The sequence below is a fragment of the Streptomyces sp. NPDC001868 genome (assembly GCF_040297125.1).
Taxonomy (GTDB): Bacteria; Actinomycetota; Actinomycetes; order Streptomycetales; family Streptomycetaceae; genus Streptomyces.
This window is the reverse complement of sequence record NZ_JBEOYO010000041.1, coordinates 1-57,671: the sequence shown is the minus strand read 5'-3', so window position 1 is coordinate 57,671 and position 57,671 is coordinate 1. Positions and strand designations below refer to the sequence as shown.

The following is a 57,671-nucleotide window of genomic DNA, read 5'->3' as shown; positions in this document are numbered from 1 at the left end:
CGGCTCCGGGCCGGGGCGATCGTGCACTGTGCCACGGACTGGGAGCCGTACGCCGAGCAGATGCTCGAAGTGCTCACCGCGCACCCGGAGTTCGAGAACACCCGGGCCGACGGCGGGTTCGCGCCACGTCCCGCCTTCCGGCCGCTGACCCGTTTCGAGGGGCAGGGACTGGACAAGGGTCATGTGGTGAACGATCTGCTCTTCCGCCGCGTACAGCAACGTGAGCAGGAGCAGGAGCAGTAGTAGAGCAGCAGAGCAGTAGTAGGAACGAGAGCGGATGCGGGAGCAGATGCAGGAGTTCGAACACACCCCCACAGGCGCCTGAAGGCCGTCGTTCACAGTCCGGCGGGACGCACCACGCGCCGTCGCGGGCGGCGCCTCTCCCTCGTTAGGGTCAATGCAATGGCCACCAGTCCCCCCTACCCGACGCAGCCCAGCGGCCCCTCCGGTGGGTATGCGTTCAGGCCCACGCGCTGGTGGCAGCGGAAGAGCGTCAGATACGGGGCGCTGATAGGGCTGCTCGGGGTCTCCGGGTTCGTCATCCTCGCGCTCGTCCGTGAACAGACCGGCACCGAGGGGTTTCTCGTCGGCCTGGGGCTCGCGATACTGCCCGTCCCGCTGCTGATGGCCGTGTTCCGGTGGCTGGGCCGGGTGGAGCCCGGGCCCTGGCGGAACCAGGTGTTCGCGTTCGCCTGGGGGGCGTGTGCGGCGGCGCTGATAGCCATCGTGGCGAACAGTTTCGCCACACGCTGGATAGCCACGGCCACCGCCGACCCCTCGCATGCCGACACCCTGGGGGCCACCGTCATAGCGCCCGTGGTGGAGGAGACCGCCAAGGCCGCGGCCGTCTTACTCGTCTTCCTGTTCCGGAGGCGGGAGTTCACCGGGATCGTGGACGGGGTGGTGATCGCGGGGTTCACCGCGACCGGGTTCGCGTTCACCGAGAACATCCTGTACCTGGGGACCGCGTTCGGGACGGACCAGCTCAGCGGGGGGAGCGGGCTGGCGTCCGTCACCGCGGCCACGTTCTTCGTACGGGTGATCATGTCGCCGTTCGCGCATCCCCTGTTCACCGTGCTGACGGGGATCGGGTTCGGGGTCGCGGCGTTCTCCGCGGAGTGGCAGCGGGCGCGGCGGGTGCTCGTGCCGGCGAGTGGGCTGCTGCTCGCCATGGGGATGCACTCGATCTGGAACGGGTCGGCGACGTTCGGGGAGTACGGGTTCTTCGCGGTGTACGCGGCGTTCATGGTGCCGGCGTTCGGGCTGCTGACGTGGCTGGTGATCTGGGCTCGGCAGCGGGAGTTGCGGAAGGTGCGGGAGGAGTTGCCGGCGTATGCGGCGGCGGGGTGGCTGACGCCGGCTGAGCCGTATGTACTGGGGTCGATGCGGGCTCGGCGGGTGGCGCGGGAGTATGCGGCGCATCACTTCGGCAAGGCGGGGGGTCGGTCGGTCGGGGAGTACGAGGTGTACGCGACGAAGTTGGCGTTTCTGCGGTATCGGGGGCGGCGGGGGCGGGTCGGGGCGGACTTCGCGTTGCGCGAGCGGGAGTTGCTGTTCGAGCTGTGGCGGCGGCGGGATGTGGCTCGGCCGGCCTTGGGGTATGCGGGGCTGGAGGTCGGGCCTGCGGGGTGGGCTGGGCACGGGTATGGGCACGGGCAGGGCGGTTATGGCGGGTACGGGCCGGGGTTCCCGCAACCGGCGGGGTACGGGGTGACGCCGCCGTATTCCGCGTACAACCCGTATCGGTCGTAGGGGCGGGCGAGTTCGCCCGCTGCCGGTGAGTGGTTCGCCCGCTGCCGGTGGGTCGTTCTGGCGGTCCGGTGAGTGGGTCGCCTGTCGCCTGTGGGTGGTTCGCCCAGGGGCGGTGGGTGGGTCGGGGGCGCGCCGGGGGGTGTCCGTCCTCGGAACGGCGCGGAATCGGTGGGCTGGGAAGTTTGACGAGTTGACGCGCCAACCGCTGCGGGCGGACACCCCCCGGCACACCCCCTTCTCGCCGTACGCGGCCGACCCGACGTACGGGGTGCGGTGCGGTGCGGTCATGCATGCCCGGCGCCCCTGCCCCCCGTCGACCCCAGCCCACCCGCCGTACGGCGTGCGGTCGTCGCGCAGTCGGCGGTCCGGCTACGGCCTCCACGCCCCGTTTCGCTGCGGGCAGCCGTGTCGCTGGGGGGTGCGAGGGGCGTGGGCTGTTTCTGTCGGCCGCTGTGGGCGGGGACTACGCCGATGCTGTTGTCAGTTTGTCGAGTTCCTCGGGGGTGAGGGTGAGGTCGGCGACGGCGAGGAGGGCGGGGAGTTGGTCGAGGGTGCGGGCTGAGGCGATGGGGGCGGCCACTGTCGGCTGGGCGGCGAGCCAGGCGAGGGCGACGGTTGCGTGGGCGGCGCCGCGGGACTCGGCGATCTCGTCGAGGGCCGTGAGGACCCGCGTGCCGGCCGGGGTTTCCAGGTACGCGCCGGCGCCGGCCGCCCGGGGGCTGTCGACCGTCGTGCCGGGGCGGTACTTGCCCGTGAGGAAGCCCTTGGCGAGGGCGAAGTAGGGGACGGCGGAGAGGCCGTGGTCGGCGGCGAGGGTCTGGAGGGCGCCCTCGTAGGTGTCCCGGGAGACCAGGTTGTAGTGGGGCTGGAGGGCGACGTAGCGGGCCAGGCCCTCGGCGGCCGAGAAGTCCAGGGAGGCCTTCAGGCGCTCGGGGGTGATGTTGGACGCGGCTATCGCGCGGACCTTGCCGGCCTTCACCAGGTCGTCCAGGGCGGTGATGATCTCCTCGACGGGGACGTCGGGCTGGTCGAAGTGGGTGTAGTAGAGATCGATGTAGTCCGTGTCGAGGCGGGCGAGGGAGGCGTCGGCCGCCGCCTTGATGTTGGCCGCCGTCAGGCCCGGGTACTCGGGGTGCTGGCTCACCTTGGTCGCGATCACCACGTCGGCGCGGTTGCCGCGGGACTTGGCCCACTTGCCGATGATCCGCTCGGACTCACCGCCCTGGTTGCCCTCGACCCACGCCGAGTAGGAGTCGGCCGTGTCGACGAAGTTGCCGCCGGCCGCCGCGTAGGCGTCGAGGACGGCGAAGGACTGTGCCTCGTCCGCCGTCCAGCCGAAGACATTGCCGCCGAGCGAGAGCGGGAAGACCTCGATCTCGGATGTGCCCAGCTTGCGAAGAGAAGTCATGTCCAACGTCAACCAGGGGGACGGACGCCCGCATTCCGCCCCCGCGTGAACGGCACGTGAAGCATGGAAGGGGAGGCGGGGCGGGGAGGGGACTGCAGAGGGGGAGGGCAGAGGAGGGGGCGTCGGGCATGACGGACGCCGCGTCGTCCTCGCGGACCTACGCGGCGTCGTTGGTGCTGATCTGCCTTACGGGGTCAGGCCCTTGCTGCGCAGCCATGCCGCCGGGTCGATGCCGCTGGAGGAGCCGCCGGGGTGGACCTCCATGTGGAGGTGGGCGCCGGTGACGTTGCCGGTGGCGCCGACGCGGCCGATGACGTCGCCGGTGGCGACCTTCTGGCCGACGCTGACGCCGATGGAGGACTGGTGGGCGTACCAGATCTCGGTGCCGTCATCGAGGGTGAGGACGGTCTTGTAGCCGTACGAACCCTCGTAGCCGGCCTGCGTGATGGTGCCACTGTGGACGGCCTTGATGAGCGTGCCCGTGGGGGCGGCGAAGTCGAGGCCGGTGTGGTAGCCGGAGGACCAGTAGGGGCCGGCCTGGCCGAAGGTGGAGGTGAGGGTGTACGAGGAGGTGGGAAGCGTGAACTGCTTGGCGAGGGAGGCGAGGCGCTCGGCCTCTTCCTTCCGCTCGGCTTCCTCGGCCGCCTTCTGCTTGGCGGCGGCCTCCTTGGCCTCGGCTTCCTTCTTCTCCTTGGCGGCCTGCTCGGCGGCCTTGTCCGCGGCGGCGGTCTGGGCGGCCTCGGCGGCGGCCTTGTCGAACGCGTCCTGCTGGGACTCGGCCTGCGCCATGATGCGGGCGCGCAGCGCCTCGCCGGCGTCGGCCGCGCCCTGCTCGGAGTCGGTGGCGGTCAGGCCGGCGTTGCTGAGCGGGGAGGTGGAGGCCTCGGGCTCCGGCTCCTCGGCGTCGTCCTCGAAGACCGAGCCGACATTCGGCATGTCGGGCATCGATATGGAGACCGGGGCCTTGCCGGACTGCGCGCTGGCCATGCCGGCGCCGCCGACGGCGGCTATGACACCGACGCCGAGAACGGTGGAGCTGCGGGCCAGTCCGCCACGGGCGAGTCCACCGCGCGGCTTGGCGACGCGGTGCCGGCCGCGAACGGGGCGAATGGTCTCCTCGCTGGGATTCCACTCCTGCCAGGGGCCCTCGTTGTCGCTGTTGTAGCTGCCGTAGCCGAACGTCTGGCTCTCGCCGTCGCGCTGGCTCGGTACGAACGGGGCTTCGGTCGCGGACCGGTTCGACGCCACGTGGGCGTACTCCTTCCTTCCTTTTCGTCTACCGGGTTAGCTGACGGGTTCGGAGCAGGAAGGTCTCCTACGCGCGTAAACCGGTCGTGCGTACTGCCACGGCGGTTTCCGTGCGATTCACCCCAGAGTGATGGTTCCCCGGTTCCCTTGCGGGATTCGACGCGTGAGCACGGAGCCGTCTCTTGTGACGGCTGGGACGACCGCGCTGCGTTATCGAACGTTAATAGACGCGAGTGCTCCATTCCAAGCTGTTCTGAATGATCGTTCCGGCTTTCGCGCCGGACTTTACGGGTCATGCGGGGTGGAAAACGGGCGAGTTGACCTTGACTCAGGAGTAACAGAAGTTCTGACGTTACGTCAGTTGTTATACGGAGAACGGTCGAACAGACACAGTCGGTGACATTCGGTGGTGCGAGACGCGCACGATGTGAGAGAGACGTGTGCGTCAGGGGCGGCGGACCGCCAGCAGCGCCATGTCGTCCGTCGTGCGGTCACCCGTGTGCCGGCGCACCTCTTCCGCGAGGGTCGTCAACAGGGCGCGCGGGGCGGAGAAGACCCGGCCGGACAGGCGCTCGGCCGGGTCGTAGAAGACACCGCGCGCGTCCCGCGCCTCGGAGAGGCCGTCGGTGTAGAAGAGCAGCATGGCGCCCGGCGGGAAACCGGTCTCCTCCGCGCGGTCGGGCCAGGTGGCCAGGTCCTCCATACCCAGCGGGAGCGCCGGCTGCGGGGCGTCCAGGGTGCACAGGGTGCCGTCGGCGTACAGCAGCAGGGGGGACGGGTGGCCCCGGTTGACGATCCGGGCGCGGCCGGCACCGTGCGGGAACTCCGCCAGTACGGCCGTCACGAACCCCTCGTACTCCACCGCCGTGTCCCGGCGCGCGGCCTCCCGCCGGGTGCTCTCGCGGGCCAGCGCCCGTTCCAGCCGCTGGGCGACCGCTTCGAGCGTCGACTCCTGCTCGGCCGCCTCCCGGAACGCGCCGATCAGCACCGCCACCGCCGACACCGCCCCCAGCCCCTTGCCCCGCACATCGCCCACGATCAGCCGGACACCGTGGGGCGAGTCCTGCACCGCGTACAGATCGCCCCCGATCGACGCCCCGGCCTGCGCCGCCTCGTACCGCGCCGCGATCTCCAGCCCGCCGATCCGCTCCTGCGGCACCGGCAGTACGGCCCGCTGCGCCGCCTCGGCGATCTCCCGGGCGGTGGCGAGCCGGGCGTCGCTGCGGCGGACGAGGCGGTTGATCAGTACGGCCAGTACGGCGACGGTGGCCACCGTGGCGATCTCGGTGATCGCGTCCACATGGCCCGCGTCGTCGTAGTGGAGGCGTACGGCGGTGATGCCGGCGACCGACGCGACGCCGGTGATCACCGTGCCGTGCAGCGAGAAGAGTGGGGCCGCCACGAGGGGCGCGGCGGTGAAGAAGGGGACGGCCGTGAACTCGCGCGGGGTGAAGTGGTCGTAGAAGAGGCCGATGGCGATCAGCAGGACGGGGAGCACGCGGACGAGCGTCCGGGCATACGAGAACCGCCGGCCGACCGGCTCCCTCGCACCCTCTGGCTGCCCCACGGATACAGGGTTTCCGGGGGACGGGGCGCGGGCGAGTCGGCGGAGCCGAGTGGGCTAGCCGATGCCCACCACCGGCCGACATCCAACACCGGCCGACGCCCACCGCCGTTCCGTCCGGGGCTCAGCCCGCCGTCAGTCCCGTCAGCCCGGTCAGCTCCGGCAGGGGAAGCGTGTGCTGGGTCTGGAGGACCTTCGCGCGGAGGTAGCGCACGTTGTGGGCGGTGGTGAAGACGCCCGTGGGGACGCGGTCGCGGACGCCGACCCCGAGGTCGCGGAGCTGCCGCGCCTTGTCGGGGTTGTTGGAGAGCAGGTCCAGCTCGTCGATGCCGAGGGCGCCGAGCATCTGGGCCGCCGCCGTGTAGTCGCGGGCGTCCTCCGGCAGGCCGAGCGCCGCGTTCGCCTCGTAGGTGTCGAGACCCTGGTCCTGGAGGGCGTACGCGTCGAGCTTGTTGTAGAGGCCGATGCCCCGGCCTTCCTGGCGGAGGTAGAGCAGGACACCACCGCGGTCGGCGATCCGCTCCACCGCCTCGCGCAGCTGCGGACCGCAGTCGCAGCGGGCCGAGCCGAAGACGTCGCCGGTCAGGCACTCGGAGTGCAGCCGGACCAGCGGGGCCGTGCCGGGCGCCGGGTCGCCGAGGACGATCGCCAGGTGCTCCTGGTCGTCGACGAGGCCGTGGAAGGTGACCAGTTCGGCGTCGACGCCGTAACCGTCCTGGAAACGCAGCGGCACCCGGACGCGGGCACGCGGGGTGGCAGCGGGAAAGTCGGGCATGCGGGTTCTCCGGTCCTGGCGCGGGTGTCGCTGTGCTTCAGTTTTGAAGCACAGCGCTCGCAGCGACTCTAACCCGTGCTTCAAATTTCAAGCAACCGGATTGGGTCGATCTCACATTCCCGCAACACGGGAAGACGCGACACAGGAGAACTTCGCGGTGGACCTACTGACCGTCCTGACCGTCCTGACCGGGCTGACCGGGCTGACCGGGCTGACCGGGCTGACCGGACTGGCTCGACTGGCTCGACTGACCCGACGGGCACGCGCGGCGGCGCCAGGGCAGGTCGTCGGAGCCGGCGGCCGCCTGCGGGTCCCCGCCCTGGATCGCCCCCGCGATGGCCGCGCAGATCTCCTCGAACTGGCCGATCTGTTCGGGGCTGAGGTGGTCGAAGACGGCCTTGCGGACCGTCTCGACATGGCCCGGCGCCGTGCGTTCCAGCAGGGCCATGCCCTCGTCGGTGAGCACGGCGACGCTGCCCCGCTTGTCCCACTGGCAGTCCTCGCGCCGCACCACGCCGTCCTTCTCCAGCCGGGTCACCGCGTACGTCAGCCGGCTGCGGGTGATCTTCTGGTGCTCGGCGAGGTCGGTCATCCGCATCCGCCGGTCCGGCGCCTCGGAGAGGGCGGCCAGCACGGAGTAGTAGAGGTGCGGCAGACCGGCCTCCTGCTGCAGCTGCCGGTCGAGCGCGTCCTCCAGGAGCGAGCTCGCGGCCACGTAGGCACGCCAGGCACGCTGTTCCTCGGGGGTGAGCCAGCGGGTCGTCATACGTACAGTGTAGTTATTGTTTAAAACTTGAACCAACCCACAGGGAGCGCGTACATGCCCCAGCCCTACGTCCTGTTGTCCGCCGCCGTCTCCCTCGACGGCTTCCTGGACGACACCGGGCCCGAGCGGCTGCTGCTGTCCGGCCCGGCCGACTTCGACCGGGTCGACGAGGTGCGCGCGGCCAGCGACGCCATCCTGATCGGCGCCGGCACCCTGCGCACCGACAACCCCCGCCTGCTGGTCAACTCCCCCGAACGCCGCGCGGCCCGCGTCGCCGCCGGACTCCCGGAGTACCCGCTGAAGGTCACCGTCAGCGCGTCCGGCGATCTCGACCCGGCGGCCCGGTTCTGGCACACGGGCGGCGAGAAGGTCGTCTACACGACCGAGAAGGGCGCGGAGCGGCTGCGCGGGCTGGGCCTGCCGGCCGGACCCGACGGTGTGGACGTCGTGTCCGTCGGCCCCGACCTGGAGTGGGCGGCCGTCCTCGACCACCTCGGCGACGTACGCGGCGTCCGCCGCCTCATGGTGGAGGGCGGCGGACGCGTACACACCCAGCTGCTCCAGCAGGGGCTCGCGGACGAGGTGCAACTGGCCGTCGCGCCGCTGTTCGTGGGCGAGGCGGACGCGCCCCGGCTGTTCGGGACGGGCGCGTATCCCGGCGGGCCGAAGAGCCGGCTGCGGCTGCTGGAGACCCGGCCGGTCGGCGACGTCGTCCTCATCCGGTACGCCCCGACCGTCCCCGGCACCGGCCCGGCCGTCTCCCCCGCCGACCGGCACTGGCTGGCGCTGGCCTGCGACCTGGCCGCCGAGTGCCCGCCCTCCCGGACCGCGTTCAGCGTCGGTGCTGTCGTGGTCGCCGAGGACGGTACGGAACTGGCCCGCGGCCACTCCCGCGAGGGCGGCGACCCCGTGGCCCACGCCGAGGAGGCCGCCCTCGCCAAGATCGACCCCACCGATCCGCGCCTCGCCTCCGCCACGGTCTACAGCAGCCTGGAACCCTGCGCCCGCCGCGCCTCCCGCCCCGCGCCCTGCGCCCGGCTCCTTCTCGACGCGGGCATCCGCCGCGTCGTCACGGCCTGGCGCGAGCCGGACACGTTCGTCGAGGACGCCGCCGCCGGCAACGCGATGCTGGCGGCGGAGGGGGCCGAGGTCGTGGTGCTGGGGGAGTTCGAGGGGCGGGCGAAGGCGCCCAACAGCCATTTGGTCACCTGACAGACGTGCGGGCGGCCAGGTGAATCCCCGGTGATCGCCGGTCGCCATCAAACCGTGTGCTCGGGGTCCCGCAGATGGCGTACACTGGTTTCAACGACGCGGGGTGGAGCAGCTCGGTAGCTCGCTGGGCTCATAACCCAGAGGTCGCAGGTTCAAATCCTGTCCCCGCTACTGAAGGCCTGAGGCCCGGAATCCGATGAGGATTCCGGGCCTCAGGTGTTTCTGCGCTCCCGCTCAGGCTTCGCGGGCCGCCGCCACCGCGTCCGTGTAGAGCTCGCGGGTGAGATCCTCCGCGGCGATGCCCAGATCGTCGAAAACCGCGCGGATGTCGTCGAGTGCCGCTGTGACCTCGGTCTCCTCCTGGACGAGGGTCTCGATCTCCAGGAAGGCGCCGTCCAGCTCGGGAACCCGTACGAGAGTGGCGAGCAGCTGTCGGCTGTACGCCTCGAAGGCGTGGCTGCGGCAGTGCTTCTCGAACACGATCACCGGCGCGTAGCCGAGGTGCTCCAGGATGGTGTGCGCGGTCCCCGCGTCCCCGACCCGCGTCTCGTACTCGGGTTTCGAACCGGACGCCTCGTCCAGCGCCGCCGCCTTGAAGGTGAGCAGGGTGCGCCGGCCGCCCGTGGCATGGTCGGCCAGGACGCGCAGCCGCAGTTCCTCGTCCCGTGCGCGCAGACTGCCGTCCGGCAGGTCGTAGTACGTGTCCCGGTATGTCTCGGACCTGCCCTCGGCCCGCTCGTCGAGCGCCCGCGCGACCGCCTCCGGCGCACGGACCCGGGCCTTCAACTCCGCCTCGATCACGCCCCGTTCCTCTCCTCACCCATCATCCGCACGCGTCCTCACCCAGCGCTCTCCCCCGCTCTTCCGTCACCACACGTACGGCAGCTCCACGGCGACCACGGTCGGTCCGCCGACGGGACTGGTCATGGTGAACACACCGTCCAGGGCCGCGACCCGACGCCGTATCCCCAGCAACCCGGAACCACCGCCCGCACCGCTCCCGCCCGGCCCTCCCCTCTCGTCGGCCCCGCCCAGCCCTTCGTCCCGGACGACGGCACGCAACCCGGTGCGTACGCGCTCCAGTTGGACGGCGGCGCGCCGGGAGCCGCTGTGCTTGGCGGCGTTGGTGAGGGCTTCGGCGATGGCGAAGTACGCGGCGGTCTCGACGGCGGCGGGCGGGCGGGGGCCGTCGGTGTCCTCCAGCCCGCGCACCTCGACGGTCACGTCGAGACCACTGCCGGCGGCGAGGGCCCGTACGGCTCCGGCCAGGCCCCGGTCGGTGAGGATCGGCGGGTGGATGCCGCGCACGACGTGGCGGAGTTCGGTGAGCGCGGCCTCGGCCTGGTCCTGGGCGTCGACGAGGAGTTCGCGGGCGGCGTCCGGGTCGCGGGCGTACGCGCGCTGGGCCAGCCCGATCCGCATGGAGAGCGAGACGAGGCGGGCCTGGGCGCCGTCGTGCAGGTCGCGTTCGATACGGCGGAGTTCGGCGCCGTGGGCGGCGATGGCGTCGGCCCGGGTCGCCGTCAGCTCCTCCACCCGCTCGGCGAGACGGGCCTTGGGGGAGGGCCTGAGCAGGGTCTCGGACCAGCGGGCGTCGAGGTCGGCGAGGCGGCTGATCCACGGCAGGACGACGGCTTCGCGGCGGAGCAGCCCGTACCGTACGCCGTCGACGAGGAGGCCGAGCGGCCACAGGGGCAGGGCGAGGAGGAAGAGGGCGCCGTAGGCGTAGTGGGCGCCGAGCCAGCGCAGGTCGGCGAGGGTGCCGGGGTCGCGGACGGCGCCGCGCAGGCGTTCGCGGAGGGTGCCGTGGATCGGGCGGTACGCCTCGGGGATCTCGCGGCCCGTCCAGGCGGCCACCTGGTGGCGTTTCGCGCCGGCGATCCGGCGGATCAGCAGCACCGCCTCGGGGAGCATCCAGGCACCGATCACCGCGAGGGTCCCGGTGGCCGTGATCAGCAGAACGGTGATGAAGAGATACGTCCCGAAGGCCAGACCCCCGGCCCAGATCAGCATCCTCGTCGCCCACGCCGCCTGCCGCACCGCTTTCCACATACCGTCGACGCTAGGGACGGGGGCGGAGCGGCGCAGGAGAGCGGTCACCCCTTCGGGGGTGTAGTCCGCTACACCTTCGCCGTGGCCGGGAGGCGGGGCCGAGGGCGGGGGCGGCGATGTTCAGCGGCTGACCGGGAAAGGCGATGTTCAGCGGCTGACCGGGAAAGGCGATGTTCAGCGGCTGACCGCGAAGACCGTGCCGCTGTCGTTGCCGACGTAGACCGTGGCGTCGATCGCCGTGGGCGAGGAGCGGATGTCCGCGCCGGTGCGGTACGTCCACCGGGGCTTGCCGGTCTCCGTCCGTACGGCGTAGAGGGTGCCGTTCTTGCTGCCGACGTACACGGTGTCGCCGAGGACGGCCGGGGAGGAGTAGACGACGGCGCCGACGGTGAACTTCCACCTCTGCTTCCCGGTGAGGGCGTCGACCGCGTACAGATTGCCGTCGTCGCTGCCGACGTAGACGACCCCGCCGGAGACGGCCGGCGAGGAGCCCACGCCGCCCCGGGTGGCGAAGGTCCAGCGGAGTTCACCGGTGTCGCAGTCGACGGCGTACAGGTTGCCGTCGTAGCTGCCCACGTAGACGACACGGTCGGCGACCGCCGGGGAGGACTTGACGTCGCCGTCGGTCCTGAAGGCCCAGCGGCGTTCGCCGGTCGCCGCGTCGACGGCGTAGAGCCGGGAGTCCTCGCTGCCGACGTAGACCTTGTTCCAGGCGACGACCGGGGAGGAACGGATCCGGCCCTCGGCGGCGAACGTCCACTTCCGGTCGCCGGAGCGGGCGTCCACGGCGTACAGCCGCGCGTCGTCACTGCCCGCGTAGACCACTCCCCCGGCGACCACCGGCGAGGAGTTGATCTCTCCGCCGGCGCTGAACTGCCAGCGCTGGTCGCCGGTCTTCACCTCGACGGCGTAGAGGTGGTAGTCCGCGCTGCCGAAGTAGGCCAGGCCACCGGCCACGGCGGGGCAGGTGTAGACGCCGTTGCCCGTGCCGAACTGCCAGCGCGGCTTGCCCGTCTCGGCGTCCAGGGCGTACATGCTCCCGTCCTTGCTGCCGGCGTACACCAGCCCGCCCGTGGCGAGGAGGGCGGGCGCGACCGGGCCTCCGGTCCCGCGCTGCCATCTCAGCTTTCCCGGTGCCGGCACGCCGTCCGGGTCCTTCAGCGTGTCGTTGCCGTCGCCCGATCCGTCATCGCGGTCCTGCTCACCCCGCCCCAGCAGATACGTCCCCACCCCCACGGCGGCGACGCCCCCCACTCCGGCGATCGCGGCGAGCACGCGGCGGCGGGTCGGGGGACCGGGGTCGCGGTCGGCTGGGTGGGGTGGGGTGGGGGTCGGTGGTGAGGGGTGGGCGAGTTGTGAGGGCCCTGAGGGCTGCGGCCGACCTGGTTGATCGAGCCGATCCGGTCGATCCGGTCGATCCGTTTGGCCTGATTGACCCCTTTGGCCTTGTTGATCCTGTTGGTCGGGACGTGAGGGTGACCGGCCGTCGATCCAGGTGGGCGCATCGCCCAGGGATACGGGACCGGGCGCGCCGACTCCGGACGAGCCGGGGTCCACACGCGGGCGGGGGTCTGTGGACAGGCGGGAGTCTGCGGACAGGCGCGGGTCTGCGAGCAGGCGGGGGTCTGCGGACAGGCGGGGGTCCACCGGAACGCGAGGGTCCATTCCGCCCCCGGCGGTCGCGGCGGTCGCGGTCCGCGTACCGTTCCGCCGCCCCTCTGCCTCAGCCTTTGCATTCGCCTCTGCCGACCCCGCCCTGGTGGGCACCTCCGGCGCCTCCGGCACCAGCGTCCCGCCCCGCTCCCCGGCGCGGCGTACCGAGGAGGCCACGGACGCGGGCAGCCAGGCTCCGCCGTGGAGGGCGAGGGTCACGGTGTCCGTGCCGTACTCCGCGTCGGGCGCAGGGAGGATACGGCCGGCGAACTCGGCGAGCAGTTCGGCGACGGTGGGCCGACGGACCGGATCCTTGTCGAGACAGTGGCCGAGAAGGGGGCGCAGCCCGGCGGGGACGGCGGACAGGTTCGGCTCGTCGTGGACCACGCGGAAGCCGACGCCGAGCGAGGGGCCGGACCCGAAGGCGCCCTCGCCGCTGGCGGCGAAGACGAGCACCCCACCGAGGGCGAACACGTCGGCGGGCGTACCGGCCCGGCCGCCCGTCAGCTGCTCGGGCGACATGTACGCGGGGGTGCCGATGACGGCGCCGCTGCGGGTCAGCGAACTCGATCCGGCGGAGATCGCGATCCCGAAGTCGATCACCTTGGGACCGTCCGGGGCCAGCAGCACGTTGGAGGGCTTCAGATCCCGGTGGACGAGACCCGCCGTGTGGATGGCCTGGAGCGCCTCGGTCAGGCCGGCTCCCAGGGCGAGCACGGAGGACTCGGGCAGCGGTCCGTGGCGCGCGATGGTGTCGTCGAGCGAGATGCCCGCGACATGGACGGTGGCGAGCCACGGCGGGTCCCCGTACGGATCCGCGTCGACGACCGCGGCCGTGAAGGCACCGCTGACGGCCCGCGCGGCCGCCGCCTCCCGGGCGAACCGCTGCCGGAACTCGGGTTCGTAGGTCAGTTCGGGCCGGATGGTCTTGACGGCCACCGCACGGCCACCCGGAGACAGCCCGAGATAGACACGCCCCATCCCACCCGCACCGAGCCGCCCCACGATCCGGTACGGCCCCACCTGCCGCGGGTCACCGCTCTCCAACGCCTGCGCCATGGGCCCCCTGCCCCCTTCTGAGGGCGATCCACCCCCGGACGCCTTCTCGTTCATAATGTCCGCCGCACACGGAATGCGCACCTCACTGTGCGGTCGGACGCGCCTCGGGGGCACGAAGGTTCCCGGGCCCGCCCCGGGCGTGAGCCGTACGCCCGCAAAGTAAGCGGTACGTCCGAAGTGAGCCGTACACCGACGCGGTGGCCGTCAGCGGAAGTGCCGGAAGAACGCGCGCACGTCGGCGGTGAACAGCTCAGGCTGTTCCATCGCCGCGAAGTGGCCGCCCCGGGGGAATTCGGACCAGTGGACGATGTGGTGGTCGCGTTCGGCGAGGTGGCGGACGGGGCGGGCGAGGTCGGCGGCGAAGGCGGCGACGCCGGTGGGGGTGGTGGGGCGGGGTTTCGTGCGGGGCGCCGGCGAGGGGTGGGCCGCCTCCCAGTAGTGGCGGGCCGAGGAGCCGGCGGTGCCGGTGAGCCAGTACAGCATCACATTGGTCAGCAGCCGGTCACGCGGGACGGCGTCCTCGGGGGCGTCCCGGCTGTCGGTCCACTCCTTGAACTTCTCGACGATCCAGGCGAGTTGCCCCACCGGGGAGTCGGTCAGCGCGTAGGCGAGGGTCTGCGGCCGGGTGCCCTGGATCTTCGCGTACGCCGACATCTCGGGCTCCGCGGCGAGGAGCCGGCCGAGGTGTGCGCGGTCCTCTTCCGTGAGGCCGGCGGCCACGGCCGGGTCGTCCGGGGGCGGGGTCAGCAAGGTGTTGAGGTGGATGCCTACGACGCGTTCGGGGACGAGGGCGGCCAGTTCCAGGGTGATCGCGTGGCCCCAGTCGCCGCCCTGGGCGCCGTAGCGGTGGTAGCCCAGCCGCCGCATCAACTCCGCCCACGCGCCCGCGACTCGACGGATGTCCCAGCCGGGCTCCCGCGTCGGTCCGGAGAGGCCGTAGCCCGGGATGGAGGGGATCACGAGGTGGAAGGCGTCGGCCGGCGTGCCGCCCCGGTACGCGCGCGGGTCGCTGAGCGGACCGATGACGTCGAGGAACTCCACGACGGATCCCGGCCAGCCGTGGGTGATCAGCAGCGGCAGTGCGGTCGGTTCGGGGGAGCGGACATGGAGGAAGTGGACGTCCGCTCCGTCGATCGTCGTCATGAACTGGGGGAACCGGTTGAGGTGCGCCTCGTGCTCGCGCCAGTCGTAGGCGGTACGCCAGTACGCCGCCAGCTCCTTCAGATACGCGAGCGGCACGCCCTGCGACCAGCCGGGCGCGGTGGCGTCGTCCGGCCAGCGGGTGGCGTCGAGCCGTGCGGCCAGGTCGTCCAGGGCTGTCCGGGGGATGTGGAGCCGGAAGGGGCGGATCGTGGGTCGGGGCACCGCCTGCGTGATCGCGCTCATGCGTCCTCGCCCGCACGCTTGGCCTCGCCCTTGGCCTCACCGTTTGCCTCGCCCTTGTCCTCGGCCTCGGCCTTCCCGCGCGCCTGATCGTCGCCCTCATCGGGTCCACTTGGCTCACCGGGCTCACCGGCCAGCGCGCGTGCGGCCGCGATGGCGTGTTCGTCCCAGCCCCAGTGGCCCGGGTCGTCGTCGCGCTCGGCTTGCTCGTCGATCCATCGCTTGTGGGCCTCCCAGGCCGCCTGTTTGGTGGTGCCGAGCGCGGCGCCGATCTGGGACCACGACGCCCCGGCCCGCCGAGCGGAGCGAACGGACAGCTGACGTCCGTAGAGGGCCTTGCGGGCGATCACCTCTCCGAGCGCGAGCAACTCCAGCGCCTCGCCACGGGCCAACGGCGCGTATTCCGGCCCGCCCGCGCTCTCGCCACCCTCATCACCCTCACCGTCACCGTTCTCCTCGTCCGGCGCCGCGAGGGCGTCCCGCGTCCGCAGCGCGTCATAGCGCGCCACCGCCGCCGGCAAGGTGAACCGGCCTTCGAGGTCATCAGGCGTCGTCGTCGACATGAGCCGAGTGTTTCGTCAGGGCAGCTTGACGTCAAGGTGCCCTGACGGCTTGCTCGGCGCATGAGGCGAGGCGGCCGGTCGGAGCACCCGCATGGGCGGCACCGACATGCCCGCCCGGGAACCGCGTGCCACGCTCGGAATCGCGCCGCTCGCGTCAGGCTCGGTGCGAGGAGGCAATGCGCATGCCGGTCGCCACGACAGGGTCCGAGGCCGCCGCGTCGCCCCCTGACCCGCTGACGCTGCTTCGCAGCCGCGCGTACCTGGTGCTCCTGCTGATGGCCGCGCTGATCGGCGTACCGGTGTCCGCGGCGGCGTTCGGCTTCCTCGCGCTGGTCGGGGAAGCCCAGCCGTTGATCTATACCGATCTGCCCAAGGCGCTGGGGTTCGACGGAACGCCCGCGTGGTGGCCGCTGCCGCTGCTCGCCGTAGGGGGACTGCTCACGGGGCTGACGGTCAAGTACCTTCCGGGGCACGGCGGTCATGAACCGACGGCCGGGTTCAAGCCCGCCGCCGCGCCCACGCCCATCGAGCTGCCCGGCATCTTCGCCGCCGCCCTGGCGACGCTCTGCTTCGCCGCCGTCCTCGGCCCCGAGGCCCCCCTCCTGGCGCTCGGCGGCGGGCTCGCCGCCGGTGCCGTACGGATGGTCAGACGCGACCCGCCGCAACAGATGGTCGAGGTGCTGGGCGCGGCGGGCAGTTTCGCGGCCGTCAGTTCGCTGCTGGGATCACCCCTGCTGGGCGCGTTCCTCCTGATGGAGGCCTCGGGGCTGGGCGGGCCGATGATGGCGCTGGTGCTGGTGCCCGGCCTGCTGGCCGCGGGCATCGGGGCCCTCATCTTCGTCGGGCTGGGGTCCTGGACGGGGCTCGGCACCTACTCCCTGGCCCTGCACGACGTACCCGAGGCCATGCGCCCGACGGCGGCCGAATTCGGCTGGGCCCTGGTCATCGGACTGTCGGCCGCCCTCGTGGGCGCGGGTATCCGATGGCTCGCCGTCCGGCTCAAGACGCACGTCGAGAGACGCCGGGTGCCGGCCACGGTGGTCATGGGCCTGATCGTGGCGGGGCTGGCGATCGGCTACGCGGAGGGCACCGGCAAACCGGCGACCGACGTGCTGTATTCGGGGCAGACGGCGATGGATCCGTTCCTCACGCACAGCGCCGCGTACTCGGTGGGCGCGCTGGCGCTGCTCGTGCTGTGCAAAGGGCTCGCGTACTGCGTATCGCTCAGCGCCTTCAGAGGCGGCCCGATCTTTCCCGGGATGTTCGTGGGAGCGGCGGGCGGCATCCTGTGCTCCCACCTGCCGGGGCTGACCGTGGTCGCGGGCTTCGCGATGGGGATCGGGGCGATGAGCGCCGCGATGCTGAGACTTCCGCTGGTCTCCGTCCTGCTGGCCACGCTGCTGATCGGGACACAGGGGGTGACCGTCATGCCGCTGGTGATCGTCGCGGTCGTGGTCTCGTACGTCGCCACGGCGAGGCTCGCCCCGCTGACGGCGCCGTAGGAGAGGGCACGGCAGCCTCCTCCGCCCCTCCTCCATTCCGTTCGGCGTTCCACCTGGGCCAAGTTCCCCCAGGTCAGAGCCGGTACGAGCATTCCAGCGTCCCGAAACTCCCGCAGAAATAGCGCATGGGACGCCGCATGCCACAGGCTTACGTCATCGAAGCGAGGCGCTCGCCGGACACGGTGACCGGCGCCGCTCAACTCCGCTTCCATAGCCCGCGTTTCAGGCGCACCCAGACCCATCCCACACACATCTCACGCAGCACCAGCAGCGCCACCACCACCGGGCAGCAGCAGACAAGACCAATCAGCAACAACCTAAAACCGGAAGATCACCTTCCGAATACTCCGAGAAAGCAGCTCACTCATGCGTATCGCCACCCGCTTCGCCTCCCGCGCCGCCGCCTCCTCCATGGTCGTCGCAGCCGCCCTCGCCCTCGTCGGCTTCCAGGCCACCGCGCAGACCGCCTCCGCCGCCGCCAAGGCCCCCTCGATCGTCACCTGCACCTCGGCGAACACCGCGCTGACCGTGTCCGAGGTGTCCCGCCCGATCAACCACCTGCTGCTCAAGGCCACCAACACCGGCACCAAGCCCTGCTACGCCTACAGCGCCCCCTTCCTGCGGGCCGGCGCCGACGCCCAGGCCCCGCTGGCGTGGGTCGAGGACAGCACGCCGCAGTCCGTGCTGGTGCTCGAGCCCGGCCAGTCGGCGTACGCGGGCATCACGACGTACTCCCCCGACGGCGAAGGCGGCAGCACCACGAAGACCCTGGGCGTGATCTTCGCCAACGGGAAGGGCGGCGCGACCACCGCGGAGAAGACCCTGAAGCTGCCGAACAAGGGCATCTTCTTCAACAGCGCCGCCGCCGTCACCTACTGGCAGGACAACGCCGCGGACGCCCTCGTCTGGTAACGGCGCCCCACTCCCACGCCGGCCAGGCGCCGGAGCCCCACCCAGCCCCGAAAACGAAGCGGCGCCCGACCCGACCGAAGCCGAACCGAGCGCCGCACCGCAGGTCAAAGGGGATGTCCCCCACCCGCGAACCGTAGGCCCTGTGGGACTCGAACCCACAACCAATGGATTAAAAGTCCACTGCTCTGCCAATTGAGCTAAGGGCCCAGGCGATGTTGCCTCCCCGAGCATAGCGGGACGCGGCCGGGAGTCCGATCGGGTATCGGTGTCCCGGCCGCGTCGGCGGGCCGCAAAAAGGTCCGCCACAGCACAGAACGGGCGGAAGATCGCCTGAAACGGGGCGAGTTGACTGATGTCGGAGCTAGGGATCGATCGGCTCCGGCGCCCCCTTCCGCGCCGCCTCCCGGGCCACGCTGCGCTCGTGTTCCGGATTCAGGAACCAGTGGCGGGCGGAGGCGGCCCACCAGATCGCCGCGAAGCCCAGCACCACCAGGACGGCGACGGGGGCGTAGTTGAAGTTCTCCCAGGTGACCGGGGACAGCTGCGGAAGCATGAAGAGGACGGTGATGAAGAGGACCCAGATCACCGCGACGAGGCCGATCGCCCGCGACCAGCGGCCCAGATGCCAGGGCCCCCGTTCGAACGCGTCGCCCTTGCGCAGCCGCAGCAGCGTCGGGATGACGTAGGCGATGTAGAGGCCGATCACCGCGATCGAGGTGACGGCGGCGTACGCCGTGACATTGATCAGATAGGGGAGGCCGAGGACCAGGGCGCCGCCCGCCGCCAGCCAGACCGCCGCCACGGGGGTGCGGGTGCGGGGGCTGACGGTGTGCCAGACGTGCGAGAACGGGAGCGCGCCGTCGCGTGAGAAGGCGTAGATCATGCGGCTGTTGGCGGTGACGGAGGCCATGCCGCAGAAGAGCTGGGCGCCGATGATGACGAGGAGGAGCAGTTTGCCGCCGGTCGCGCCGAGCGCGTCCAGCAGGATCTGCGCGGGCGGCACCCCGGTCGCCGACTCACGGGCACCGTCGTAGGACTGGATGGCGAAGGTGAAGCCGAGGAGGAGGACGAAACCCGCCACCCAGGACGTCCAGATGGACTGCACGATGCCCTTGGGCCCGGCCGTCGACGCGTCGTGCGTCTCCTCGGTCATATGGGCGGAGGCGTCGTACCCGGTGAAGGTGTACTGCGCCATCAGCAGGCCCAGCAGCACCACGTACAGCCCGCTGCCCCAGCCCGTGTGGTTGACGAACTCGGTGAACACGAACGACGCCGACTGATGGCTGTCGGGGACGACGACGAGCGCGCCGACGATGACCACGACGCCCACCACGTGCCACCACACGCTGATGTTGTTCAGCAGACCGACGATGCGTACGCCGAAGGTGTTCAGGAGGCCGTGCAGCAGCAGGATCGCGGCGAAGAGGAGGATCGTCCGGCCCGGGGTCACCTCGAAGCCGAACTCCAGGTTCAGATACGCCGCCAGGAAGGACGCCGCGCCGAAGTCGATACCGGCGGTCACGGCGACCTGGCCGAGCACGTTGAACCAGCCCGTGAACCACGCCCAGGCGGCCGCGCTGCGCTCCGGCGCCAGTCGATGGGCCCAGAAGTACAGGCCGGCGGAGGTCGGGTAGGCCGAGCAGATCTCGGCCATGGCCAGGCCCACGAAGAGCGTCATCAGCCCGACCGCGACCCAGCCCCAGGTGATCACCGCGGGCCCGCCGGTGTTCATGCCGAAGAGATAGAGCGTCATACAGCCGGACAGGACCGAGATGATCGTGAAGGAGACCGCGTAATTGGAGAACGCGGACATACGGCGGGCGAGGACCTGCGTGTAGCCCAGCTGGGCCAGCCGTTCCTCGTCGGACACCGAGACCGACACAGAGTCCGGAGCCGAAGCCCCGGCTGCCCCACGGGCTATGTCGTCATCTGTCATGCCCCCAGCAATTCCCTCCCTGCGGACGTGACATGCGCCACACGATGGCCGAAAACAAAGGGCCCGTACGACCGGAGTCGTACGGGCCCTTCGACGGATCAGATCACTCGGCGTCAGCCGTTGCGCTTCCAGCGCGGCTTGTCGTCACGACGGCCGAACGAGGAGCCGGTACCGGTACCGGTGCCACGGTGGTCGTCACGACGGCCGTACGGACGCTCGTGGCCGCCGGAGCGGAAGCCCGGACGGTCGCCGCCCTGGCGGTCACGGTTGAACGGACGGTCGCTGCCCCGGTGCCCGCCACGCTCGTCGCGGCGCTCGAAGGTACGGCCGCCACGGTCGTTGTCCCGACGGAACCCACCGGCACTGCCACCACGGTCGTCACGACGCTCGAACGAACGCCCACCGCGCTCACCGTCACGGCGCTCGAACCCACCGCGGTCGTTGTCGCGACGGAAGCCGCTGCCACCGCGGTCGTCACGGCGCTCGAAGGAACGGCCACCGCGGTCGCCGTCCCGACGGTCGTCACGACGGTCGTTGTCCCGGCGGAAGCCGCTGCCACCGCGGTCGTCGCGACGCTCGAAGGAACGGCCGCCACGGTCGTTGTCCCGACGGAACCCACCGGCACTGCCACCACGGTCGTCACGACGCTCGAAGGAACGGCCACCACGGTCGCCGTCCCGACGGTCGTCACGACGGTCGTTGTCCCGACGGAACCCACCACGATCCCCACGGTCCCCGCGATCGCCACGGTCACCACGGTCGTTGTCACGACGCTCGTAACCGCCGTTGCCCCGCTCGTCGCGGCGCTGGCGCGGCTGGTCGTACGAGGGGCGCTCGTACGCCGGACGCTCGGTCGGCTGCTCGACGATCGTGACCGGGGCCTCGACCGGCGTGCCGTCCGTCTCGACGGCGGCGGTGGCGATGGCCTCCGCGGCGGCGGCGACGGCCGCCTCCGGGTCCTCGCCCCGCTCCCGCGCGGCACGCGCGGTCAGCCGGTCGGCCTCGTCGCGCAGTTCGGCGGCGCGGCGCGTGGCCCGCTCCAGCTCCTTGGTGAGCTGGGCGACCTCACGCTCGGCCTGCTGCGCGGCGTTGTCGACGGCCTCGGCCTGGACCTCGGTCATCGACCGGGCGCCGGTGATGTCGGCGACCTCGGTGTCGAAGGCCGTACCGCCCTGGATGATGTGGCGCGAGGCGTCGACGCCCGCGTCCTCCATCAGCCGGAAGATCTGCCGGCGCTGGTGCGGCAGGGAGAGCGACACGACCGTGCCGCTGCGCCCCGCGCGGGCCGTACGGCCGGAGCGGTGCAGGTAGTCCTTGTGGTCACCGGCCGGGTCCACGTTCAGGACCAGGTCGATGCCGTCGACGTGGATACCGCGGGCGGCGACGTCGGTGGCGACCAGCGCGTTGACGTAACCGTCCTTGAAGTCGGCCAGCGTCCGCGTACGGGCGCCCTGGGTCATGCCGCCGTGCAGCGCGTCGGCCTTCACACCGGCGTCGCGCAGCTGCTCGGCGATACGGTCGGCGCCCAGCTGGGTGCGGACGAAGATGATCGTGCGGCCCTTGCGGGAGGCGATCGCGGCGGTGACCGGCGCCTTGTCCTTGGGCTTCACGATGAGGATGTGGTGCGACATGGTCGTGACGTTGCCCTGGGCGCTGTCGACCTCGTGCGTGACCGGGTTGCTCAGGTAGCGCTTGACCAGCGTGGAGATCTCGTTCTCCATCGTCGCGGAGAAGAGCATCCGCTGACCGCCGGCCGGCACCTGGTCGAGCAGCTCGGTGACCTCGGGCAGGAAGCCCAGGTCCGACATCTGGTCGGCCTCGTCGAGGACGGCGATCTGGGTGTTCTCCAGCGAGCAGGCGCCGCGGTTGATGATGTCGCGCAGCCGGCCCGGGGTGGCGACGAGGATGTCGACGCCGCGCTCCAGGGCGTAGATCTGGTTGCCCATCGACGTACCGCCGCAGACGACCTTCATCTTCAGGCCGAGGACGTCGCCGTACGGCTGGAGGGCGTCCGCGACCTGCATCGCGAGCTCACGGGTCGGCGTGAGGATGATGCCGCGGGGCTTCTTCTTCTCGGTGTGACCGCCGGACAGCTGCGCGAGCAGCGGCAGACCGAACGACAGCGTCTTGCCGGAGCCGGTACGGCCACGGCCGAGGATGTCCTTGCCGGCCAGGGCGTCCGGAATGGTCGCGGCCTGGATCGGGAAGGGGGTGGTCACGCCGTTCTGCGCGAGCTTGCGCACGACGCCTTCGGGGAGACCGAGCGTCGCGAAGGTGACCTCGGGGGCCGCCTCGACGGCGACGTTCTCGATGTCTTCGCCGTTCTCGGGCACGACGACGTGATCAGTACTGGAAATGGACATGCGTATGCGAAACCTTCCGGAGTCTCGTCGGCACGCGCCCGTCAACTCCGTGATTCGCACACGACCGCCTCTATGCGGTCCGCCACGGCAAGGGAGAGTACGCGCCACACGGCGCGCTCTGCGGTGGCGCCGGGCAAATGGGATCAAACGATCTACCACCATACGCACCCACCACCCCTCAAGGCAAACTGAGGAGATACCCGCAGGTCAGGGGCCGGGCGTCCCCGTGAACCCAGCGAGGTTCCAGGGTGCGCGGCGCCCCTGGCGGGGTCCGGGGCGGAGCTCCGTGAGGGCGCGGGAGGCGGGGCCGAACCCTTTGAGGGCGAGCCCAGCCGACCGAACAGGCACCCACCCCCGGCCAAAGCCCCCGCCCAACCGCCGAAGACCTACACCGCTTCCCCCGCCTGAGGCGCCGGCTCCCGCTCCACCAACTGCGCCCCCTGCTCGTGCGCCGAGGACGACGGCTCGGCGGAAGGCTCCGGCGACGGCGGCGGCTCCGCCGGCTTCGTGGGCTCCGGCTCGGGCTCCGGCACCGACGGCACAGGACTCGGCTCCCCCTTGGGCGGCTCGGGCTTCTCCGGCCGCTCCCCCTTCCCTTCCTCCTCGCCCCCCTTCGGCGGCGTCGCCTTCCCGGACGGCCTGGCGGCCCCGGAGGCCGACGCGGAGGCCGTGGCGGACTTGGACGCGGAAGGCCCGGGCGAGGCGGAGCCACGCCGCTTCCCCTGCCCGGACTCGTACCCCACACCGCCCCCGCCCGTCACCGCGGAGCCCCCGTCCGGCCGCTCCCCGCCCCGCTGCCCCGCGGACGGCGACGGCCCGGGCTTCCGCCCGTCGTCCCCCACGCTCATACAGCCGGCGGCTGCCGCTACGGCCATGACCGTGGCGGCCAGACGGACGGATACGTTCAAGGCGCGCACAGCGGCCACCTCCGAGGGGGGCGGAAAGAGGAGTCCCCCTGCCCAACTCCCGCCGCCCACAAGAGGACACGCGCCCACAGCGGCCCTTACGAAGGCGACCGCGCGTGCCGAACTTCACAGCCCGGGCCGGGCAGCGCCCCCGACAGGGGCGCGGGGAACCGCGCGATCAACCACGACGGACCCGCACCCGACACCGCACCCCGGCCACCCCACACCCCCTGCCACCCCGCACCCCCGGCTATCCGTACCCGAGCGCATGCAACCGCGCGTCGTCGATCCCGAAGTGATGCGCGATCTCATGCACCACCGTCACCTCGGTCTCCGCGACCACGTCCTCCCGCGACTCACACATCCGCAGCGTCGGCCCCCGGTAGATCGTGATCCGGTCCGGCAGCACCCCCGCGTACCACTCCCCCCGGTCCGTCAACGGAGTGCCCTCGTACAGACCGAGCAGCTCGGGGTCGTCGGAGGGCGGCTCGTCCTCGACGAACACCGCCACGTTGTCCATCAGCCGTGTCAGCTCCGGCGGAATCCGGTCCAACGCCTCGGCGACCAGTTCCTCGAACTCCTCGCGCGTCATCTCCAGCACACGGCCATTGTCGTGCACGACACGCGCGTACGAGCGATGCGAGCGATTCCGAGCAGCACGAAGGCCACCCAGGGCACACCGGCCGACCCCCGGCCCACCCCACAACCCCCGCCGCATATCCGCCCCCACCCCTGGGCATACGGGACCAATGGCCCGCGTCCCCGCCGCCCCAGCCACCGCCGCCGACCCCTCACGTACGAACCCCCTGCGTACGACCCTGCGCCGCATCCGCCGAGCCATGCCCTGGGCCCCCCGCGCCCTGGCCCGCCACTACCGCTCCCGCCGCACGCACCCCACCGTCGAGCTGGTCCACCACCCCCACCCCTGGGGACGCGCGCTCGGCCTGGTCACGGTCGTCCTGCTCGGCGCCTGGCTCGGCCTGCTGATCGTGGGAAACGTACGCACCCCCGTCGGCCCCATGAACACGACGATGACCCTGCGCCCGTCCCTCACCGGCGGCACGAAGATCAACGTCTCCCCGCTGGGCGCCCTGGAACTGCGCAGCCACAACGCCCCCGTACGCCTGGACGTGAACGTCGACCAGCTCGACCCGGAGCGCGCCCAGGCCCTCGTCGACCACCCCGAGCGGATCTCCGGGCTACAGGAGGAGATCGCCTCCGACGTACGGCACGGCACCATCGACCTGGCCGTACGCTCCGGCGTCGCCGTCGTCGTCGGGGCCACCACGCTCGGCCTCGCCGTGTACCGCCGCCCCCGCCGCGCCCTGGCCGCCGGCGGCCTCGCCTTCGTCCTCCTGGCCGGCGCCGGAGGGACGGCCGCCGCGACCTGGAACCCGAACTCCGTCCTGGAGCCGAAGTTCTCGGGCCTGCTCTCCTCCGCCCCGTCGATCGTCGGCAACGCCCGCAGCATCGTCACCGAATTCGACGTCTACCAGCAGGAGTTGGCACGCCTGGTGACCAACGTCACCAAGCTGTACGACGTCACGTCCACGCTCCCCGCGTACCAGCCGGACCCGACCACCATCCGCGTCCTACACGTCTCCGACATCCATCTGAACCCCGCGAGCTGGAAGATCATCGCCTCGCTGGTGGAGCAGTACGAGATCAACGTCATCGTCGACTCCGGCGACACCATGGACCACGGCAGCGCCGCCGAGAACGGCTTCCTGGACCCGATCGCGGACCTCGGGGCGCCGTACGTCTGGGTGCGCGGCAACCACGACTCGCGTGAGACCCAGCGCTATCTGGAGGGCATCGACAACACCCATGTCCTCGACGAGGGGAAGGCGGTCACCGTGGGCGGGCTGCGCTTCGCGGGGATGGGCGACCCGCAGTTCACCCCGGACCGCTCGACGGACAAGTCGGGCCTGCCCTCGGAGGAGGCGGCCGGGGCGCGGCTGGCGGCGGCCCTGCGCGCCCAGAAGGCGGCGGGCACCCCCGTGGACATCGCGATCGCCCACAACCCGGACGCCGCCCGGGAGACGGACGGCGACGTCCCGCTCGTCCTCGCCGGACATCTGCACCACCCGGAGATGGAGGTCCTCGACGAGGGCACCCGGCTGCGGATCGAGGGCTCGACCGGCGGCAGCGGTCTGCGTGCCGTGGAGGGCAAGCACCCCGACCCGATCCAGGCCTCCGTGCTCTACCTCGACCGTGACACCCGCCGCCTCCAGGCCTGGGACGAGATCCGACTGGGCGGCCTGGGCCTGACGACGGCCGAGGTCAGCCGCCACCTCCCGAAGGAGAACCAGCCGGGTGCCGAACCCGGGGGCGAAGAGTCCCCGTCGCCCACGGGAGGCACGCCGTCCAAGGAACCCCCGTCACCCTCGGGCAGCACGTCAACCGAGGGCTCCCCCAGCGGCCCGTAAACCGTTTTGGCGATAGCTCCCGCCATCCCATATGCTTCTCACGTCCCCGACGCGCTGAGAAGCGCCCAGGCGGGCCGATAGCCCTCATCGTCTAGCGGCCTAGGACGCCGCCCTTTCAAGGCGGTAGCACGGGTTCGAATCCCGTTGGGGGCACGCAACACACTGTGCGAGACTAGTGCCGCACAAGCTTGGTCCTGTGGAGCAGTTTGGAGTGCTCGCCACCCTGTCAAGGTGGAGGCCGCGGGTTCAAATCCCGTCAGGACCGCTGGTGTTTCACGTGAAACATCGCGGCTGGGTAGCTCAGTTGGTACGAGCGATCGCCTGAAAAGCGATAGGTCGCCGGTTCGACCCCGGCCCCAGCCACATCACGCGAAAACCCCCTCCGGATGACCGGAGGGGGTTTTCGTCGCTCACGGGAGCCTTGAGGGGGTTCTTGAGACGCATCACCATCGACGTCGAGGCCACCACGAGCGCGGGCGAGACAACGGTCCGGAAGAACGCCGGCACCCTGCGGTACCGCAAGCAGCCGGTCTTCCAGACTTTCGCCGTCACCCCCACCGCGCCGACCATCGACGACAGGACGGTCACGGTCAGCGGTGACATGGTCGTCCGCGATCCGAGCACCCGCGCGAACGAACCACTGTCGGACGCCTCCGTGGACCTCAAGATCGGCCAGCGGATCGAGACGACCGCCACCACGGACCAGAACGGCCACTTCTCCGTCTCCCGTGAGCTGGCGGAGGGCGGCTGGGCCTGGGCCACGTACCAGGGCGACCTGGGCTACGTCTCCACCTCCTGGGTCGACATCGCGCCCAAGGCGGCACCGACCCGTCTCGTCCTCGACAAGGCGAGCTTCCACCCGACGGCCCGTGACAGGATCACGGTCTCCGGCACGCTCCGATACCAGAGCGGCTCGGAGTGGAAGCCCCTGTCCGGCATCCCGCTGGAGATGGACCACAACGAACGGGTGAGCGTCGCCGTCCAGTACTCGCCCGACGGCAAGAGCGGATGGACCACCGAGAAGACGGTGAAGACCGGCTTCGACGAGCAGTTCCGCGTCAGGGTGCCGGGCCACACCGACGGCTACGGCGGCTGCGGTACGCCGGTTCCACGACGTACGACGTCAAGGGCACCACCAGCGGCACGTCACGCGAGCACCGGGCCCTCACCCGGGTCGAAGTCCTACGGTTCCTCCAGCAAGGGCTTCAAGGCCCAGCAGGACGGCACCTGGATGCCCGTCCACCTGAAGCCCGACAGCAAGCACTTCGTCGGCAGCGGTGAAGAGGACTACGTCGACGTGCGGTAACGCGCATCACAGGCACCGGGCGAGGGGCGGACGCAAAAGCGTTCGCCCCTCGTTTCGTCGAGGTGAGATCCTGGGTTCCGTATGTCTACGCCACCTGCCCCCGCCTTCGGCGCCCTCGCCCCCCGTCTGGCCGAGCTGTCCCTGCGCGACGCGCACCGGCTCGGACGCAGGCTCGAAGGCGCGCGCAAGATCCGTAAGCCCGAGGCCCGGGCCGCCGTGCTCGCCGAGATCGAGGCGGAGGTCACCAAGGGCGCGTCCCGCATGGCCGAACGCGCCGCGCGCGTGCCGGCCGTCTCGTACCCCGAGCAGTTGCCCGTCAGCCAGAAGAAGGACGACATCGCGGCGGCCATCCGCGATCACCAGGTCGTCATCGTCGCGGGCGAGACCGGCTCCGGAAAGACGACGCAGATCCCCAAGATCTGTATGGAGCTGGGGCGTGGCGTGCGCGGCATGATCGGGCACACCCAGCCCCGTCGTATCGCCGCCCGGACGGTCGCCGAGCGCGTGGCGGAGGAGCTGCGGACCCCGCTCGGTGAGGCCGTGGGCTGGAAGGTGCGCTTCACCGACCAGGTCAACCCGGACGCCACCTTCGTCAAGCTGATGACGGACGGCATCCTGCTCGCCGAGATCCAGACGGACCGCGAGCTGCGCGCCTACGACACGATCATCATCGACGAGGCCCACGAGCGGTCCCTCAACATCGACTTCCTGCTGGGCTATCTCGCCCAGCTGCTGCCCAAGCGTCCCGACCTCAAGGTCGTCATCACCTCCGCGACCATCGATCCCGAGCGCTTCTCCCGCCACTTCGGTGACGCGCCGATCGTCGAGGTCAGCGGCCGTACGTACCCGGTCGAGGTGCGCTACCGCCCGCTCCTGGAGGAGGACGGCGACGACGCCGACCGGGACCAGATCACCGCGATCTGCGACGCCGTCGAGGAACTTCAGGGGGAGGGCAAGGGCGACATCCTCGTCTTCCTCTCCGGGGAGCGGGAGATCCGCGACACCGCCGACGCGCTGATCAAGAAGAACTACCGGTTCACGGAGGTCCTGCCCCTCTACGCCCGGCTCTCGCACGCCGAGCAACACCGGGTCTTCCAGCCGCACACCGGCCGCAGGATCGTTCTGGCCACGAACGTCGCCGAGACCTCCCTCACGGTCCCCGGCATCAAGTACGTCATCGACCCGGGCTTCGCCCGCATCAGCCGCTACAGCCACCGCACCAAGGTCCAGCGCCTCCCGATCGAGGCGATCTCCCAGGCCAGCGCCAACCAGCGCAAGGGCCGCTGCGGCCGTACGTCGGACGGCATCTGCATCCGTCTGTACGACGAGGACGACTTCGAGGCCCGCCCGGAGTTCACGGACGCGGAGATCCTCCGGACGAACCTGGCGAGCGTCATCCTGCAGATGACCGCGGCCGGCCTCGGCGACATCGAGAAGTTCCCCTTCATCGACCCGCCGGACCACCGCAACATCCGGGACGGCGTCCAGCTCCTCCAGGAGCTCGGCGCGCTCGACGCGGCGCAGAAGGACGTACGCAAGCGGCTGACCCCGATGGGCCGCAAGCTCGCCCAGCTGCCCGTCGACCCGCGGCTGGCCCGCATGGTCGTCGAGGCCGACAAGAACGGCTGCGCCCGCGAGGTCATGGTGATCGCCGCCGCGCTGTCCATCCAGGACCCACGCGAACGCCCCGCCGACAAGCAGGCCCAGGCGGACCAGCAGCACGCCCGCTTCAAGGACGAGACCAGCGACTTCCTCGCCTATCTCAACCTCTGGCGGTACGTCCGCGAGCAGCAGAAGGAACGCGGCTCGTCGTCCTTCCGCCGGATGTGCAAGCAGGAGTACCTGAACTTCCTGCGGATCCGCGAATGGCAGGACATCTACAGCCAACTCCGCACGGTCGCCAAGCAGATGGACATCCATCTCAACGAGGACGACGCCCCCGAACAGCACGTCCACCTCTCGCTCCTCGCCGGTCTGCTCTCCCATATCGGCATGAAGGACGTGAAGGACGCCGGGGCGGCGGAGGGCGGGAGAAGCTCGGGGAAGAACGAGTATCTGGGCGCCCGGAACGCCAAGTTCGCGATCTTCCCGGGCTCGGCCCTCTTCAAGAAGCCCCCGCGCTTCGTGATGTCGGCCGAGCTGGTGGAGACCAGCCGCCTCTGGGCCCGCGTCAACGCGAAGATCGAGCCCGAGTGGGTCGAGCCGCTCGCCGAGCACCTCCTCAAGCGGACGTACAGCGAACCGCACTGGGAGAAGGACCAGGCGGCCGTGATGGCGTACGAGAAGGTGACGCTGTACGGCGTACCGATCGTCGCCCAGCGGAAGATCAACTACGGCCGGATCGACGCGGAGACCAGCCGCGAGCTCTTCATCCGCAACGCGCTCGTCGAGGGCGACTGGCGGACGCACCACAAGTTCTTCGCCGACAACCGCAAGCTCCTCAGCGAGGTCGAGGAGCTGGAGCACCGGGCCCGGCGCCGGGACATCGTGGTCGACGACGACACGCTCTTCGACTTCTACGACCAGCGGGTCCCCGAGCATGTCGTCTCCGGCGCCCACTTCGACTCCTGGTGGAAGCACAAGCGCCATGAACAGCCCGACTTCCTGGACTTCGAGCGGGAGATGCTCATCCGGGAGTCGGCGGAGGCGGTCACCAAGGCCGACTACCCGGACTCCTGGCGGCAGGGACAGCTCAAGTTCCGTGTCACCTACCAGTTCGAGCCGGGCGCCGACGCGGACGGCGTGACCGTCCACATCCCCCTCCAGGTCCTCAACCAGGTCACGGACGAGGGCTTCGACTGGCAGATCCCCGGCCTGCGGGAGCAGGTCGTGACGGAACTGATCCGTTCCCTCCCGAAGCCGATCCGCAGGAACTACGTCCCGGCGCCGAACTTCGCACAGCGCTTCCTCGACCGGGCGGTCCCCCTCCAGGAGCCGCTGCCGGTGACGATGGCCCGCGAGCTGAAGCGCATGGTGGGCGTACCGGTGACACCCGAGGACTTCGACTGGGCCCGGGTTCCCGACCATCTGAAGATTACCTTCCGGATCGTCGACGAACGGCGCCGGAAGGTGGCCGAGGACAAGGACCTGGAGTCGCTGCGGCTCCAGCTGAAGCCGAAGGCGCGCCAGGCCCTCTCCCAGGCGGCCGCGGCCACCGCCGAGCGGCAGGGCGGCGAGTCCCTGGAGCGCAAGGGCCTGACCGACTGGACGATCGGCTCGCTCACCCGTGTCTTCGAGACCCGCCGGGCCGGGCAGCCGGTGAAGGCGTATCCGGCGCTCGTCGACGACGGCCCGACGGCGAACACCGTCTCCGTACGCCTCTTCGACACGGAGGCGGAACAGACGGAGGCGATGTGGAAGGGCACCCGAAGGCTCATCCTCCGCAACATTCCGGTCAACCCTGCGAAGTTCGCGAGCGAAAAGCTCACCAACGCACAGAAGTTGGCGCTGTCCGCGAATCCGCACGGTTCGATCCAGGCCCTGTTCGACGACTGCGCGATGGCGGCCGCCGACAAGCTGATCGCCGACTTCGGCGGGCCGGCCTGGGACGAGTCGTCGTACCGCAAGCTGTACGACAAGGTGCGCGCGGAGATCGTCGACACGACGGTCCGCACGGTCGGCCAGGTGCAGCAGGTGCTGGCCGCCTGGCAGGCCTGTGAGCGCCGTCTGAAGTCCACCCGCAGTCCGGTCCTCCTCGCCAATCTCGCGGACGTACGGGGTCAGCTGGACGCCCTCGTGAAGCCCGGCTTCGTCACGGAGGCGGGGCTGCGGCGGCTGCCGGACCTGATGCGGTATCTGGTGGCGGCCGACCGGCGCCTGCAGCAGATGCCGACCGGGGTGCAGCGGGACACGGCCCGCATGGAGAAGGTGCACGAGATGCGGGACGAGTACGCCTGGCTGCTGGAACAGCTGCCGCAGGGGCGGCCCGTGCCCTCCTCCGTGCTGGAGATCCGCTGGATGATCGAGGAGCTGCGGGTCAGCTACTTCGCCCATGCTCTGGGCACGGCCTACCCCGTCTCCGACAAGCGGATCGTGAAGGCGATCGACGCGGCGGCGCCGTAACGGTGCCTGTACGCAGGGTGAGTTCGACCGGGGGGTCCCGCTCCTGTACAGTCTCTTCTCGCAGGCCAGCGCGGCGACAAGGCGCGGACTGCGAAACCTGGTCCTGTGGAGCAGTTTGGAGTGCTCGCCACCCTGTCAAGGTGGAGGCCGCGGGTTCAAATCCCGTCAGGACCGCATGATGAAGGCCCGCATCCGGTAAGGATGCGGGCCTTCTTGCCGTCGTGGGCCCGCCGGGTTCTTTCGCCCCCGCCGCCCCTACCCTTCCCGTCCTCCAGGGGCCGCGCCCCTTCGACCCCGCCGGCTTGCTCCGCCCGGATCGCCCAAGAGCTCGGGATGTCGGGGTTGTTCGGCGGGTGCGGGTCGCTGGTGGCTGGTCGCGCAGTTCCCCGCGCCCCTTGGTGGCCCGGGGAGAGCCTGCGGCCTCCCCGGGGCCACCGAGGGCGTCGGCCTGGTGCACCCCTCGAACACCACCTCAGCCCCCGTCACCCCACCCGTCTCCCAGCGGCGCGGTGGGGCTTGACGGGGTCACATTCCGCCGGTACCTCAGATTCAGGGCCCAGTGACCCCCGGAGGTGGCGTATGGCGGCGTCCGCTCGGCATGAGACCCGCGCACTGCTCCGCGCCCATCTGTCGGCCGCCTCCTCGTACCGCCATCTCACCCGCCACTGCCCGATCTGCCACCGACTGCTGCGGCTGGCGACGGAGCCCGGCGAGGACGGCGTCGAGGGGCCCGCGGAGGACGAGACGCCCTCCAAGGCGTGAGACGCGCCCCTCAGGGAAGACACTCGACGGGGCGTGCCTCGTTCAACTCCCGCCCCCATTACCGCAGATGCCGCTCGGGCAACAAGGATCCCGGCATGTGACGGGTGTCACCGTACGAGTTTTCAGAACGCCGGTGCTTACAGGTCCCCTACAACTAGTCAATTTAATATGTGCAATTGCACCAGCCCCCGAGGCCCTGCACAGGAGATCCGACAGCCCTCCCCAGAGTCCGACAAGGCCGCGCACAACCGGTCGGGTCCGGACCGGAAACCCCTGGTCCCGCGCACAAAAAAGATCGCGCTGGACCCGGCGGAGTCCAGCGCGATCTACGACGCACCCGTGTTGCTTGCCTGACGATGTCCAGAAGGCCTGGGCCTCCGGGAAAAGCTTTGTATGGCTCGGGCGTGGGATCTGTTGGGGCAGAACCCGCGTCGCTCGAAGCTGCTTGAGCGGTGCTTTCAGGCTCCCGGCCGATTGGGGGACCAGCCGATATGCCCTGTTAGGCGATGGTTCAGGCCTCGCTGCGCTGCTGCGGAATACCCGCGAGCAGTGCGCGGACCTCAGCCTCGCGGTAACGGCGGTGTCCGCCGAGCGTACGGATGGACGTGAGCTTGCCGGCCTTCGCCCACCGCGTGACCGTCTTGGGGTCGACGCGGAACATGGTGGCGACCTCAGCCGGGGTCAGCAGCGGCTCGGCATCAGGGGTGCGAGCGGTCATGAGCGGCCTCCTCGGGAGAACCGAACCTTCTCGGTTCTTTCCTCTAAATTCTGCACCTTGACCCGCGTTGCCCGAAATGGCGGACGCGAGTCGAGTCGGTTATAGGACGAACGGCTTGTCCTCGGCACTACAACTACACCATCTGTCCAGCCGCGTCGGCCAAACCGATGGAATTGCCCTCCCAGGTGTTCATCAGCGACGGATGCCGATGGACCATGCCATAGCGGACAGTCACGCCACTGTGACGATCAGTCACAGTGGCGTGCAGGAGTCACGAGACCCCCCAATAGCGTGCAATGCTGAGATTCCACCCATACGTGGGCAGAGGGAGCCTCCCCCGGGCTCCTTGTCCTATTTTGACACGAGGAGGTGCGTAAGAGGCAAGGCCCGCGTAAGTGCAATCCGTCACGCTTGGCGCCTGCTTGACACAAAAGCCCGGATCGGGGACCTACGTCCCAGGATGACGTCCCTGTGAAACTTCGGTGCGTCAGGCCTGGGCCAAGAGTGGACAGTTCACCATGCTTCGGCTTTTATGGAAAGCCTTTTCCCTCTGGCCTCACAAGTCACAAGTACGGCTGAGAGGTTGAGTCGGTTCAACCGGTTCGGACCGTTTCTGCTCGCCGAGCGTCCTGGTCTGCCCGTCAGGCGTCCGGTTCCGCTCGCGGAGCCGCCCGGTTCAGTTCGCCGAGCGCCGGTCCCGGACGGCCCGCCAGCGCTCCACCAGCCGCCCGTACGCCTCCCCGGCGACAAGGCCGTCCCCACCGCGCAGGGCCTCGATGCCCTCGGCGACATCGGCGGCGGAGTGGTCGCCGTCCAGCTCGGCGGCCGGCAGCACGTGCACCAGGCCGCCGTAGTCCAGCTCGACGAGCGAGCGCGGGTGGAACTCCTCCAGCCAGCGGCCCACGTCGATCAGACCGTCGATGAGCGGCCCCTCGTCGATGGCGTCCCGCAGGGCCCGCAGCCCCCGCGCCACCCGCCGCCGGGCCTGCACCATGGGAGTGCGATAGCGAAGCACCGGCGAGTTCTCGCCAGAACCCTTCTCGTACGTCCGCTCCTCGTCCGAGACGAGGACGAACCAGTTCAGCGGCACCTGCCAGGTCGCGGTGCGGATCCACGGCCGGGCGTCGGGGTTGCCGGCCATCCAGCGCTCGTAGTCCTGGCTCGCCTGGTGGCGCACCAGCGGCGGCAGCACCGCGTCCAGGACCGGGGCGGGCAGCTCCTCGGCGAGATCGCCGAGCGCCTGCCAGCCGCGCAGCCGGGTCCGCCAGGGACAGACGCAGACCACCCCGTCGACATCCAGCACGAAGGCGTCGCCGCTCTCGTGCACCGGCACCGGGACGGGCGGGGTCGGCAGCAGATCGGCCAGCGAACGGCGCAGCTCGTCCTGGTACGAGGGCCGGTCGGTGCGCCGGGCGTACCGGGCCCAGTGGCCGCGCTCCGGCTCGGGGAAGGCCGCCAGCGGCTCGTACACGCGGAGGTAGGACGCGTACGGGACGATCACCGAGGACACCTTGGGCACGCCTGCTCCCTCCCCCGGCTGCCACCGGGGAAACCTGCCGAACCCGCACACGGGCGGGCCGGAAAACTGTGCGGATCGCACCACGTCCGTACTCCAGGAGTGGGGTGATCCTGAGGCTGCGCCGCTGTACGGCGGGCGCAGGCTCTAATCTCATGCTCACAGACCCCGCCACCCGTACGGGGACCTGTCAGCCACCGCCGCTTCTTACCCAGGAGTCACCACCGTGACCGATGTATCTGACGGCGTCCTGCACTCCCTGTTCCAGTCGGACCAGGGCGGTCACGAGCAAGTCGTGCTCTGCCAGGACCGGGCCAGCGGCCTCAAGGCCGTCATCGCCATCCACTCCACCGCGCTCGGCCCCGCTCTCGGCGGCACGCGCTTCTACCCGTACGCGACCGAGGCCGAGGCCGTCGCCGACGCCCTGAACCTCGCGCGCGGCATGTCGTACAAGAACGCCATGGCCGGACTCGACCACGGCGGCGGCAAGGCCGTGATCATCGGCGACCCCGACCGGATCAAGAGCGAGGAGCTGCTGCTCGCCTACGGACGGTTCGTGGCCTCGCTGGGCGGCCGGTACGTCACCGCGTGCGACGTCGGCACGTATGTCGCCGACATGGACGTCGTGGCCCGCGAGTGCCGCTGGACGACGGGCCGCTCCCCCGAGAACGGCGGCGCCGGCGACTCCTCCGTCCTGACCGCCTTCGGCGTCTACCAGGGCATGCGGGCCTCCGCCCAGCACCTCTGGGGCGATCCGTCGCTGCGCGGCCGTACGGTCGGCATCGCCGGCGTCGGCAAGGTGGGGCACCACCTGGTGGAGCATCTGCTGGACGAGGGCGCCCGGGTCGTGATCACGGACGTGCGGCAGGACGCCGTGCGGCGGATCGCGGACAGGCACCCGGACGTGGGCGTGGTCGCGGACACCGACCGCCTGATCCGGGTCGAGGACCTGGACATCTACGCCCCCTGCGCGCTCGGCGGGGCGCTCGACGACGACTCCGTGCCCGTCCTCACCGCCAAGGTGGTGTGCGGCGCGGCCAACAACCAGCTCGCGCACCCCGGTGTCGAGAAGGACCTCGCCGACGCGGGGATCCTCTACGCGCCGGACTACGTGGTGAACGCGGGCGGGGTCATCCAGGTCGCCGACGAGTTGCACGGCTTCGACTTCGAGCGGTGCAGGGCGAAGGCCGCGAAGATCTTCGACACCACACTGTCGATCTTCGCACGTGCGAAGACGGATGGTATTCCGCCGGCTGCCGCGGCCGACCGGATCGCCGAACAGCGGATGCACGAGGCGGGCGCGGGCCGCCGCCTCTGAGGCTCCGCCGGGGGCGTCGCACGGCCTGCGTGCGACGTCGGCCGGTACCCGTCGGCGGCTTTAGAGAGAACTCTCACTTCCGTCGGCGGGTCGCCCGCCCAGAAACGGTTAAAATCACCGTTGACCAGCGAGGAAAGGGCTCCTCGCAGGTTCTGGGCACGGGCACGTCCTGCGGGCGACGTACCGTATGGGCGTGGGCTCAGGTACCGTGGAAGCCCTACGGACCGGTCTCTCTGCGGAGAGTCCGTTCCAGATCATGAACGCGTGTCAAGACTCTGGGGCCACCGAGCCCCGTATCCGAGGGGGTCGAGCCATGGGGCGCGGCCGGGCAAAGGCCAAGCAGACGAAGGTCGCCCGCCAGCTGAAGTACAGCAGCGGCGGGACTGACCTGTCGCGTCTGGCCAATGAGCTGGGCGCTTCGACTTCGAGCCAGCCGCCGAATGGCGAGCCGTTCGAAGATGACGAAGACGACGACGACCCGTACTCCCAGTACGCGGATCTCTACAACGACGACGACGAGGACGAGGACGACGAGTCCGGTCCCGCGTCGCATCGTCGCGGAGCTTGACGCCGTTTCGCCGCGCTTGCCCGGTCCGAGGGGGGTTCCCCGTCGGACCGGGTTTTGTGCGGTTTCGCTCCGCTTGGGGCGGGGACGCCTGATAGCTCGGGTCCCACGGTGATTCGGCGGGTGCGGGTGCGTCGTGGTTGCTCGCGCAGTTCCCCGCGCCCCTCGGGGGGCGGCCTTCGGCCTGCCCCCTAGGGGCGTGTTCGTTGTTCAGCCTCGCGCGTAGTCGGCCACCAGGTTCGCGCCTGTCGTGTGGTCGGCTCGGGGCGTGATTTCGCCTGCCACCCAGGCTTCGACGCCGCGGTCCGCCAGGGTTGTCAGGGCCACGTCGGCGGACTCCTGGGGGACGATGGCGATCATGCCCACGCCCATGTTCAGGGTCTTCTCCAGCTCCAGGCGCTCGACCTGGCCCGTCTTCCCGACGAGGTCGAAGATCGGGGCCGGGGTCCAGGTGGAGCGGTCGACCGTGGCGTGGAGGGTGTCGGGGATCACGCGGGCCAGGTTGGCCGCGAGGCCGCCGCCCGTGACGTGGCTGAAGGCGTGGACCTCGGTGGTGCGGGTGAGGGCCAGACAGTCCAGCGAGTAGATCTTGGTGGGCTCCAGGAGCTCCGCGCCGAGGGTGCGGCCGAGTTCGGCGATCTCGGCGTCCAGTGAGAGTCCCGCCTGGTTGAGGAGGACGTGCCGGACGAGCGAGTACCCGTTCGAGTGAAGGCCGGAGGCCGCCATGGCGATCACCGCGTCACCCGTACGGATACGATCCGGGCCGAGCAGGTTCTCCGCCTCGACCACACCGGTGCCGGCGCCGGCGACGTCGAAGTCGTCCGGGCCGAGGAGGCCGGGGTGTTCGGCGGTCTCGCCGCCGACGAGGGCGCAGCCGGCGAGGACACAGCCCTCGGCGATGCCCTTGACGATGGCGGCGACCCGCTCGGGGTGGACCTTGCCGACGCAGATGTAGTCGGTCATGAACAGCGGTTCGGCGCCGCACACCACGATGTCGTCCATCACCATCGCGACCAGGTCGTGGCCGATGGTGTCGTACACACCGAGCTGCCGGGCGATGTCGACCTTCGTGCCGACGCCGTCCGTGGCGGAGGCGAGCAGCGGGCGCTCGTAGCGCTTGAGGGCGGAGGCGTCGAAGAGACCGGCGAAGCCGCCGAGGCCGCCGAGGACCTCGGGGCGCTGCGTCTTCTTCACCCACTCCTTCATCAGCTCTACGGCGCGGTCGCCCGCCTCGATGTCGACGCCCGCGGCTGCGTAGCTGGCACCAGTTGTCTCAGACATGACGGTGAGAACTTTCGTGTCGTACTGCGGCAGGTAAGCAGGTGTTACCGGCTGTCTACGGGCAGTCTTACGGGCGACGGATCGCGTCGGCCGCGGCCGTGGCGGCGGGACCTGCCGCCAGCTCGGTCTCCAGGAGCCGCTTGCCGAGCAGCTCGGGGTCCGGCAGATCCATCGGGTACTCGCCGTCGAAGCAGGCACGGCAGAGGTTCGGCTTGGCGATGGTGGTCGCCTCGATCATGCCTTCGAGGGAGATGTACGAGAGGGAGTCGGCGCCCAGGGAGGTGCCGATCTCGTCGATGGTCATGCCGTTGGCGATGAGCTCGGCGCGGGTGGCGAAGTCGATGCCGAAGAAGCAGGGCCACTTCACGGGCGGCGAGGAGATCCGGATGTGGACCTCGGCCGCGCCCGCCTCGCGGAGCATCCGGACCAGGGCGCGCTGGGTGTTGCCGCGGACGATCGAGTCGTCGACGACCACCAGGCGCTTGCCCTTGATGACTTCCTTGAGCGGATTCAGCTTCAGACGGATGCCGAGCTGGCGAATCGTCTGGGAGGGCTGGATGAACGTACGTCCGACGTACGCGTTCTTCACCAGACCCGCACCGAACGGGATGCCCGAGGCCTCCGCGTAGCCGATGGCGGCCGGGGTGCCGGACTCCGGGGTCGCTATGACCAGGTCGGCCTCGACGGGGGCTTCCTTGGCCAGTTTGCGGCCCATCTCCACCCGGGAGAGGTACACGTTCCGGCCGGCGATGTCGGTGTCCGGGCGGGCCAGGTACACGTACTCGAAGACACAGCCCTTGGGCTTCGCTTCCGCGAAGCGGGAGCTGCGCAGACCGTTCTCGTCGATGGCGATGAACTCGCCCGGCTCGATCTCGCGGACGTAGGCGGCACCGCAGATGTCGAGGGCGGCGGACTCGGAGGCGACGACCCAGCCGCGCTCCAGCCGGCCGAGGACCAGCGGGCGGATGCCCTGCGGGTCACGCGCCGCGTAGAGGGTGTGCTCGTTCATGAAGACGAGGGAGAAGGCGCCGAGGACCTGCGGGAGGACCGTGTGGGCGGCCTCCTCGATGGTCAGCGGTTTGCCGTCCTCGTCGACCTGGGCCGCGAGGAGCGCGGTGAGCAGGTCGGTGTCGTTGGTGGCCGCCACACGCGGCGTACGGCCCTCCTGCTTGGGCAGGTCGGCGACCATCTCGGCGAGCTGGGCCGTGTTGACCAGGTTGCCGTTGTGGCCGAGCGCGATGGAGCCGTGCGCGGTGGCACGGAAGGTGGGCTGGGCGTTCTCCCACACGGAGGCGCCGGTGGTCGAGTAGCGGGCGTGACCGACCGCGATGTGACCCTGGAGCGAACCGAGCGAGGTCTCGTCGAAGACCTGGGAAACGAGGCCCATGTCCTTGAAGACGAGGATCTGGGAGCCGTTGCTGACCGCGATACCCGCGGATTCCTGGCCCCGATGCTGGAGGGCGTACAGCCCGAAGTACGTGAGCTTGGCGACCTCTTCACCCGGGGCCCAGACACCGAAGACGCCACACGCGTCCTGGGGGCCTTTCTCGCCGGGGAGAAGGTCGTGGTTGAGTCGTCCGTCACCACGTGGCACGCCACCGAGTGTAGGCGAGATCGCGCACCGGTCCGAATCCGATGATCTCACCCACCCCGGTTCCCGACTGCGGCCCTTCGCACGTCACTTGTCGGCGACCGCGCCGATGCCCGCGTTGTTTTCGCTGGTCAGCGTGATACTGCGGTGATCGATCTGATATTCCACCGTGCCCTTGAAGAGCTCCAGGAGGCCCCGCTCGGCGGCCATGAGTGAGTCGGAGCACATCTTGCGGGTGGTCCGCGGATTGCCGAGGGTGATCCGGTCCTCGCTCACCGTCGCCTTCGCGGAGATGTCGTTGCAGCCGACGCTTCCGCTCAGCGTGCCCGCCTTCTTGTCGAGGGTGAACCAGGCCTTGCCCTGGACGGCCTCGGGGAGCGAGGTGGCGGTGTCGTGGTCCGTGAGGGAGTCGATCAGCCACTTCGTGCCGTACAGCTCGGCGGGCTTCTCCTCGGTCAGCTTCACGGTGTCGCCGTCGCCCGTGGTGAGGGTGAGTCCGCCGTCCGTGGTCTCGGCCGTGAACTTCTCGGCGTCGAGGGCGCGGGCGAAGCTCTTCTCGAACTTCATCGGGGCGTCGCCGCAGGCCATCTCGGTGGACCGGGCGGTCTCGAAGTCGATGCCGTCGTCCTTGAAGGCGGCGGTCGAGCCGAAGGTGTTGCAGCCGTAGTTGCCGTCGACCTGACCGTTGTCGGCGATCTTGAGCCAGGCGCCGTCGGGGGCCTGTTCGGTCTTGTCGCCGACGGTGAGGCTGTCCACTTTCCAGCGGACACCGGTGACCGAGGACTTCGGGGCGGTCGAGCCGACATTGCCGCTGCCGGAGTCGCCGGCCGACTCGGAGCCGCAGGCCGCGAGCAGCGGGAGCGGGAGAAGGGCCAGGGCCGTGAGGGTCAGTCGCTTGTCCATGGCGGTGTGACGGGTGAGGTGAGTGGGTGGTTCCCGACCTCAGCTCATCAGCGGCAGCAGCCCGCTCAGATCGGCCCGCTCCCCGCTCGCCCTGACCTTGGCCTCGTCCAGGGCGGCGGCCCACTCCAGGCGGCCGGTCGCGAGGCGGATCCAGGTCAGCGGGTCCGTCTCCACGACGTTCGGCGGGGTGCCCCGGGTGTGCCGGGGCCCCTCCACGCACTGCACGACCGCGTACGGCGGGATCCGCACCTCCGTCGAGCCACCGGGCGCCCGCGCGGCGAGCGTGTCGGCGAGCAGCCGGACACAGGTGGCGAGGGCGTGCCGGTCGTACGGGACGTCGAGACCGGGGACGGCGGCGTTCAGGTCGTCGGTGTGCACGACGAGTTCGATGGTGCGGGTGAGGAGGTAGTCGTCGAGCAGCATGCCGCCGGCGCGGGTGTCGACGACCCGGCCATGGGGTGCGGCGGCGAGGGCGTCGGTGATCCGCTCCCCGACCCGGGCGAAGAGGGCGCTGACATCGGGGTCGGCCTCGGCCAGGCTGTGGCTTCCCTCGGCGATGGCACCGGCGAAAGCGGCCGTCGCGGAGGCGTAGTCGAGGGGATTCAGCTCGGCCTTCGGAGGCTCAGGCCTCTCCAGGGCCCGGCTGACGCTCTCCACGGCCATCGTGAGGTGCGCGGCCAGGTCCCGTACGGTCCACTCCCCGAGCCGCGTGGGCAGAGCGAGCCGGTCCTCGCCGAGGGTGCCCACGGCCTCCCGTACGTTCCCGAACTGGGCCAGGACGGCGGTGCGCGTCTTGGCGGGGTCGTAGGCGCGAGGGCGTTTCCTGGCGGGCGGCATGGGGTGAGCCTAGGGGAGGGCGGGGGCGGTGGAGGAAGTCACCCGAAGGTGTGATCGAAGGCGAAGTACGCCCCGCTCCGACGCCCACTGGCGATACTGGCCTTCGCCTGGAAAGGGGGGCAACATCACGGTTATGGCCGAGCGCACGTCTCAGATGTCGGTGGTGGAGTTCGAAACGATCGCCTCCTCCGCTCCCGAGACCGTCACGTTGGAGTTCATCAACGGACGGATCGGAGTCAAGAAGGCGGCAGACGGAGACCACAACGTCATCGTCTCCTGGCTGGCCCGGCGCTGCATGCAGTCCAGGCCCGACCTGGACCTGACGTACGGCCAAGGGCTCCGGGTGGAGGCCTATCGGGAGGGAAGGGCGAAACCGGATGCGGTGCTTGCACCCGAGGCCCACTTCGCAGGACATGGTGAGTGGGCCGACCCTGACGGCGCGCTCATGGTCGTGGAGGTCACCTCGTACGACTCGGACACCGACCGGCGGGACCGGCACGAGATGCCGACCGCGTACGGCCAGGCTGGAATCCCCCTGTACCTCTTGATCGACCGAGACTCCTGCACGGTCACCGTGCACAGCAACCCGGACCGACAGGTCGGCGGCTACCGCGACATCCACACCGCGAAGTTCGGCGAGAAGGTCCGCATCCCGGGCCCGATGGACATCGAACTGGACACAGAGATCCTCAAGAACTACGTCCGCTGAACGAAACAGCCGAAAAAGGACCCGCCCCGAAGACCATCCGGGCGGGTCCTTCACCGTCGTACCGACTACGCCAGCAGCGCCGGAATCGTGGCCTCGTGCGCGGTGCGCAGCTCCTCCAGGGGGAGCGTGAACTCGCCCTGGATCTCCACCGAGTCACCGTCCACGACACCGATGCGGGTGGCCGGGAGGCCCCGGGCGCCGCACATGTCGTTGAAGCGGAGTTCCTCGGAGCGGGGGACGGCCACGACGGCGCGGCCGGCCGACTCCGAGAGGAGGAAGGTGAACGCGTCCAGACCGTCGGGGACGATCAGGCGGGCGCCCTTGCCGCCGAGCAGGGCCGACTCGACGACCGCCTGGATCAGGCCGCCGTCGGAGAGGTCGTGCGCGGAGTCGATCATGCCGTCGCGGGAGGCGGAGATCAGGATCTCGGCGAGCAGGCGCTCGCGCTCCAGGTCCACGGCCGGCGGCAGTCCGCCGAGGTGGTCGTGGACGACCTGGGACCAGGCCGAACCGCCGAACTCCTCACGGGTGTCGCCGAGCAGGTAGAGGAGCTGACCCTCTTCCTGGAAGGCGACCGGGGTGCGGCGCGCGACATCGTCGATCACTCCGAGAACGGCCACCACCGGCGTCGGGTGGATCGCCACCTCGCCCGTCTGGTTGTAGAGCGAGACATTGCCGCCGGTCACCGGGGTGCCCAGCTGCTGGCAGGCGTCCGCCAGACCGCGTACGGCCTCCGCGAACTGCCACATGACCGCCGGGTCCTCGGGCGAGCCGAAGTTCAGGCAGTCGGAGACGGCGAGGGGCTTGGCGCCGGTCGTCGCCACGTTCCGGTAGGCCTCCGACAGCGCCAGCTGCGCGCCCGCGTACGGGTCCAGCTTGGCGTAGCGGCCGTTGCCGTCCGTCGCGATGGCGACGCCCAGGCCGGTCGACTCGTCGACGCGGATCATGCCGGAGTCCTCCGGCTGGGCCAGCACCGTGTTGCCCTGTACGAAGTGGTCGTACTGGGAGGTGATCCAGGACTTCGAGGCCTGGTTCGGGGACGACACCAGTGCCAGGACCTGCTCACGCAGCTCCTCGCCGGTCGCCGGGCGCGGCAGCTTGTTCGCGTCGTCCGCCTGGAGCGCGTCCTGCCACTCGGGGCGGGCGTAGGGGCGCTCGTAGACCGGGCCGTCGTGCGCGACCGTGCGCGGGTCGACGTCGACGATCTTGCCGCCGTGCCAGTAGATCTCCAGGCGGTCGCCGTCGGTGACCTCGCCGATGACCGTGGCGATGACATCCCACTTGTCGCAGATCGCGAGGAAGCGGTCGACCTTCTCCGGCTCGACGACCGCGCACATGCGTTCCTGCGACTCGCTCATGAGGATTTCCTCGGGCGAGAGGGTCGAGTCACGGAGCGGGACGTCGTCCAGGGTGACACGCATGCCGCCGGAGCCGTTGGACGCCAGCTCGCTCGTCGCGCAGGACAGACCCGCCGCACCGAGGTCCTGGATGCCGACGACCAGCTTCTCCTTGAAGGCCTCCAGGGTGCACTCGATGAGGAGCTTCTCCTGGAAGGGGTCGCCGACCTGGACCGCCGGGCGCTTGCTCGGCTTGGCGTCGTCGAAGGTCTCGCTCGCCAGGATCGAGGCGCCGCCGATGCCGTCGCCGCCCGTGCGGGCCCCGTAGAGGATGACCTTGTTGCCGGCGCCGGAGGCCTTCGCGAGGTGGATGTCCTCGTGCCGCATGACACCGATGGCACCGGCGTTGACCAGCGGGTTGCCCTGGTAGCAGGCGTCGAAGACGACCTCGCCGCCGATGTTCGGCAGGCCCAGGCAGTTGCCGTAGCCGCCGATGCCCGCGACGACGCCCGGGAGGACGCGCTTGGTGTCGGGGTGGTCGGCCGCACCGAAGCGCAGCGGGTCGACGACGGCGACCGGGCGGGCGCCCATCGCGATGATGTCGCGGACGATGCCGCCGACACCCGTGGCCGCGCCCTGGTAGGGCTCGACGTACGAAGGGTGGTTGTGCGACTCGACCTTGAAGGTGACCGCGTAGCCCTGGCCGACGTCGACCACGCCCGCGTTCTCGCCGATGCCGACGAGGAGGGCGTCCGACTGGGGCGCCTTCTCGCCGAACTGGCGGAGGTGGACCTTCGAGGACTTGTACGAGCAGTGCTCGGACCACATGACGGAGTACATGGCGAGCTCGGCCCCGGTGGGCCGGCGGCCGAGGATCTCGACGACCCGCTCGTACTCGTCCTTCTTCAGGCCCAGTTCGGCCCAGGGCAGCTCGACGTCGGGGGTCGCGGCCGCGTGCTCGACCGTGTCCAGAGGCGTCCGGCTCATGCGTTGACCAGCTTCTTGAGGATCGAGGTGAAGAAGGGGAGGCCGTCGGTGCGGCCGGTGCCGATCAGCGGCTCGACGGCGTGCTCCGGGTGCGGCATGAGGCCCACGACGTTCCCGGCCTCGTTGGTGACGCCGGCGATGTCCCGCTGGGAGCCGTTGGGGTTGAAGTCGAGGTACCGGAAGGCGACCCGGCCCTCCGCCTCCAGCTTGTCGAGCGTGTACGCGTCGGCGACGTACTGGCCGTCGTTGTTCTTCAGCGGGATGTGGATCTCCTGGCCGGCCGTGTAGTCGGTGGTCCAGGCGGTCTCGGCGTTCTCCACCCGCAGCTTCTGGTCACGGCAGATGAAGTGCAGGTGGTCGTTGCGCAGCATCGTGCCCGGCAGGAGGTGCGCCTCGGTGAGGATCTGAAAGCCGTTGCAGATACCGAGGACCGGCAGTCCGGCCTTCGCCTGCTCGATGAGCGTCTCCATCACCGGCGAGAAGCGCGCGATGGCTCCGGCGCGCAGATAGTCACCGTAGGAAAAACCGCCGCACAGCACCACGGCGTCGACCTGGTGGAGGTCCTTGTCCTTGTGCCAGAGAGCGACGGGTTCGGCACCGGCGAGCCTGATCGCACGCTGCGTGTCCCGGTCGTCGAGACTGCCGGGAAAGGTGACGACGCCAATACGAGCGGTCACTTTCCCGCCTCCGCGACTTCCTCGACCTTGACGGTGAAGTCCTCGATCACGGTGTTGGCGAGGAAGGATTCCGCCAGTGCGTGGATGCGGGCGAGCGCGGCGTCGTCCACCGGTCCGTCAACTTCCAGTTCGAATCGCTTTCCCTGACGTACGTCGGAGACGCCCTCGAAACCGAGACGCGGCAGCGCGCGCTGCACCGCCTGGCCCTGGGGGTCGAGGATCTCCGGCTTGAGCATGACGTCGACTACGACGCGTGCCACTGGCACTCCCGGTGTGTGGTGCTGAGCAGGTTCCTACAGGTGGCTTCAGACTACCCGCACAAAATTTCTACGCGAGTAGATTCGTAGGAAACTACAGGGATCCACGGAAAATCCGGGTGACGGCGGTCACGATCAGGTATCGGGTGATCACCCTCATGAAAACTTCTGGGAAAGATCCCGGATCCCTATTGCGCGAGGGACACGCGGGCGGATTAAGTCTGTCTGCACATTGCAATGCCGGGCACTGTACAAATGAATTGGCAATAGCCGATACTTTGCCCAAATAACAGCCGGACAGCCGACATCTTCCTGACGTCAGGGCACGTCAACGGAGAGATGTCGCACGAAGGGACCGATATTCGTGGCGCAGCGTGTCGTGGTCACTCTCTCCGACGACATCGACGGCTCGGAAGCGGCGGAGACGATCGCCTTCGGACTCGACGGGAAGTCGTACGAGATCGACCTGAACGAAGCCAATGCCAAGAAACTGCGTAAGGCGCTCGCGCCCTACGTGGACGCCGGCCGCAAGCGGTCGAGGTCGGGCAAGGCGTACAAGCAGACCCAGGTCGCCCCGGACCCGTCGGCGGTCCGCGCCTGGGCCCAGGCCAACAAGCTGGACGTCCCCGCGCGCGGCCGGATCCCCAAGAGGGTCTACGAGGCCTTCGCCGAGGCGCAGTAGCGCCGCCCCGTCGGCCGGTCCTCAGGGTTCGTCAGCGAGCCCCGGGGGCGGCCGACTTGGACCCCGGGGGCAACCGACTTGCGTTGCCCCCCGGCAGATCGGCTAGAGTCTGGAGCACGCCGAGGGGCAAGGCCGAAAGGCCCGGCTCACCGGAGTCACGCGGGTGTAGTTCAGTAGCAGAACATCCCCCTTCCAGGGGGAAGGCGCAGTGTGCAATTCCTGTCACCCGCTCTGATCGCTTACCAACCACTGCTGTGGATCAGGTAAAGTGGTCTACGCGCCGATCGGTGGGAGCCGGTCGGAGGCAATGCGGACGTAGCTCAGTTGGTAGAGCGCAACCTTGCCAAGGTTGAGGTCGCCAGTTCGAACCTGGTCGTCCGCTCGTGAAAGAAGGCCCCGGTCCATCGGACCGGGGCCTTCTTCGTGTCCCCACCACCGTCCTGTCGAACGTATCCCGCGTCTGACATTTGTCATGTCGAGTGATGACACCGCGCACTGCTCTTAGGCCCGTACCGCCGAGACGCTGAAGACATGAAAACGAACGGGCACGAGGACGTGAACACTCACGATCACGAGAACGTGATCGAGGTCACCGACCTGCGGCGCGTGTACGGGGGCGGTTTCGAGGCCGTACGGGGAATCACCTTCTCCGTCGGCCGGGGAGAACTCTTCGCCCTCCTGGGCACCAACGGCGCGGGCAAGACATCGACGGTCGAACTGCTGGAAGGACTCGCACCGCCGTCCGGCGGCCGGGTGCGGGTCCTCGGGCACGACCCCCACGAGGAGCGCGCGGCCGTACGCCCCCGGATCGGCGTGATGCTGCAGGAGGGCGGCTTCCCCTCCGAGCTGACCGTCGCGGAGACGGTACGGATGTGGGCCGGCTGCACCAGCGGCGCGCGGCCCCTCGGGGAGGCGCTGGAGATGGTCGGGCTCGGGCGACGGGCCGGCGTACGGGTCAAGCAGTTGTCCGGGGGTGAGAAGCGGCGCCTGGACCTGGCGCTCGCGCTCCTCGGGCGGCCCGAGGTCCTCTTCCTGGACGAGCCGACGACCGGGCTCGACGCGGAGGGCCGCCAGGACACGTGGGAGCTGGTACGGGAGTTGCGCGACGGGGGTACGACCGTGCTGCTCACCACGCACTACCTGGAGGAGGCGGAGGACCTGGCCGACCGGCTGGCCATCCTCCACGAGGGAAGCGTCGCCGCAACCGGCACCCCGGCCGAGGTGACCGCCTCCCAGCCGTCCCGTATCTCCTTCGAACTGCCCACCGGGTTCTTCCTGGGCGATCTGCCCCCGCTCGGCGAGCTGGGCGTCACCGGGCACGAGGAGACCGACCGCGTGGTGGTGCTGCGCACGAACGAACTCCAGCGGGCGGCCACCGGGCTGCTGCTGTGGGCCGAGCGGTCACGGGTCGAACTGCGGCGCCTCGAGGTCCGGTCGGCGTCGCTGGAGGAGGCGTTCCTGCGGATCGCCCGGGAGACTGCGGCGAAGTCGCGCGAGGAGGAACTGGTCGTATGAACACCCCCGTCAAGCACAGCGGTCGTACGGACGGTACGGCCAGTACGAGCCGTACCGGTGGCGCGAGTGGTGCGCGCGGTACGGGCGGTACGGGCGGTACGGGCGGTACGGGCGGTACGAGCCTCAAGGGTCGGATGGCCGCGCTCGCCCGCGCCGAGCTCACGCTGCTGGGGCGGAGCCGGGCCACGCTGTTCACGGCCTTGTTCGTGCCGTTGCTGCTGCCGCTCAGTGTGCGGACGGCCACGGACGAGATGGACCTGGGCGAGGCGGGGCTGAGCGTCGGGACGGTCATCCTGTCCGCCGCCATCGGCTTCTCGCTGCTCTTCGCGGTCTACGCCGCCCTCACCAACGTCTATGTCGTACGCCGCGAGGAACTCGTCCTGAAGCGGCTGCGGACCGGTGAACTGCGCGACCCGGAGATCCTGGTCGGGGCCGCGCTGCCCGCCGTCGGCATCGGGCTCGCGCAGTGCCTGCTCCTCGCGATCGGCTGTACGGTCCTGCTGGACGTCGGGGCACCGCCCGCGCCCCACCTGGCCGTGCTGGGGGTGCTGCTGGGCGTCGTCCTGTGCGTGGCGCTGGCGGCGCTCACCGCGACCTTCAGCCGCACCGCCGAGAGCGCGCAGATCACCAGCCTGCCGTTGATGTTCGTGTCACTGCTCGGGTCGGGCATCACCGTGCCGCTCGAAGTGCTGCCGGACCGACTGGCGTCCTTCCTCGAACTGCTGCCGCTCAGCCCCGTGATCACGCTGGTGCGCGGCGGCTGGACCGGCGACCTGTCCGCGTACGAGGCCCTGGGTGCCATGGCCACCGCGCTGGCCTGGACCGTGCTCGCGGTGTTTGCTGTACGGCGGTGGTTCCGCTGGGAACCTCGTCGATGAGGGGGGCTGAACCATGCGGGGGCCGGGGACGTGGTGGCGGGGGAAGAGCACGCCGGCGAAGGTGGAGGCGTACACGCGGTGGTCGTTCCACATGTTCGCGGCGATCGAGCTCTTCGCGGCCGGACTGCCCGCCTTCGCCGAAGTGGGGCCGGCGCCGGGCAGCTGGCTGCTGCTGCTCATGGTGGGTGTGCACGCCGGGGCCTGTGCGGTGACCGCGTCCCGGGCGCTCGACTGGACGCGCGGCCAGCGGGCCCAGCCCGTACGACTGCTGTGGGTGCTCACCGCCGTCACCGCGGTGATCGCCGTCCTCACCTTCGTGATCGCCGACCACGCGGTGAAGGGGGAGGTCTCCGACAACGCCGGCATCTTCGGCATCGTGGTGATCTTCGGCGTCGGTAACGTGACGCTCGGCGTCCGCGCCCGGAAGCGGGTCCTGGCGATCGTCGGCGGCTTCGCGACGGGCTCCGCGCTCCTGGTCCTCCTGCTGGGCACACCGGGGCCCGGCGCGCTGGTCACGGGGATGATCGTGCTGATCAGCGGTGGGGCCCTCGCCTTCACGGCCGTCTTCTCCGTCTGGCTCCTCGACGCCGTCTACGAACTCGCCGACGCCCGCGAGACCCGCGCCCGGCTCGCCGTGGCCGAGGAGCGGCTCCGGTTCGGGCGCGATCTGCACGATGTGATCGGCCGCAATCTCGCGGTCATCGCCCTGAAGAGCGAGCTGGCCGTCCAGCTGGCCCGCCGGGAACGGCCCGAGGCCGTCGAGCAGATGATCGAGGTCCAGCGGATCGCCCATGAGTCGCAGCGCGAGGTACGGGATGTCGTACGGGGGTACCGCGAGGCCGACCTCGGGGTCGAACTCTCCGGCGCACAGGGCGTGTTGGCGGCGGCCGGCATCGACTGCTCGGTCGACGGGGCGGACACCGCCGGGCTGCCCGGCGAGGTGCAGTCCGCGCTCGCCTGGGTGGTGCGGGAAGGGACGACGAACGTGCTGCGGCACGCCAACGCCGCGCAGTGCGCGGTGGTGTTGAAGGTGACGGAGGGGCAGGTGGTGCTGACCGTGGAGAACGACGGGATACGGGCCGTCGGGGACGGAAGCGGGGACGGGGACCGGGGCGGGGAGGGTTCGGTGGGGGGCGCGCACGCGCATCGTTCCGTCGGCGCCGGGTCCGGGCTCGCGGGGCTGCGGGAGCGGCTGGCGGTCGTGGACGGGACCCTGGAGGCCGGGCCGGTGGGGGCGGAGGCGTTCCGGGTGCTGGCCCGGGTGCCGCTGGGATCGGGGGCCGGATGGGGATCGGCTTCCGGATCGGCTTCGGCTTCGGCTTCGGCTTCGAGGAAAGCGGCGGCAGCTGCCGTCGGCCCGGCGGTCGGCCGAGGGAGTGCGTCATGAGCGCCGTACCGGAGGCCGCGGGGCGGCCCGTGCGGTTGTTGCTCGCCGATGACGAGCATCTGATCAGGGGGGCACTGGCCGCGTTGCTGGCGTTGGAGGACGACCTCGTGGTGGTCGCGCAGGCGGCGAGCGGGCCGGAGGCGCTGGCCATGGCACGGGCGCACGAGCCGGATGTGGCCGTGCTGGACCTCCAGATGCCCGGCGCGGACGGTGTGAGGGTCGCCACATCGCTGCGGGGCGAACTGCCGGGCTGCCGGGTTCTGATCGTGACCGGTCATGGTCGGCCGGGTCATCTGAAGCGGGCGCTTGCGGCGGGTGTGCGCGGGTTCGTCCCCAAGACCGTCAGCGCGCAGCGGCTCGCGGAGATCATCCGGACCGTGCACGCGGGGAACCGTTATGTGGACCCGGAGTTGGCGGCCGACGCGATCTCCTCCGGGGACTCGCCGCTGACCGCCCGGGAGGCCGAGGTGCTCGAATTCGCCGCCGACGGGGCGCCCGTCGCGGAGATCGCCGAGCGGGCCGCGCTGTCCCAGGGCACTGTCCGGAACTATCTGTCGTCGGCCGTCTCCAAGCTCGGGGTGGAGAACCGGCACGCGGCGGTGCGTCTCGCACGGGAGCGAGGTTGGGTATAGTAGGCCTCGCGCCACGGCGCAGCGCGGACGTAGCTCAGTTGGTAGAGCGCAACCTTGCCAAGGTTGAGGTCGCCAGTTCGAACCTGGTCGTCCGCTCTTGAGATGGTGTGAAAGAAGGCCCCGGTCCACTGGACCGGGGCCTTCTTCGTGTGTCTAGCTCCAGCTCGTGCCGGTCAGGCGCTCGTACGCCTCCACGTACTTGGCGCGGGTGGCGGCGACGATCTCCTCGGGCAGGGGCGGCGGGGGCTGCTCGCTCTTGCGGTCCCAGCCGGAGGCGTCCGAGGTCAGCCAGTCGCGGACGAACTGCTTGTCGAAGGACGGCTGGGCGCGGCCCGGCTCCCACAGATCGGCCGGCCAGAAGCGGGACGAGTCCGGGGTGAGCACCTCGTCGGCGATGACGAGGGTGTCGTCCTCGTAGCCGAACTCGAACTTGGTGTCGGCCAGGATGATCCCCCGGTCACGGGCGATGTCCCGGGCGCGGCCGTACACGGCCAGGGTCGTCTGGCGCAGCTGGGCGGCGGTCTCCGCGCCGACCTGGCGGGCGACCTCCTCGTACGACACGTTCTCGTCGTGCTCGCCGACGGCGGCCTTGGTGGCCGGGGTGAAGATCGGCGCCGGCAGCTCCGAGCCGTCGACCAGGCCCTCGGGGAGGGCGAGGCCGCAGACCGTACGGGAGTCGTTGTACTCCAGCAGGCCCGAGCCGGTGAGGTAACCGCGGGCCACGGCCTCCACCGGGACCATCCGCAGGGACTTGCAGATCAGGGTGCGGCCCGCCCAGTCGGCGGGGGCGTCGGCCGGGAGCTCGGTGCTCAGGACGTGGTTCGGGGCCAGGTCGGCGAGCTGGTCGAACCACCAGAGGGACAGCTGCGTCAGGACGCGCCCCTTGTCGGGGATCTCCGTCGGCAGCACCCAGTCGAACGCGGACGTTCGGTCGCTGGCGACCATCACGAGGTCGCCCGCCTCGTTCTGGTACAGCTCGCGCACCTTGCCGGTGTGCAGATGCACCAGGCCCGGAACCTGAACAGGCTCGGGCTTTTCTACGAATCCGGACACGGTTCCTCCCCGTGGTGATGTCCAAGTGGCTCGATTCTCCCGTATGCGGGCGACCGATCATGGCCAGGGGTGGCGCCGACGGAGTGCCGTACGGGACTCAGTCGCGTTTGCAGATGCGGTCCAGGAGGTTTGCTGTGGCCCGCTGGACACGGGTGTCGACGTGGCCCGGACGGTCCAGGGCCGGGGACCAGGCGAACGTCCCGGATGCGAAGACCCAGGCGCCGGAGGGGGCTCGGTAGAGGGAGGTCTCCTGGTGGCGGATGGTGTCGTCGCTGTCCCGGTACGGGGAGTGGGCGAGGAGCATACGGCCCTGGTGCTCGGGGAGCGGGGTGCGCGGGAAGTAGCGGTCGGCCTCGCCGGCGACCATGCCCGCCAGCTCGTCGTTCTCATGGGCGCCGGTCGCGTCCCAGAGCCAGTGGTCGGCGTTGCGCACGACCAGGGGGTGGGGTTCGGGGACCCGGCCCTCGTACTGGATGCCCATCAACTGCTGCTCGGGGCGGTCGATTTCGCGCCACAGTGCGGGTTTGCCGGGGCCCCGGCGTTTTCGGCAGGTGAGGAGGCGGTCGGGGACACCGGACGGGGACGGGCTCAGCTCCACCTGCCAGTACATGGTGTTGGAGGAGAGGAAGACGAGCGAGGTGCCGCCGTCCCGGGCCAGCTCGGCGGTGCGGCGCATCTGCGGCGACCAGTACTCGTCGTGACCCGGGAAGACCAGCCCCCGGTAGCGGGTGGGGTCGACGCGGCCTGAGTGCAGGTCGCGGGCGTCGGCGTAGGCGAGGTCGTAGCCGTAGCGCTCGGCCCAGCGGATGAAGTCGTAAGCGTGCCCGACATGGAGGGGGAGGCCCGCGCCGGCGTACGGGCGGTCGAAGGAGACGGTCGTCGCCGCGTCGGACTCGCCGAGCAGCCGGCCCTCCTCGTCCCAGGCGTGGTAGAGGCTGGCGCCGGTGCGGCCGTCCTCCGGATACAGGTTGTACGCCTGCCAGGTGATGTCCGGGAGCAGGAGCAGCAGGTCGGCCTGGCGGTCGTCGCGGATGGTGAACGGGACGTGGGAGCGGTAGCCGTCGGCCGTGGTCAGGACGGCGACGTACGCGCCGACGTTCCAGTAGCTCGGGATCTGCAGCCGCCAGGAGAGCCACCAGTGGTGGCAGGAGACCGTGCGGTCGGCGGTCAGGGGTGGGGGCTGGACGATGCCGGAGAGGCGGGGGCTGGTGGTGATCTTCGCCGCGCCGTCGCCGCTGTAGTGGCCGATGCGATAGATGTCGACGCCGAATTCCTGGGGCGGGTCCACGGTGATGTGGAAGTCGATGGACTCGCCGGGGGCGGCGGCGCCGGTCGCCGTGAAGCCCTTGATCTGCCGGTGCACGTCGTCGGCGGAGCGGGGGCCCGGCGGGGTGCGCGGTGCGGGGACGCGGGCACGGGTGCCTTTGGCCGGGGTGGTCGGCTCGGGCGGGCCCGGCTCCACGTACCAGGGGACCACGTGGCCCGTGTCGTCGAAGTACGTCACATTGCCCCGTAGCCAGGGGACCGGGCCCTGGCCGAAGGGGTCCGTCACGGCGTGGGCGAGGGCGCCCGATTCCCAACGGCGGATGTGGTGCTGCTCGGAGCCCATTCGCTCTCCCCTCCCTCGTCCCCCGTGAGCTGTCGCAAGCCCTTGCTATGTACGCGATCGGTCCCAGCACATCACATTACGCACGCGCTCCGTCACCGTTCGTCGCGAATTGTCGAGAGTGGAACGGTGAGGTCCGGATGCGGAGTTGGGCGGGCGGGTGAGTGGGGGTGGGTCAGGGGACGGTTGTGGGTGGTTGGTGGTGGTGGACGGTGGTGATCGTCGACGGGGTGGCCGTGGGTTGTCGTGGGTTGTCGTGGGTTGTCGTGGCTGGTCAGGGCCGGTGGGCCCGGGGCCGGGGACGAGTAGGCCGGGGGACGAGTGGGTCGGGGCCGGCCGGTCCGGAGGGGTGGGGCGGGGCCGTGGTCGGGGTGCGGTCAGACCAGGCGGACCGGTTTCTCCGGGCGGACGCCGAGGCGGCGGAGCCAGTCGCGGAGGGGGGCGGGGTCGCCGTCCTCGACGAGGGTCAGGACCTGGGGGGCGAGGTCGGCCGCCCGTACGCCGTCGACGAGGAGGGAGGGGCCGTCCAGCCAGTCCAGGCCCGGGGTCGCGCCCGCCGTGTCCATGGCCGCGCAGCACACCATCGCGGCGACGTGCTCCGTCAGCAGCTCACGGCCCGTGCGGGGCGGCTGCATCGGGAACAGCGGCAGCAGCCCGTCGTCCCACAGCGCCCGGTCCGGTCCCTGCGCCTCGGCTCCGCCGGCCGTTGTGTGTACGGCGGCCGGGGCCGCGGCCTCCTCCCGGGCCAGCTCGGTGGTCAGAGCGAGGGCGAGAGCGGCGGAGCGGGGGTTGGAGAGACGGGGTTCGTCGTCGTCGCCATCGCGTTCGTCGTCGCTGCCGACGTTGACGTCCCCGTCACCGTCGTGGCCGCCGCCGTGACCGCCGTCGGCACCGTCGTGGCCGCCGCTGGCACAGTCGTGGTCGCCGCCGTGACCGCCGTGGTCGCCGCCGGCACCGTCGTGGTCGGCGCCGTGGTCGCCGTCGGCGCGCGGGGATATGTGGTGCGGGTCCGGCTCCTGGGCGGGGTGGTGAGCGTGCTCGTCGGCTTGAGGGGCTTCGGGGTACGGGGTGCGGTCAGTGGCGTGAGGGGCTTCGGGGGTCGGACGGCGATCGGCGGTGGGCCCGGGGCCCCGCTCGTGCTGCTCGTGCTGCTCGTGCTCTTCGGTGAGGCTCGGGTGCGGCTCGTGCCCGGTGGTGGTTCCGGGGGCCGGGTCCGGGGTCGGCGGCTGGGTGGTCAGGTGGCTCAGGACGCGGGACAGGGTGGGGCCGCTGGGGGCCGGGCCGGTCGGGTCGGTGGTGGGGGCGCCGGCGGTGTGGCGGACGCCCAGGGCGTCGAGGACGCGGTGGAGGCGGGCGGCGTCGGTGCGCCATTTGCGGTCGACGACCTCGTCCGGGTACTCGTGCCAGTCGACCGGGGACCAGTCGGGGCCCGACTCGGCGGGCCCGCCGTGGAAGAGGCGGGCGGCGAGGAGGGACGCGGCCTCGTCGACCGTGCCGGGCTCTTCGAGGAGGTCGCACGCGGGGCGCTCGCCGAGCCGGGAGGCGAAGCCCTCGGCGAGGCGGTCGCGGCGGGACAGCTCCGTGAGCGCGGCGACGACACCCGCGTCCAGGCGGGACGGCCAGCGGCCCATCCGCCAGGCGGGCAGCGCGACCCGGGTGAGGAGGCGGTCCCAGCCGGCGTAGGCCAGGCCGACCTGCTCCTGGGCGACGATCCGCAGACCGTAGTCCACAGCCTGTGCACGCTCGGCGGCAGCGGCGGCGACCCCGCGCTCCATCTCGGCCGCGTGCCCCCGGCAGCCGCGCAGCAGCAGCCGGGTCACCCAGCCGACGCCGGCCAGCACCGTACGCACGAGCGGGCCGTGCGTCGGGGCCGAGGTGACGGCCACGGCGGCGTCCAGCCCCCGGACGAAACGGCGGGCCGCGGCTATGTCCGGGTGCGCCGAAGGTCCCGTACCCGCGACGACCGGTGCCAGCACCGCTCGTAGCTCACCGACCCGCATCCACCACAGGAACGGTGAGCCGATGACGAGCACCGGGGCGGTGGGCGCGCGGTGCCGGCGGGGAGAGGTGAGGCCGGACTCCGGGCCGGACTGCAGCCGGGACCGCCGGCCGGGCGACGATTCGCGGACACCCGCCATCTCGTCGGCGCCGTCGGACGCGTCCCCGTCGGACGAGGACGGGGTGGGCCGGTGCGGGGCGGGGGCGTTGTGGGAGGGGTGGGTGCGGTCCTCCAGCCAGCTGTCGCAGTCCGGGGTGAGCGCTATCGCGGAGGGGGCCGGGACGTCCAGGCGGTCGGCCAGGTCCCGGACCAGGCGGTAGAGATCGGGGGCGGCCGCCTCGGTGATCGAGACCGTGGGGCTCACGGCGGGCCGGGCTCGGGCGACGACGAGCGCGATGCCCGCGGCGGCGAGCAGCACCACGGCGGCGAGGCCGGACACGACCCGGCTCGCCATGGACCAGCCCGGCCCGGTCAGATGGCCGGTCCAGCCGCCGGCCAGCAGGACGACGGCGACGGCCGCGGGCAGCAGTGCCACGGCCAGCGCCCTGCTGCGGATTCGCAGCACGGCGAGGGCCCGCGAGCGCGCGGCCCGCGCGCCCGCCTCCTCACCACCTGCCATACCGGTCACGACCCGACGTCACCCCCTGCTGTCCCGTGCGGCGCGTTCCGTGGCGCCTGCGACGACTGCTCTTCGCAGTGGTCGCCGCCGAATGCCCTGACGTTGCTCACTCCCCCACTGTGGCACCCACCACTGACATCGCAATGCCGGTGGGCCAAGTGCCGGAACGCTTGCGCCGCACCCTAGTTGGGGCCCCGGCCGCCGTCAGCCGGATGGACCATCGCTCACTCGATGGAATGGCTTTGGGGAGAGGTGAATGACGCTGGGCAAGGATCGGGCCCCGGATTCCGACGGATTCTCCAGGGGTTCCTGGGGGTCTCCGAGGGATTCCGGGGCCTGGGGTTCGTACCCGTTGATGGCGCTTCGCATGCGGATGTCGCGAAGGGGGCGGATGTGTTCGGTTGCGTGGGAATGCGTCAGGGCGGGCGTGGACGGAAGCGGCCGGGCGTGGACGGAAGCAGGCGGGCGTGGACGGGCGGAGCGCCGGTCGTCAGCCGGTCATGCCTCGGCCGCCGCCTTCGCCGCGATGTCCGAACGGTGCTGGGAGCCGTCGAGGCCGATCCGGGCGACGGCCGTGTACGCGCGGTCGCGGGCCTGGGTGAGGTCCTTGCCGGTGGCCGTGACGGAGAGGACGCGGCCACCGGCGCTGACGACGTCGTCACCGGCGCGCTGGGTACCGGCGTGCAGGACGTACGCGTGCGGGGCGTCCACGGCGGCCACCTCGTCGAGGCCGGTGATGGGGTCGCCGGTGCGCGGCGTGCCCGGGTAGTTGTGCGAGGCCACGACCACGGTGACGGCCGCGTCCGCGCTCCAGCGGAGGGGTTCGAGGTCGCCGAGGGTGCCGTTGGCGGCGGCCAGCAGGACACCGGCCAGCGGGGTCTTGAGGCGGGCGAGGACGACCTGGGTCTCCGGGTCGCCGAACCGGGCGTTGAACTCGATCACCCGTACGCCTCGGCTGGTGATCGCCAGGCCCGCGTAGAGCAGGCCGGAGAACGGGGTGCCGCGGCGCCGCATCTCGTCGACCGTCGGCTGCAGCACGGTCTGCAGCACCTCGTCGACCAGCTTCGGGTCGGCCCAGGGGAGCGGCGAGTACGCGCCCATGCCACCGGTGTTGGGGCCCTCGTCGCCGTCGAGCGCGCGCTTGAAGTCCTGCGCGGGCTGGAGCGGGAGGACGGTCACGCCGTCGGTGACGGCGAAGAGGGAGACCTCGGGGCCGTCGAGGAACTCCTCGATGACGACCCGGCCGCAGGCGAGCGCGTGCTCACGGGCCTGGGCGAGGTCCGCCGTCACGACGACGCCCTTGCCGGCCGCGAGCCCGTCGTCCTTCACGACGTACGGCGCGCCGAACGCGTCCAGGGCCTCGTCGATCTCCTCGGCGGTCGTGCAGACGTACGACCGCGCGGTGGGGACGCCCGCCCCGGCCATGACCTCCTTGGCGAAGGCCTTGGAGCCCTCCAGCTGGGCCGCCTCGCCGGACGGGCCGAACACCGGGATGCCCGCCTCGCGCACGGCGTCGGCGACACCCGCGACCAGCGGGGCCTCCGGCCCCACGATCACCAGGTCGGCCTCCAGCCGGGTGGCCAGCGCTGCCACGGCGGCGCCGTCCAGCGCGTCGACCGCGTGCAGTTCGGCCACCTCCGCGATGCCCGCGTTGCCGGGAGCGCAGTGGAGTGCGGTGACATCGGAATCGAGGGACAGCGAACGGCAGAGCGCGTGCTCACGAGCACCGGTACCAATGACGAGGACCTTCACGGGGTCAGCCTAGCCGGAGGGGGCGGGGGGCTTTGTGCGGGCTTCCGAGGAGTGGGACGGTGGGGGTTCGTCGGATCGTACGAAGGGGTGGCGGGGAATCGTACGAAGAGGTGGTGGGGGATCGTGCGAGGGATGGTGGGGAGCCGGGGTTGCCTGCGGCGGCGGACCGGCCGGGGGTCCTCTGCCGCGAGCCTTCCGACGGTCCAATCGGCCCGCCCAGCCCGCTAAGGCCTCCGGGCCCATCCAGGCCTACGGGCCCACCCGGTCCTTCCAGCCCGCCCGGCCCACCTGGGCCTCCGAGCCTTCAGGCCTTCGGGCTTTGTGGGTCTCCGAGCCTCTGGGCTTTGCGGGCCTCCGGGCCCATCCAGCGCTCCCTGGGCTTCTGCTCCTCCCAGGGCTTCTGGCCTCCCGGGGCTTCTGGCCTTCCTCTCCTGCCGTGGCTGACTCGCTACTCGTTCGCGATCTCCTCCACCACGGTCGCCCCCAGTTCTCGGACGATCAGGTCGTGGCCGGAGAGGGCGGACTCGTCGAGGTCGGGGTCGTCGTCCTCAGGGGTGTCGTCCTCGGGGGAGACGGGCGGGGGTTCGGGGGCCGGGGGTGGTGCGGGGGCGGCGGGCCGGGCCGCCGGGGCCGACTGGTGGGGCGCGGCCTGGCCCGGGGACGCCGGGCGAGGGGCTGCCGGGGCCGAGGCCTGGGGTGCGGCGGGACGTGACGCGGGGGCCGGGGAGCCGCCGTAGCCGCCGCCCGTGCCGCCTCCGCCGTAACCACCGCCTCCGTAGCCACCGGCGGCCGGCGCGGGGGACCCGTAACCGCCGGGGGCGGCCGGTGGGGCCGAGCCGCCCGAGGTGTCGATGACCGCCTCGATCTTCCAGTGCACGTTGAACTGCTCGGCCAGGGCCGCCTTCAGTACGTCCTCGCTGCCGCTGCTCGCGAAGTTGTCCCGGGCGCCCGCGTTGACGAAGCCGATCTGCAGGGTGGTGCCGTCGAAGCCGGCCACGTGCGCGTTCTGGCTGAGCAGGATCCAGGTGAAGCGGCGGCGGTTCTTGACCGTCTCCAGGATGTTCGGCCAGAGCGTGCGGGGGTCGGGGCCGCCGGGGGCCGGGTTGTAGGCGGCGGGGGCCTGGGGCGCGGCCGGGGGGCCGGGCTGGGCGTACGCCGGGGGCGGGCCCGAGGCGGGGGCCGGGGTCGGGCCGGGGGCGGGCGCGGTCCCGGGAGCGGAGCCGCCACCGGCGGGGGCGGC

The 57,671-nt window shown here is 70.8% G+C and carries 44 protein-coding genes, 9 tRNA genes, 1 pseudogene and 1 riboswitch (1 of these 55 running past the window's edge); of the genes and pseudogenes, 25 read left to right on the top strand and 29 right to left on the bottom strand.

All coding sequences use genetic code 11. From position 1 onward, the window contains the following. Together trmB and ABT147_RS34395 are read left to right on the top strand one after the other, a co-directional pair. Positions 1-243: the 3' end of a tRNA (guanosine(46)-N7)-methyltransferase TrmB gene (trmB, locus tag ABT147_RS34400; protein WP_351413559.1), read on the top strand. It extends 576 nt beyond the left edge of the window; the window shows 243 of its 819 coding nt (coding positions 577-819); its start codon lies beyond the left edge, outside the window; it ends in the stop codon at positions 241-243. Between the two features lie 159 nt (positions 244-402). Further along, positions 403-1,752 (top strand): PrsW family intramembrane metalloprotease, encoded by a 1,350-nt coding sequence (locus tag ABT147_RS34395; RefSeq protein ID WP_351413557.1) that lies wholly within the window; start codon positions 403-405, stop codon positions 1,750-1,752. A 463-nt stretch (positions 1,753-2,215) separates the two neighbouring features. Here ABT147_RS34395 and ABT147_RS34390 read toward each other — a convergent pair whose 3' ends face one another. The 5 genes from ABT147_RS34390 to ABT147_RS34370 form a co-directional block, all read right to left on the bottom strand. Continuing rightward, on the bottom strand, positions 2,216-3,160 hold the full coding sequence (locus tag ABT147_RS34390; protein WP_351413555.1) for an aldo/keto reductase: 945 nt from the start codon (positions 3,158-3,160) through the stop codon (positions 2,216-2,218). 186 nt (positions 3,161-3,346) lie between these two features. Next, positions 3,347-4,408, bottom strand: coding sequence for a M23 family metallopeptidase (locus tag ABT147_RS34385; protein ID WP_351413553.1), 1,062 nt, complete (start codon positions 4,406-4,408; stop codon positions 3,347-3,349). Between the two features lie 10 nt (positions 4,409-4,418). Further along, positions 4,419-4,580: riboswitch (cyclic di-AMP (ydaO/yuaA leader) on the bottom strand. A gap of 273 nt (positions 4,581-4,853) precedes the next feature. Beyond that, complete coding sequence (locus tag ABT147_RS34380) at positions 4,854-5,975, bottom strand: PP2C family protein-serine/threonine phosphatase (protein ID WP_351413551.1); 1,122 nt, start codon at positions 5,973-5,975, stop codon at positions 4,854-4,856. Between the two features lie 121 nt (positions 5,976-6,096). After that, a complete protein-coding gene (locus ABT147_RS34375; protein WP_351413549.1) occupies positions 6,097-6,747 on the bottom strand; it encodes a GTP cyclohydrolase II in 651 nt (216 codons plus the stop codon). A gap of 163 nt (positions 6,748-6,910) precedes the next feature. Beyond that, a complete protein-coding gene (locus tag ABT147_RS34370; protein ID WP_351413547.1) occupies positions 6,911-7,513 on the bottom strand; it encodes a MarR family winged helix-turn-helix transcriptional regulator in 603 nt (200 codons plus the stop codon). A 54-nt stretch (positions 7,514-7,567) separates the two neighbouring features. Between ABT147_RS34370 and ABT147_RS34365 the strand changes: the two genes are divergently transcribed. After that, the gene (locus tag ABT147_RS34365; RefSeq protein WP_351413545.1) at positions 7,568-8,725 is read left to right on the top strand and encodes a dihydrofolate reductase family protein; all 1,158 of its coding nucleotides are present in this window, start codon (positions 7,568-7,570) and stop codon (positions 8,723-8,725) included. Between the two features lie 97 nt (positions 8,726-8,822). Then, positions 8,823-8,896 (top strand) — tRNA-Met (locus ABT147_RS34360). A 63-nt stretch (positions 8,897-8,959) separates the two neighbouring features. Here ABT147_RS34360 and cyaB read toward each other — a convergent pair. From cyaB to ABT147_RS34335, 5 genes are all read right to left on the bottom strand, one after another. Further along, positions 8,960-9,526 carry a class IV adenylate cyclase gene (gene cyaB / locus ABT147_RS34355; protein WP_351413543.1) on the bottom strand — a complete coding sequence of 189 codons (567 nt, stop codon included), beginning with the start codon at positions 9,524-9,526 and terminating at the stop codon, positions 8,960-8,962. A gap of 66 nt (positions 9,527-9,592) precedes the next feature. Then, positions 9,593-10,777: a sensor histidine kinase gene (locus ABT147_RS34350; protein ID WP_351413541.1), complete on the bottom strand. Its 1,185-nt coding sequence runs from the start codon at positions 10,775-10,777 to the stop codon at positions 9,593-9,595. A 174-nt stretch (positions 10,778-10,951) separates the two neighbouring features. Further along, the gene (locus tag ABT147_RS34345) at positions 10,952-13,489 is read right to left on the bottom strand and encodes a beta-alanine-activating enzyme beta-propeller domain-containing protein (RefSeq protein WP_351413539.1); all 2,538 of its coding nucleotides are present in this window, start codon (positions 13,487-13,489) and stop codon (positions 10,952-10,954) included. A 204-nt stretch (positions 13,490-13,693) separates the two neighbouring features. Next, positions 13,694-14,875, bottom strand: coding sequence for an epoxide hydrolase family protein (locus ABT147_RS34340; protein WP_351413537.1), 1,182 nt, complete (start codon positions 14,873-14,875; stop codon positions 13,694-13,696). Then, a complete protein-coding gene (locus ABT147_RS34335; protein WP_351413536.1) occupies positions 14,872-15,435 on the bottom strand; it encodes a hypothetical protein in 564 nt (187 codons plus the stop codon). The genes ABT147_RS34340 and ABT147_RS34335 overlap by 4 nt, the downstream gene beginning before the upstream one ends. A 176-nt stretch (positions 15,436-15,611) precedes the next feature. Here ABT147_RS34335 and ABT147_RS34330 point away from each other — a divergent pair, with 176 nt between their 5' ends. Next, on the top strand, positions 15,612-16,937 hold the full coding sequence (locus ABT147_RS34330; protein ID WP_502983207.1) for a chloride channel protein: 1,326 nt from the start codon (positions 15,612-15,614) through the stop codon (positions 16,935-16,937). Between the two features lie 366 nt (positions 16,938-17,303). Next, entirely contained in the window at positions 17,304-17,849 is a 546-nt protein-coding gene (locus tag ABT147_RS34325) for a DUF4232 domain-containing protein (protein WP_351413532.1), read from the top strand. 134 nt (positions 17,850-17,983) lie between these two features. On the opposite strand, the gene ABT147_RS34320 is transcribed toward ABT147_RS34325, so the two are convergent. The 5 genes from ABT147_RS34320 to ABT147_RS34300 all read right to left on the bottom strand — a co-directional run bounded on the left by ABT147_RS34320 (position 17,984) and on the right by ABT147_RS34300 (position 23,654). Further along, positions 17,984-18,056 (bottom strand) — tRNA-Lys (locus ABT147_RS34320). A 154-nt stretch (positions 18,057-18,210) separates the two neighbouring features. After that, entirely contained in the window at positions 18,211-19,785 is a 1,575-nt protein-coding gene (locus ABT147_RS34315; protein ID WP_351413530.1) for an amino acid permease, read from the bottom strand. A 113-nt stretch (positions 19,786-19,898) separates the two neighbouring features. After that, the gene (locus ABT147_RS34310; RefSeq protein WP_351413528.1) at positions 19,899-22,148 is read right to left on the bottom strand and encodes a DEAD/DEAH box helicase; all 2,250 of its coding nucleotides are present in this window, start codon (positions 22,146-22,148) and stop codon (positions 19,899-19,901) included. 386 nt (positions 22,149-22,534) lie between these two features. Further along, positions 22,535-23,065, bottom strand: coding sequence for a hypothetical protein (locus tag ABT147_RS34305; protein WP_351413527.1), 531 nt, complete (start codon positions 23,063-23,065; stop codon positions 22,535-22,537). Positions 23,066-23,303: 238 nt separating this feature from the next. After that, the gene (locus ABT147_RS34300) at positions 23,304-23,654 is read right to left on the bottom strand and encodes a metallopeptidase family protein (RefSeq protein ID WP_344394230.1); all 351 of its coding nucleotides are present in this window, start codon (positions 23,652-23,654) and stop codon (positions 23,304-23,306) included. A gap of 148 nt (positions 23,655-23,802) precedes the next feature. Between ABT147_RS34300 and ABT147_RS34295 the strand changes: the two genes are divergently transcribed. The 8 genes from ABT147_RS34295 (at position 23,803) to ABT147_RS34260 (ending at position 31,612) form a co-directional block, all read left to right on the top strand. Continuing rightward, the gene (locus ABT147_RS34295) at positions 23,803-25,482 is read left to right on the top strand and encodes a metallophosphoesterase family protein (RefSeq protein ID WP_351413525.1); all 1,680 of its coding nucleotides are present in this window, start codon (positions 23,803-23,805) and stop codon (positions 25,480-25,482) included. An 80-nt stretch (positions 25,483-25,562) separates the two neighbouring features. After that, positions 25,563-25,635, top strand: a tRNA-Glu gene (locus ABT147_RS34290). A gap of 37 nt (positions 25,636-25,672) precedes the next feature. Continuing rightward, positions 25,673-25,747: transfer RNA gene (locus ABT147_RS34285), tRNA-Asp, on the top strand. Between the two features lie 24 nt (positions 25,748-25,771). Beyond that, a tRNA-Phe gene (locus ABT147_RS34280) sits at positions 25,772-25,845 on the top strand. A gap of 70 nt (positions 25,846-25,915) precedes the next feature. Beyond that, positions 25,916-26,788 carry a hypothetical protein gene (locus tag ABT147_RS34275; protein WP_351413523.1) on the top strand — a complete coding sequence of 291 codons (873 nt, stop codon included), beginning with the start codon at positions 25,916-25,918 and terminating at the stop codon, positions 26,786-26,788. Between the two features lie 81 nt (positions 26,789-26,869). After that, a complete protein-coding gene (gene hrpA, locus ABT147_RS34270) occupies positions 26,870-30,850 on the top strand; it encodes an ATP-dependent RNA helicase HrpA (protein ID WP_351413521.1) in 3,981 nt (1,326 codons plus the stop codon). A 99-nt stretch (positions 30,851-30,949) separates the two neighbouring features. Further along, positions 30,950-31,024: transfer RNA gene (locus ABT147_RS34265), tRNA-Asp, on the top strand. Positions 31,025-31,429: 405 nt separating this feature from the next. Continuing rightward, positions 31,430-31,612 carry a DUF6274 family protein gene (locus ABT147_RS34260; protein ID WP_351413519.1) on the top strand — a complete coding sequence of 61 codons (183 nt, stop codon included), beginning with the start codon at positions 31,430-31,432 and terminating at the stop codon, positions 31,610-31,612. Between the two features lie 511 nt (positions 31,613-32,123). Here the strand turns inward: ABT147_RS34260 and bldC are convergent. After that, complete coding sequence (gene bldC, locus ABT147_RS34255) at positions 32,124-32,330, bottom strand: developmental transcriptional regulator BldC (protein WP_003949541.1); 207 nt, start codon at positions 32,328-32,330, stop codon at positions 32,124-32,126. Positions 32,331-33,006: 676 nt separating this feature from the next. Continuing rightward, complete coding sequence (locus ABT147_RS34250) at positions 33,007-33,849, bottom strand: DUF8083 family protein (RefSeq protein WP_351413517.1); 843 nt, start codon at positions 33,847-33,849, stop codon at positions 33,007-33,009. Positions 33,850-34,072: 223 nt separating this feature from the next. Between ABT147_RS34250 and ABT147_RS34245 the strand changes: the two genes are divergently transcribed. Further along, on the top strand, positions 34,073-35,164 hold the full coding sequence (locus ABT147_RS34245; protein ID WP_351413515.1) for a Leu/Phe/Val dehydrogenase: 1,092 nt from the start codon (positions 34,073-34,075) through the stop codon (positions 35,162-35,164). A gap of 313 nt (positions 35,165-35,477) precedes the next feature. Continuing rightward, positions 35,478-35,732 carry a DUF3073 domain-containing protein gene (locus ABT147_RS34240; protein ID WP_037726253.1) on the top strand — a complete coding sequence of 85 codons (255 nt, stop codon included), beginning with the start codon at positions 35,478-35,480 and terminating at the stop codon, positions 35,730-35,732. Positions 35,733-35,939: 207 nt separating this feature from the next. Here ABT147_RS34240 and purM read toward each other — a convergent pair whose 3' ends face one another. The 4 genes from purM to ABT147_RS34220 form a co-directional block, all read right to left on the bottom strand. Next, the gene (gene purM, locus ABT147_RS34235; RefSeq protein WP_351413513.1) at positions 35,940-37,010 is read right to left on the bottom strand and encodes a phosphoribosylformylglycinamidine cyclo-ligase; all 1,071 of its coding nucleotides are present in this window, start codon (positions 37,008-37,010) and stop codon (positions 35,940-35,942) included. A gap of 67 nt (positions 37,011-37,077) precedes the next feature. After that, positions 37,078-38,604, bottom strand: coding sequence for an amidophosphoribosyltransferase (gene purF / locus ABT147_RS34230; RefSeq protein WP_086747745.1), 1,527 nt, complete (start codon positions 38,602-38,604; stop codon positions 37,078-37,080). 84 nt (positions 38,605-38,688) lie between these two features. Continuing rightward, positions 38,689-39,504 carry an META domain-containing protein gene (locus ABT147_RS34225; protein WP_351413511.1) on the bottom strand — a complete coding sequence of 272 codons (816 nt, stop codon included), beginning with the start codon at positions 39,502-39,504 and terminating at the stop codon, positions 38,689-38,691. Positions 39,505-39,543: 39 nt separating this feature from the next. After that, positions 39,544-40,341 (bottom strand): maleylpyruvate isomerase family mycothiol-dependent enzyme, encoded by a 798-nt coding sequence (locus ABT147_RS34220; RefSeq protein ID WP_351413509.1) that lies wholly within the window; start codon positions 40,339-40,341, stop codon positions 39,544-39,546. A gap of 124 nt (positions 40,342-40,465) precedes the next feature. Between ABT147_RS34220 and ABT147_RS34215 the strand changes: the two genes are divergently transcribed. Then, positions 40,466-41,050 carry a Uma2 family endonuclease gene (locus ABT147_RS34215; RefSeq protein WP_351413588.1) on the top strand — a complete coding sequence of 195 codons (585 nt, stop codon included), beginning with the start codon at positions 40,466-40,468 and terminating at the stop codon, positions 41,048-41,050. A gap of 65 nt (positions 41,051-41,115) precedes the next feature. Here the strand turns inward: ABT147_RS34215 and purL are convergent, their stop codons facing one another. Genes purL through purS form a run of 3 tightly spaced genes read right to left on the bottom strand, consistent with a single transcriptional unit; the run spans position 41,116 to position 44,311 of the window. Further along, positions 41,116-43,374: a phosphoribosylformylglycinamidine synthase subunit PurL gene (purL, locus tag ABT147_RS34210; protein WP_351413507.1), complete on the bottom strand. Its 2,259-nt coding sequence runs from the start codon at positions 43,372-43,374 to the stop codon at positions 41,116-41,118. Beyond that, positions 43,371-44,051, bottom strand: coding sequence for a phosphoribosylformylglycinamidine synthase subunit PurQ (purQ, locus tag ABT147_RS34205; RefSeq protein WP_351413505.1), 681 nt, complete (start codon positions 44,049-44,051; stop codon positions 43,371-43,373). Before purQ ends, purL begins: the two co-directional genes overlap by 4 nt. Further along, a complete protein-coding gene (gene purS, locus ABT147_RS34200) occupies positions 44,048-44,311 on the bottom strand; it encodes a phosphoribosylformylglycinamidine synthase subunit PurS (protein WP_351413503.1) in 264 nt (87 codons plus the stop codon). The genes purQ and purS overlap by 4 nt, the downstream gene beginning before the upstream one ends. A 361-nt stretch (positions 44,312-44,672) precedes the next feature. Here purS and ABT147_RS34195 point away from each other — a divergent pair, with 361 nt between their 5' ends. The 8 genes from ABT147_RS34195 (at position 44,673) to ABT147_RS34160 (ending at position 49,498) form a co-directional block, all read left to right on the top strand. Then, the gene (locus ABT147_RS34195) at positions 44,673-44,990 is read left to right on the top strand and encodes a histone-like nucleoid-structuring protein Lsr2 (RefSeq protein ID WP_351413501.1); all 318 of its coding nucleotides are present in this window, start codon (positions 44,673-44,675) and stop codon (positions 44,988-44,990) included. A gap of 159 nt (positions 44,991-45,149) precedes the next feature. Continuing rightward, positions 45,150-45,221 (top strand) — tRNA-Gly (locus tag ABT147_RS34190). Positions 45,222-45,299: 78 nt separating this feature from the next. Further along, positions 45,300-45,372 (top strand) — tRNA-Gly (locus tag ABT147_RS34185). A gap of 149 nt (positions 45,373-45,521) precedes the next feature. Then, positions 45,522-46,505 carry an ABC transporter ATP-binding protein gene (locus ABT147_RS34180; RefSeq protein ID WP_351413499.1) on the top strand — a complete coding sequence of 328 codons (984 nt, stop codon included), beginning with the start codon at positions 45,522-45,524 and terminating at the stop codon, positions 46,503-46,505. A 134-nt stretch (positions 46,506-46,639) separates the two neighbouring features. Beyond that, positions 46,640-47,383 (top strand): ABC transporter permease, encoded by a 744-nt coding sequence (locus tag ABT147_RS34175; RefSeq protein ID WP_351413586.1) that lies wholly within the window; start codon positions 46,640-46,642, stop codon positions 47,381-47,383. A 13-nt stretch (positions 47,384-47,396) separates the two neighbouring features. Next, entirely contained in the window at positions 47,397-48,770 is a 1,374-nt protein-coding gene (locus tag ABT147_RS34170; protein ID WP_351413497.1) for a sensor histidine kinase, read from the top strand. After that, complete coding sequence (locus ABT147_RS34165; protein WP_351413495.1) at positions 48,767-49,402, top strand: response regulator; 636 nt, start codon at positions 48,767-48,769, stop codon at positions 49,400-49,402. Before ABT147_RS34170 ends, ABT147_RS34165 begins: the two co-directional genes overlap by 4 nt. A gap of 23 nt (positions 49,403-49,425) precedes the next feature. Beyond that, positions 49,426-49,498: transfer RNA gene (locus ABT147_RS34160), tRNA-Gly, on the top strand. A gap of 57 nt (positions 49,499-49,555) precedes the next feature. Here the strand turns inward: ABT147_RS34160 and ABT147_RS34155 are convergent. The 5 genes and pseudogenes from ABT147_RS34155 to ABT147_RS34135 form a co-directional block, all read right to left on the bottom strand. Then, positions 49,556-50,455, bottom strand: coding sequence for a phosphoribosylaminoimidazolesuccinocarboxamide synthase (locus tag ABT147_RS34155; protein WP_351413493.1), 900 nt, complete (start codon positions 50,453-50,455; stop codon positions 49,556-49,558). 97 nt (positions 50,456-50,552) lie between these two features. Next, positions 50,553-52,064, bottom strand: coding sequence for a N,N-dimethylformamidase beta subunit family domain-containing protein (locus ABT147_RS34150; protein WP_351413491.1), 1,512 nt, complete (start codon positions 52,062-52,064; stop codon positions 50,553-50,555). Positions 52,065-52,438: 374 nt separating this feature from the next. After that, on the bottom strand, positions 52,439-54,679 hold the full coding sequence (locus ABT147_RS34145; protein ID WP_351413584.1) for a hypothetical protein: 2,241 nt from the start codon (positions 54,677-54,679) through the stop codon (positions 52,439-52,441). 498 nt (positions 54,680-55,177) lie between these two features. Further along, positions 55,178-56,431, bottom strand: coding sequence for a phosphoribosylamine--glycine ligase (gene purD / locus ABT147_RS34140; protein WP_351413489.1), 1,254 nt, complete (start codon positions 56,429-56,431; stop codon positions 55,178-55,180). Between the two features lie 448 nt (positions 56,432-56,879). Further along, a pseudogene (locus ABT147_RS34135) lies at positions 56,880-57,671 on the bottom strand (DNA polymerase III subunit gamma and tau); the annotation flags it as partial.

Coding starts and splice junctions, on each gene's coding strand:
- hrpA (WP_351413521.1), top strand. CDS start 26,870: ATGTCTACGCCACCTGCCCCCGCCTTCGGCGCCCTCGCCCCCCGTCTG.
- ABT147_RS34340 (WP_351413537.1), bottom strand. CDS start 14,875: ATGAGCGCGATCACGCAGGCGGTGCCCCGACCCACGATCCGCCCCTTC.
- bldC (WP_003949541.1), bottom strand. CDS start 32,330: ATGACCGCTCGCACCCCTGATGCCGAGCCGCTGCTGACCCCGGCTGAG.
- ABT147_RS34345 (WP_351413539.1), bottom strand. CDS start 13,489: ATGGCGCAGGCGTTGGAGAGCGGTGACCCGCGGCAGGTGGGGCCGTAC.
- ABT147_RS34220 (WP_351413509.1), bottom strand. CDS start 40,341: ATGCCGCCCGCCAGGAAACGCCCTCGCGCCTACGACCCCGCCAAGACG.
- ABT147_RS34365 (WP_351413545.1), top strand. CDS start 7,568: ATGCCCCAGCCCTACGTCCTGTTGTCCGCCGCCGTCTCCCTCGACGGC.
- ABT147_RS34375 (WP_351413549.1), bottom strand. CDS start 6,747: ATGCCCGACTTTCCCGCTGCCACCCCGCGTGCCCGCGTCCGGGTGCCG.
- purL (WP_351413507.1), bottom strand. CDS start 43,374: ATGAGCCGGACGCCTCTGGACACGGTCGAGCACGCGGCCGCGACCCCC.
- ABT147_RS34395 (WP_351413557.1), top strand. CDS start 403: ATGGCCACCAGTCCCCCCTACCCGACGCAGCCCAGCGGCCCCTCCGGT.
- ABT147_RS34145 (WP_351413584.1), bottom strand. CDS start 54,679: ATGGCAGGTGGTGAGGAGGCGGGCGCGCGGGCCGCGCGCTCGCGGGCC.
- ABT147_RS34295 (WP_351413525.1), top strand. CDS start 23,803: ATGGCCCGCGTCCCCGCCGCCCCAGCCACCGCCGCCGACCCCTCACGT.
- purM (WP_351413513.1), bottom strand. CDS start 37,010: ATGTCTGAGACAACTGGTGCCAGCTACGCAGCCGCGGGCGTCGACATC.
- ABT147_RS34350 (WP_351413541.1), bottom strand. CDS start 10,777: ATGTGGAAAGCGGTGCGGCAGGCGGCGTGGGCGACGAGGATGCTGATC.
- ABT147_RS34315 (WP_351413530.1), bottom strand. CDS start 19,785: ATGACAGATGACGACATAGCCCGTGGGGCAGCCGGGGCTTCGGCTCCG.
- ABT147_RS34165 (WP_351413495.1), top strand. CDS start 48,767: ATGAGCGCCGTACCGGAGGCCGCGGGGCGGCCCGTGCGGTTGTTGCTC.
- ABT147_RS34240 (WP_037726253.1), top strand. CDS start 35,478: ATGGGGCGCGGCCGGGCAAAGGCCAAGCAGACGAAGGTCGCCCGCCAG.
- ABT147_RS34310 (WP_351413528.1), bottom strand. CDS start 22,148: ATGTCCATTTCCAGTACTGATCACGTCGTCGTGCCCGAGAACGGCGAA.
- ABT147_RS34180 (WP_351413499.1), top strand. CDS start 45,522: ATGAAAACGAACGGGCACGAGGACGTGAACACTCACGATCACGAGAAC.
- ABT147_RS34330 (WP_502983207.1), top strand. CDS start 15,612: ATGCGCATGCCGGTCGCCACGACAGGGTCCGAGGCCGCCGCGTCGCCC.
- ABT147_RS34170 (WP_351413497.1), top strand. CDS start 47,397: ATGCGGGGGCCGGGGACGTGGTGGCGGGGGAAGAGCACGCCGGCGAAG.
- ABT147_RS34335 (WP_351413536.1), bottom strand. CDS start 15,435: ATGTCGACGACGACGCCTGATGACCTCGAAGGCCGGTTCACCTTGCCG.
- ABT147_RS34260 (WP_351413519.1), top strand. CDS start 31,430: ATGGCGGCGTCCGCTCGGCATGAGACCCGCGCACTGCTCCGCGCCCAT.
- ABT147_RS34390 (WP_351413555.1), bottom strand. CDS start 3,160: ATGACTTCTCTTCGCAAGCTGGGCACATCCGAGATCGAGGTCTTCCCG.
- ABT147_RS34175 (WP_351413586.1), top strand. CDS start 46,640: ATGGCCGCGCTCGCCCGCGCCGAGCTCACGCTGCTGGGGCGGAGCCGG.
- ABT147_RS34325 (WP_351413532.1), top strand. CDS start 17,304: ATGCGTATCGCCACCCGCTTCGCCTCCCGCGCCGCCGCCTCCTCCATG.
- ABT147_RS34370 (WP_351413547.1), bottom strand. CDS start 7,513: ATGACGACCCGCTGGCTCACCCCCGAGGAACAGCGTGCCTGGCGTGCC.
- ABT147_RS34225 (WP_351413511.1), bottom strand. CDS start 39,504: ATGGACAAGCGACTGACCCTCACGGCCCTGGCCCTTCTCCCGCTCCCG.
- ABT147_RS34150 (WP_351413491.1), bottom strand. CDS start 52,064: ATGGGCTCCGAGCAGCACCACATCCGCCGTTGGGAATCGGGCGCCCTC.